Consider the following 57,671-nt stretch of genomic DNA (forward strand, 5'->3'; position numbering starts at 1 on the left):
AACCATTCCGATGCCGGCCAACCGGCACCTGCAGCGCATCCAACGAAATTCTCCCAGCGTGGACGCTGCCTCAACAGACACCAGGCCGAAGCTTCTGTCAATAATTAAATCACTCTTATTTATTATTGACAGCCTTGCTTCATTCACCCATTCTGGCCCAAAAGCATTGAGGGGAAACGACGGGAGGAACAGGGTGGAAACCGCCATTGCGAGGCACGGTTCGCCCGAGGTGAATGACAGCCTCATTCACCGCGGCACCAACCAGAGCGGCATGCGCGACCACAATGAGCGGTTGGTGCTCTCGTTGGTGCGCCAGCACGGCAGCCTGGCGAAATCCGACATCGCCCGCATGACCGGGCTTTCGGCGCAGACGGTTTCGGTCATCATGCGCGAGCTGGAGGAAGAAAGCCTTCTGCTGCGCCAGGCGCCGTTGCGCGGCAAGATCGGCCAACCCTCCATCCCGATGGCGCTCAATCCCGAAGGCGCTTTCTTCATCGGTCTCAAGATCGGCCGCCGCAGCGCCGAACTGGTGCTGATCGATTTCCTTGGCCATGTCCGTTCGATGCTGCAGCATTCCTATCGCTACCCGGCGCCGCGCGAGACAGTAGACTTCGTCAGCAACGGCATGCGGCAGATGCGCGGCGAGCTGACGCCTGCACAGGACAAGCGCATCGCCGGGCTCGGCATCGCCATGCCGTTCGAATTGTGGAACTGGGCCGATACCGCCGGCGCCCCGCGCGACGTCATGGACGAATGGCGCCACCGCGACATCAGGGCCGACATCCAGGCGCAATGCGATTTTCCGGTCTATTTGCAGAACGATGCGACTTCGGCCTGCGGCGCCGAGCTCGTCTTCGGCCAGGCGGGTGCCGCGCGTGACTTCGTCTATTTTTACATCGGCGCCTTTGCCGGCGGCGGAATCGTGCTGAATGGCCGGCTGTTTGGCGGCCCGACCGGCAATGCCGGCGCGCTGGGTTCGATGCCCGTACCCGGACCGGACGGCAAACCGGCCCAGCTGATCGACGTGGCGTCCATCGCCATGCTCGAAAAGGCGCTCAATGCGCGCGGCGTCGAGGCCTCGCATCTGTGGACATCGCCGGAAGACTGGGGCGAGATCGGCTCCGAACTCGACGACTGGATCGCCAGTGCCTCGCAAGCCCTTGCCTACGCCATCGTCGCCGCATCCTCGGTCATCGATTTCGAAGCGGCGGTGATCGACGGCTGGATGCCGAAGGCGGTGCGCCGCCGGCTGGTCGACGCCATCATCGCGGCAATCGCCACGATCGACGGCGAAGGCCTGAAGCTGCCCGCCGTTCGCGAGGGAACCGTCGGCATTCACGCCCGGGCGCTCGGCGGCGCCAGCCTGCCCCTTTCCGAACGCTTCCTGATCGGCTCGACGACGATTTCCAGGAGCGCCTGATGCTGATCGGAATCCCGGCGCTGCTCGGTCCGGAGCTTCTGGCCACGTTGCGTGCCATGGGCCATGGCGACGAAATCGCCCTTGTCGACGGAAACTATCCGGCCGAACAACAGGCCACCCGGCTGGTGCGAGCCGACGGGCACCATCTCATCCCGGTGCTCGACGCGATCTTGAGCGTGCTGCCGGTAGACGACGCCGTTCCAGAGGCGCTGTTTCGCGCCTCTGTCAAAGGCGATCCCTCGCTTGCCGATCCTGTCCACCATGAGATCGAGGCGATCTGCGCCAAACGCGCGCCGGACCGCAAGGTGGTTGCGCTGGCCGGCGCCGACTTCTATGCACGGGTCAAATCGGCGCATGCCATCGTCGCGACCAGCGAGCCGCGGCTCTACGCCAACATCATCATACGCAAGGGCGTGATCCATCCGCCGGAGACCAGGAAGCCATGATCCTCTGCTGCGGCGAAGCCCTGATGGACATGCTGCCGCGCACGACGACAGCGGGTGAGCCGGCCTTTGCGCCTTATGTCGGCGGCGCGGTGTTCAACACGGCGATCGCGCTTGGCCGGCTCGGCGCGCCGGCAGGCTTCTTTTCGGGCCTGTCGTCGGATCTGTTCGGCGGCCAGTTCCGGGATGCGCTGGGGGCAAGCAAGGTCAGCTCCACCTATGCGCACACCTCACCACGGCCAACGACGCTGGCCTTCGTCAAGCTCACCAACGGCCAGGCGACCTACACTTTCTATGACGAGAACACCGCCGGCCGCATGCTGACCGTCGACGACCTGCCGCAGCTTGGCAGCGAGATCGAAGCCATGCTGTTTGGTGCCATCAGCCTGATTTCGGAGCCCGCCGGCAGTGCCTATGAGGAGTTCATGCGGCGCGAGCATGAAAGTCGAGTGATGATGCTCGATCCCAACATCCGGCCGAACTTCATACCGGACAAGGCCAAGCACCTCAGGCGCATTCGCGCGATGATGGCGATGGCCGACATCGTGAAATTGTCGGACGAAGACCTGAACTGGTTCGGCGAAGCCGGCTCGCACGAGGATGTCATCCGCAACTGGCTGGACCGAGGCCCGAAGCTGATCGTCGTCACCCATGGCAGCGAAGGCGCCGTCGGCTATACCAGGGAACATGCCGTCACCGTCATGCCGGAAAAGGTCGAGGTGGTCGACACGGTCGGCGCCGGCGATACCTTCAACGCCGGCATCCTCGCCTCCTTGCATGAGCAGGGCCTGCTGACCAAGGCGGCGATTTCCGCCTTGTCGAAAGACGCCATCCACAAGGCGCTGGCGCTCGGCGCGAAGGCGGCGGCAGTGACCGTGTCGCGGGCCGGCGCCAATCCACCCTGGCGACATGAAATCGCCTGAGCAACGCTCAACATAAGTTGAGCCCAATCGATCACTTTATGTTTCGCAGGGCTCTTTTACAGGGCTATAAGGGCGGGATGGCGCCCGACGAAGCCCGGATTTCCGGCATCTGACTGACATTCGCCGGGAAATACTGGTAACGGACTGCGACACTTGGGCAATTTGGGCTCCGCCTGCCCGGCTTTCTCGGCAAGCGCAACTCTGGTACCAGCGGCCGATTATCTGGCTAACCCGTTTTGAGGCCGACATGCAGTTCATCGATCTTGGCGCGCAGCGCGAACGAATCCGCGACCGGCTGAAGGCCGCGATCGACCGTGTCGTCGACGAAGGCCGTTATATTCTTGGCCCGCAAGTCACCGAATTCGAGAACAAGCTCGCCGCCCATATCGGCACCAAGCATGTCGTGGCCTGCGCCAACGGCACCGATGCACTGCTGTTGCCGCTGTTTGCGGCCGGCGTCGGCCCGGGCGACGCCGTGTTCGTGCCGAGCTTCACTTTCGCCGCCACCGCCGAAGTGGTGGCGCTGGCCAAGGCCGAGCCGGTGTTCGTCGATGTCGACCCACATACCTACAACATCGACATTGCCAGCCTCGAAGCGGCCATTGCCATGATCAACAAGGAAGGAAGGCTGAAGCCGAAGGCAATCATTCCCGTCGATCTGTTTGGCCTTGCCGCCGACTACGAGGCGATCATGGCGATCGCCAGCCGAGAAGGGCTGATGGTGATCGAGGATGCCGCCCAGTCGATGGGCGGTTCGCTCGACGGCAAGATGTGCGGTGCTTTCGGCCATGTCGGATCGACCAGCTTCTATCCGGCCAAGCCGCTTGGCTGCTACGGCGACGGCGGCGCGATGTTCACCAATGACGATGCGCTGGCCGAGCAGCTTCGCTCCTTCGCCTTCCATGGCAAGGGCGAGACGCAGTACGACAATGTCCGCGTCGGCATCAATTCACGCCTCGACACGATCCAGGCGGCGATCCTGATCGAGAAGCTGGCAATCCTCGAAGACGAGATGGTCGCCCGCCAGGTGGTGGCAAAGCGCTATGCCGAAGGGCTTGGCGACATCGTCACCGCCGCCCGCAATCTGGACGGCAGCCGTTCGGCCTGGGCGCAATACGCCATCGAGACGCCCAAGCGCGACGGGCTGAGGGCGCATCTCGGCGAAAAGGGCATTCCGTCTGTCATTTACTACGTGAAGCCGCTGCATGCCCAGGTCGCTTATCGCGACTACCCGCGCACGCCGACCGGCCTTGCCGTATCGGAAGACCTGCCGAAGCGGATCCTGTGCCTGCCCATGCACCCTTATCTCAGCGAAGCCGACCAGGACCGCATCATCGAGACGATCCGCAACTATATCGGCTCGAATTCGGCGCAGGCCGCGGCAGAGTAAGCTGCCGAGCCTTTCTCAGCCGGGGCCCGCCGCCCTGCCGCTGGCAATGAAATGCGGATTGGCAAAATCCTCGTCGTCGCTTTGCCTGCGCTTGCCATAGACCAGAGGTTGGCCGTCCAGCGTGCGCGTCATGCCGCCGGCGGCGCGCAGGATGGCGTCGCCCGCCGCTGTGTCCCATTCCATGGTGCGGCCGAAGCGCGGATAGACATCAGCCTCGGCACTGGCGAGAAGGCAGAACTTCAAGGACGAACCGACCGAAACGATTTCGGCGGCACCGAGGTCGCGAATATAGGCCTCGGTTTCCGGTGTGTTGTGAGACCGACTGGCGACGACGGCCAGCGGCGTCGCGGCCGCTCTCGCCGCGATCGGCCGGCGGCCGACGATCTGGTAATCGCCATCGATTTCGAGTGATTCCGCCCTGCCCGGCAGGCCGGAAAAGAAGCGGCCCGTGCAGGGCGCAAAGACGACGCCGACTTCCGGCACGCCATCGCGGACCAGCGCGATGTTGACGGTGAAATCGGTGCGGCGGTTAACGAACTCCTTGGTCCCATCGAGCGGATCGATCAGAAAAAAAGCCCCGTCCAGATCGGGCGGCACGATGCCGGCGGAAGCTTCTTCCTCGGCCACGCAGGGGATATCGGGAAATGCGGCACGCAGTCCGGCGAGAATGATCTTTTCGCTCTCGCGGTCCGCCTCGGTCACCGGCGAGGCGTCGGACTTACGGTCAACCGCACAGCCGGCGTGGAACACACGCATCACCTCGCGCCCGGCCGACAAGGCCAGGCGCTCGAAGATTTCAAGCATCAGCCTGTCGTCAGATGCCGCCGCCGCTATCGTATTGGTCTTCGGCAATGTCGCGCTCGTTCAGCCAGTGTTCCAGGGCGTCGACCATCTCTTCGGCCGACTTGCCGAGTGTCCGAAGATGGACCTCCGGGGTTTCCGGCGCTTCATAAGGGGAATCGACGCCGGTGAAATTCTTGATCTCGCCATTCAGCGCGCGCGCGTAGAGGCCCTTCGGATCACGCCGGGCGCATTCCTCGAAAGGCGTATCGACATACACCTCGACGAATTCGCCGTCGGCCATCAATTCACGTGCCATGCGCCGCTCGGCGCTGAAGGGCGAAATGAACGAAACAATGACGATCAATCCGGCATCGGCCATCAAACGCGCCACTTCAGCAACGCGGCGGATGTTCTCGACGCGATCGGCGTCGGTGAAGCCAAGATCGCGGTTGAGACCGTGACGGACGTTGTCGCCGTCCAGGATATAAGTGTGGCGGCCGGTGGCGAACAGCTTCTTTTCGAACAGGTTGGCGATGGTCGACTTGCCGGAACCCGACAGCCCGGTGAACCAGAACACGGCGGGCCGCTGGTTCTTCATGTCGGCGCGCACGCGCTTGCCGACATCGAGCGACTGCCAATGGATGTTTTCGGCGCGGCGCAACGAGTGCAGGATCATGCCGGCGCCGACCGTGGCGCTGGAGATGCGGTCGATCAGGATGAAGGCGCCGGTGGTGCGGTTTTCGGCGAAGGGATCGAAGGCGATCGGCGTCCGCGTCGAAATGTTGCAGATGCCGACTTCGTTCATGTCGAGCGACTTTGCCGCTTCATGGGCAAAGTCATTGACGTTGATCCGATATTTCAGGTCGGTGACGGTGGCGCTGGTCTGGTCGGTCTCGGTGCGCAGGATGTAAGAGCGGCCTGGCAGCAACGCATGCTCGTCGAACCAGACGATGTTGGCGGCGAACTGGTCGGCGACTTGCGGCCGTGCGGCAGGCGAAACCAGCATGTTGCCGCGCGAGATTTCGACTTCGTCATCGAGGACGAGCGTGACGGCCTGGCCGGCGGCCGCCTGGGCGAGATCGCCGCCATACGAGACGATCCGCTTGACGCGCGAGGATTTGCCGGACTTGGCGACAACGACCTCGTCGCCGGGCGCAACCGAGCCGGAGGCGACCGTGCCGGCAAAGCCGCGAAAGTCGAGATTGGGACGGTTGACATACTGGACAGGGAAACGAAACGGCAGTTCGACCATCGCTTCGTCGACCGACACGGTTTCGAGATGCTCGATCAGCGTCGGACCGGAATACCATTCCATGCTTTCCGACCGGCGGCTGACATTGTCGCCATAACGGGCCGACATCGGGATCGGCACAATGGTCTGGAAGCCGAGATCGCGCGAGAATTGCCCGTAGTCTTCGACGATCCGGTCGAAAACCGCCTGATCGAAATCGACAAGATCGATCTTGTTGACGGCCAGCACGACGTGGCGGATGCCGAGCAGCGAGGCGATGATCGAATGCCGCCTTGTCTGGCGAAGCACACCCTGCCGGGCATCGATCAGCACGATCGCCAGGTCGGCGGTCGAGGCGCCGGTGGCCATGTTGCGGGTGTATTGCTCGTGGCCAGGTGTGTCGGCAACGATGAATTTGCGTTTCGGCGTGGCGAAGAAGCGGTAAGCGACGTCGATGGTGATACCTTGCTCGCGCTCGGCCTCCAGACCGTCGACCAGCAGCGCGAAATCGATGTCGTCGCCCGTCGTGCCATGCTTGCGCGAATCGCGTTCGAGCGCGGCGAGCTGGTCCTCGAAAATCTGCTTGGTGTCGGACAGCAGGCGCCCGATCAGCGTCGACTTGCCGTCATCGACCGAGCCGCAGGTCAGGAAGCGCAGCAGCGACTTCTTCTCCTGCGCAGCCAGATAGTCGCGAACGCCGTCGGTGGGAGCGAGGCTCTTTGCCATGATGTGGCGCATGGTCAAAAGTACCCCTCGCGCTTCTTCTTTTCCATCGAGCCGGCTTCATCGCGGTCGATCAGGCGACCCTGCCGTTCGGACGTCCGTGCCGTCAGCATTTCGCCGACGATGGCTTCCAGCGTGTCGGCATCCGATTCGATGGCGCCGGTCAGCGGATAGCAGCCAAGCGTGCGGAACCGCACCAGCCTGTTCTCCACCGTCTCGCCGGGGCGCAGTTTCATGCGCTCGTCGTCCCGCAGGATCAGCATGCCGTCGCGTTCCACCACCGGTCGTTCCTTGGCGAAATAGAGCGGCACGATCGGGATACTTTCCTGCAGGATGTACTGCCAGATATCGAGTTCGGTCCAGTTCGACAGCGGAAAGACGCGGATCGATTCACCCGATGCGATGCGGGTGTTGAATATCTTCCACATTTCGGGGCGCTGGTTCTTCGGATCCCACACATGCTGGGCGTTGCGGAAGGAAAAGATGCGCTCCTTGGCGCGCGATTTCTCCTCGTCGCGACGAGCGCCGCCAAAGGCCGCATCGAAACCGTATTTGTCGAGCGCCTGGCGCAGCGCCACGGTCTTCATGACATGGGTGTGGGTGTTCGAACCATGGTCGAACGGATTGATGTTGTCGCGCACGCCGTCTTCATTGACATGAACCAGGAGATCGAAGCCGAGTTTCTGCGCCATCTGATCGCGAAAGGCGATCATCTCGCGGAACTTCCACGTCGTGTCGACGTGAAGAAAGGGGAACGGCGGCTTGGCGGGATAAAACGCCTTCATCGCCAGATGCATCAACACGGATGAATCCTTGCCAACCGAATAGAGCATGACCGGCTTGGCAAAAGCGGCCGCAACCTCACGGAATATATGGATGGACTCGGCTTCAAGCCGCTGAAGATGCGTAAGCGCTGTTGTCATGGGCCGTGGGCGTTCTTTCGTATCTTCCAACAGAAGACCTTGCCTCAAATCATCGAGCTCTTCGCGCCCGGTTCGAGCCTTGTTTCTGGACGTTCTTTCTCGTGCCGGCGTTCTAGCAGATCGCCATTGTCAAGAACAATGCTGGACTGACCCGGCCGCACATGGTTCGAGAATGAATTTTCCACAGATGCCGGCAAATCCGGAAATTCCTGCCTGCAAGCTCAACGGCCCAGAAAACGCGGGGAAAATATTGCTTGAATGGATCAGCTGCGGCTTTCAAGGGACTTCCTCTGGTCGGCCCGCGCCTGCCGCCGCTTTTCGGTGGCAATCTGCCCTATACACTATCGAAAATGGGGGGCAGCCGCTATACCAGCCTCGGGAAGTGGGCAAGTGCATCATGGGCAATTTCGAGGCGAGCGCATTAAACTTCGCCAAACAAGATCCGCCGCATGAAACTAGCCGAAGACAGCGAGCCCGAAAATTGACCCGGCTTTCATCCCTGAGACAGCAATTCACGCCTTCGCGGATCAACAACTACTTCTCCATCCTTTGCTTCTTTTTTCCACCGGTTCTGGGATCGGTGGTCAGCTTTGTATTCAATGGCGGAGGCCTTTCGTCAGTCCTGCTGACTGCTTTACGGAAAAGGCGCTTCAACGCCGACCGGGCCATGATCTGGATGACGGTCGCGATCTATGCCTACTGCGCCTCCAATCTCCTGGCGTCCATCGTCAACAATTCGTTCGCCCGGGATGCGCCACATCTTATCCCGCTCGTCACCTTCCTGTTTTTTCCCGTGTCCTATTCGACCTGGAGCATCACTCAGAAAATCACGCTTACCCGCATCATCGTGCTTTCCAGCATGGCCGCCTGTTTTGCCGCGCTGCTCATGGCCGTCATCCAGCAATATTGGATTGGCGTCAGGGCCGAGGGTGGAGCCGGAAATCCGATCGTCTTCGCAACCGTGGTGTGCCTTGCCGTGGTGATGTGTGTGGCTGGCGCCTTGTCCGGTGTTGAGCAAGCCCGGACACCCCTCTTCTACGCGGCACTGGCAGGGACGATCGCCGTCATCTATTCCGGCTCGCGTATCGTCTGGCTGGCACTGCTGATCGCCGGCATCGCCGTCATGCTGATCAACCGGCACAGGCTCAGAGGCAGGAATGCCGTTCGCCTGCTGCTGCTGCTGGCAGCGGTCGGCGTCGTGATCGCCGCTTCCAGCTTCCAGGCGATATCCGGGCGGGTCGATTTTTTGCGCTCCGATTGGGGTGCGCTTGGGGCTGGCGGCAATTACGACACCTCGTTGGGAATACGTGTTGCGCTTTGGGAGATCGGCCTCAAAGCATTCCATGACATGCCACTGTTCGGGCACGGTGTGGGTGCAACCCAGCATCTGATCAAGCAGGGCTTTCATGAGCAGTTCGCGATGGACACAGGCTTCAACCATTTTCACAACGGCTTCCTGACCGCCCTGGTGCAAGCGGGAATTCTGGGTGCCGTGACGCTGGCGGCGATCTTTATCGTTGCCGCTGGAAATGCCGCCCGGGTCTTGCGAAACAGCAACGATCCGAGCGAGCGGTTCGGCGCGACCATGATTGTTGTCGTGGTGATCACCTATCTGACGGCCGGAATGACAGGCATCCTGATCGGCCATGACATTCTGGACTCGGTGCTGATGGTCTTCCTGGTGAGCGGAACATATCTCGCCTCCGGACGCCATGTTCCTTTGTTGGAAGAGCAGGCACTTGCACCAGTGATGGAAGAGCGAGCACTTCCATCAGCCACCAAAGAGCTGTTTCGGGTAAGGCCATGAAGGTTCTGGTCACGGGCGCGACAGGTTTCATCGGGCGCCTTGTCGTGCGCCACCTTCGCGAAGCCGGTGCCGAGCTTCGCCTCGCCTCCCGCCATCCCGAGAGGCTTGGTTCGGAGAACGAGACTGTGCCGATGCCCGGCTTCGATGCGCCGGCCGCCGCCTTCCTGGAACTGACCCGGCATATGACTGACGTCGTCCATTGCGCCGGCCTCAACAATGATCAGGGAAATGCAACCGAAGCCGATTACCAAGCGGCCAATGTGGAACTGAGCGCAAGGCTGGCGCATGCCGCGGCCGCCCAGATAAGCGGACGTTTCATCCATCTCTCCTCGATCCGAGCGGTGATCGGCGCGCACGTCAGCGCAACGATCGACGAGGACACGCTTCCTGCCCCACAATGCGCCTATGGACGCTCGAAGCGCGAAGGCGAGATCAAGGTTTTGGACGCCTACGCGTTACACGGCCGCTCGGACGCCGCCGTGTTGCGCCTGCCTCCGGTTTATGGAAGCGGCATGAGGGGGAATCTGGCAACGCTGATGCGCCTTGCCGATACGCCGCTGCCGCTGCCGACGGGTGCCTTGACCGGAATCCGCTCGCTGATGTCTTCCGAGGCCGCGGTGCGAGCAGTGTCGCACCTGCTCAGCCATTCCGGACCGCTTCGCCCGATCTGTGTCGGCGCAGATGTGCCGCCGGTCGCCGTCGAGGCCATCATCGCCGCCTTTCGCAGAGGTTTGGGGCGGCGTGAGCGCCTGATGGCTGTGCCGGCCGGTCTGATACGGCCGGTCGTGGCCGCGCTCGGCAGGCGGGCGTTCTGGGACAGCCTGACCGCGACACAGATATGCGACCCCGCCCTGCTGGTATCGCAGGGGTGGACGCCTGAAGCCCGCACGGTCGAGCGGCTGGCCGAGCTGGCGCGGCTCGGTAGATCCTGACTTTCTTGCTTGACCATGATCTTTCCCAAAAACCGGCTTCCACTTTTTGGGATCATGGTCTGCGGTAGAGCGTTCCAAACAGTATCCGAAGATCGAGCCAGAACGACGCAGTGCGGAGGTAGGCAGCATCCGTTTCGGCCAAAAGCTCCGGGTTCGACATGTCGATGCACCTGATCTGGGCCAGGCCGGTTATGCCCGGCAGCGCCGCCAAAACCCCCAGCCGCCTGCGACACTCGATCAACTCGGTTTGGGTCGGCAGGCAGGGGCGCGGCCCGACCAGGCTCATTTCGCCCTTCAGGACATTCCAGAATTGCGGCAGCTCGTCGAGCTTGAACTTCCGTAGGACCTTCCCGACCGATGTCACGGAATCCGCCGGCGCCTCATGCGAGGGTAGTGACGGCGTCCCGACATACATCGTGCGCAACTTGTGGCAGCGAAAAAGCCGACCGTCACGGCCGACCCGCACCTGTGAAAAAATAGCCGGGCCCGGCGACGATGCCCGAACGGCAAGGACGGTGAGCGCCAAGACAGGAGATGTGGCCACCAGCAGCAGAGCCGCACCGGCAATATCGAAGATTTGCTTGGCTGTCTTCATGAACGGCCGATAGTGCTCCCTGCCGAAGTCCCGAGGCAACGCCGCAGGCCAATGCCGTCAATCCGGTCGACGTAGCATGAGCCGATCTCTTGACCAAGCGCGCCACGCAGCCGTCGCAATGTTCAGATGCGCCCCAGGATGAAGGCGAGATAGAGCCCAATGTTTCCGGAAACGGTCTGCCGATAGACGCCGCTTTGGCGCAAGCCTGCCAAGCGGCGGGAAAGGCCACCGTTGCGCCCGCGGATGAAAAGGTCGAGGCACGCCGTCGCGTCCTCGGTCAGGAGATCGCGATTGACGGCGAGACCGTCGAGGTTGAGGTCCGTCCAGCCGGCGAATTCCCCCTTGAACAGGCGGCCAAGCCGAGAGAACCTTGCTTTCCAGGACACGTTGGCGCCGACCAGGTTTGCCGCGTGCTGCCGGTAGCGCACCAGCGGTCGCGGATCGTAGCGGACGATGCCGGCGGCGGCGGTCACTATGAGATAGGCCCACCAGTCATGGCTGACGAACCCGGTCCGCGTGGAGGCCCTGGCCAGCAGGTCGCGTGCCGCGGCGTTGAGCAGGATTGTGTTGCCGCCGGCGATGCTTTGCACAAGCGCATTGCGAAAGGATGGCGGCCGGGCAAACAGCGGCGAATGGCCGACAAGGCTTCCTGTTTCCGTCATGGTTGCGGTTCGCGAACAAAACATCAGCGGGGTTTTCGCATCCTGGGTCCGCATCCAGCTGATAGCGCTCTCCAGCCTGTCAGTCTCCCAGATATCGTCCTGGTCGCAGAAGGCATAGCAGTCCGCCTCGATGCGTCGGTCGACGATCATGGAGCGGAAATTGGCGGCGAAGCCTTGCCGCGGCCCCTCTACCAGCGTCATCCGTCCCTTGGGCCGCCAGCGGGATTTCCATGTCTCGATGATGGCGGTCGTGCCGTCGGTGGAGCCATCGTCTGAAATCCACAAGTCGACCAGAGGGTGCGACTGCTCGAGCAGGGACTGCAGCTGCTCCTCGATGAAGGCGGCGCCGTCTTTCGTGCCCATCAGGACCGCGATGCGCAGATCATCTTTGCTCACGAGCAAGATCGCTTTCTGAATTCTGAACGGGCCTAGCTCGCCTGCCCCGCCGTTTTCGGGATCGCGTCTTGACGTGCACTTGCCCTGGCCTTCTTGGCGCGGTCGAGACCTGCCAATGCGGCGAGCGCGCCAGCCTTGTCCTGGTTTTTCGCCGACTGCTGCAGGGCCGTGAGCGCGACCTGGACATCCGACCATTCCACGACGTCCGTGCTGAGGCCGAAAACCTTCGAGATGCCGAGTTCGACGAGTTCCTCGTCTTCGCCATGCAGCGTTTCGTGAAGTTTTTCGCCCGGCCTGATGCCGGTGAACCGGATCGCGATGTCCTTGTATGGGCTCTTTCCGGACAAGCGGATCATCGTTTCGGCCACTTCAAGAATCGGCACCGGCTTGCCCATGTCGAGCATATAGACGGCGTAATCGTGTCCGCTCTGCCGCGACGCGGCATCGGCCGCCGACATGATGACGAGATCGACGGCTTCGGCCACGGTCATGAAATAGCGCGTCATGCGTCGGTCGGTGATGGTGACGGGTCCCCCAGCCTCGATCTGCGCCTGGAATATGGTCGCCACCGAACCATTGCTGCCGAAGACATTGCCGAACCGCACTGCAATGAACTTGGTGGCCGGGAGGCGCCCGCCCGTCTCGCCTGCCGGCGTGCCGTGCAAGGCACTGATGATCTGTTCGGCGGCCCGCTTCGTCATGCCAAGCACCGATGAGGGATCCACCGCCTTGTCGCTCGATATCAGGACAAATTGCGCAACCCCGCACTTGGCGGCAACCTCGGCGCAGACGAGCGTTCCGAAAATGTTGGTTTGAATGGCCGAATCCCAGTTCTCCTCGAGCAGCGGCACGTGCTTGAGCGCCGCGGCGTGAAAGATGATGTCCGGCCGGAATTCCGTGACGACACGCGTTATCTGGCGCCGGTCGGAGACATCGACGATGCGGACCTTGAGTCGGTCATGGTCCTTCTCGTCAACATACTGGCTCAGCTGGAAGATGCCGAATTCGGAGTTGTCAGCGACCAGCAACGCCTCGGCTCCCAGTTCCAGCGACCGCTTGACCAGCGTCTGGCCGATAGAACCGGCACCGCCGGTTACCAGAACGCGTTTGCCGCTGACAAAGGCGCCGATGCGCTGGATGTCGGACGCGACCGCCGGACGGCGCAGGATCGTTTCCATCTCGACGGTGTCGAGAACCAGCTTTCCGTGTTGTTCCAACTCCGAAAGGCCTGAGAACTGCACCACATTTATGTCGCCGTGCCGGGCAATGCGCACGAGTTCCGAATAGTCCTCGATTTCGTGCTCGGCGCCGCTGCCGAAAATCAGCAAGTCCAGGCTTTTGGTGCCGGTCGCATAGTCTTCCAGGACATCGATCAGGCGCGGCATGGTCGCCACCACGGGAACACCTTGAATCCGCGTGCCCAACGGGGCGCCGCGCTCGGTCGCCATGATGCCTGCGATGGAATAGTCCGCCGGTTGCGCCGTGCGCGTGAAGCGGATGATCAGGTCGGCCTCGCCGAGCCGGCCGACGAACAGAGCGCGCTTGGCCTGCCTGATGTCGGTCTTGCGGCTCAGAATCCCCCAGCTCGCGCCGTCACGCAGGAAGCGGTAGAACAGCCGGGGTGCCGATATGATCGTGAAGGAGACGAGGAAGAAGACGATGAACTGACGCTCGTTGAGCCCCGCCACCGGCCGGTAAAACCGCAGCAGCAGCGACGCCACATAAAGAGTGAACGTCAAGATCGCGCAGCTCTTCAGGATGTTGAAAAAGTCCGGCGTCGAGGCGAAGCGCCAGACGGTGGTGTAGAGGCCACTGTAGCGGAACAGCAAATGACTGATGACGACGATGCCCGCCCATGTCGCCAGACCCTCCTTGGAGAGCGCGTCGAACGAAAGATTAGACCGCGAAAGCACGAGGCTGAGCGCCACGGCGACCAGGACCATGACCACGTCCTGGACCATGATGAAGACGCGCCGCATCTGTGGCCTGAGCCCGAATACTGATTCGAGGTAAGAATTCATTGGACGGCACTAGACTCCAGGCTCAAGGGGATCGACACCAGCGAAGTGCGAACACGAAGATACTTCGCGACCAATCCACCTTAAGTGCCATCCCCGGCCCCCACCGTGGTGTATCGCATACTGCGGGGCGGAGGGCATAGCTAGAGGTTTTTTCGAGAAGAGGCGTCCAGTGGAGAACATGGATCATGCTGGGGCGATTGCCGCAAAGGAAACATTATCAAGAGCTAATAGATAAGTCACACAGCATCAGCATGCGTTCAGTTTTGCCGCAGTTGACTCTGCTCCCCACCGCGTTACGACGCAATGCGTTGCCATATGCCCATCGAAATGGCTATTAGAGACGGGCTTGGTGGTTCGCTATGGCCAGCGAAGAATAATGCGCCAGAATAACGGATTGCGATACTCCCAGCTATGATTGCGGCACTAAACGGCGCTTTTGACGATATCTCAAAGGCCATGAGATTACACCGGGTCTGGATCGCGCTTGCCCACGAGGACATCGGCGACCAGCACAGACGCACGACGCTCGGCCCGCTTTGGATGCTGGTCAATTATTTCGCTTTCGTCGGCACTTTTGTCTTTGTTTTCGTGACCACCGACGCCAGCAACCCAAGCTATATAGCCTATGTAGCCATCGGCATGCTGGTCTGGTTCTATCTCACCGAGACCATCACCATGAGCGTGTCGCTCTTCCAGCGAGAAGCGAGCTTCATTCAAGGCACAACGCTGCCGCTGTTCGTCTATGTGATGCGATTGACGATGCAATGCATCATCAGGGCTGCTTATTCGTTGGCGGGTTGCGTTCTTGTTCTGCTGCTGGGCGGTTACGGGATCAGCGCGAATTGGCTGCTATCGCTGCTGGGTCTGCTGCTCATCATCTTGGCAACGCCTGCATTCGTAACGGTTTTTGCGTTCTTGGGCGCCTTCTTTCCCGATAGTGAGTTCATCGTCGGGAATCTGATGCGGGTCGGCATGTTCTTCACGCCGGTCTTCTGGGTCTATAGCGGTCAGGAAGGCGTCCAAAAGTATGCCTATCATTGGAATCCCTTCACCTATTTCCTGGAGGGCGTGCGTGAGCCGATCACGGCCGGCATATTTCCGACGCATGCGTTGGCCGTGGCTGGTTACATCAGTCTCGGCCTATGGGCTCTTGCGTTGCTGTTGCTGGGCCGTTATCGCAAACGCATCGTTTTCCTGATCTGAGTTCCATGACATCCATCCAACTGAACAATGTCAGCCTCGTTTATCGTCTGTTCGAAAAATTGACACTTTCGGCGCCTGGCCGGCGTCGCAGCGCTCTTGGCGGCAACATAGCCAAGTCGGGCACCAAGCAGGTCGTGCAGGCGCTCGACGATGTCAGCTTCGAACTCAAGGCAGGCGACCGGTTGGGCCTTGTCGGCCCGAATGGTGCCGGCAAGACGACGCTGCTCAAGGTTCTATATGGAATCTATCAGCCGTCGGGTGGCACGATATCGATCGCGGGCAAGGTCGATGCCCTGTTCAACATCAACATAGGGTTTCGCCCGGAGGCCACCGGGCGCAGGAACATCGTGCTAAGAGGATTGATCAGCGGCTGGACGGCGACCGAGATCGAAGAGAAGATGGAAGAAATAGTCGATTTCAGCGAACTGGGTGACTTCATCGACCTGCCGTTCAAGGCGTACAGCCAGGGCATGGCGGCGCGCCTGGCATTTGCGGCGGCGACCACGCTCGAGCCCGAAATTCTGCTGATGGATGAATGGATTGGCGCCGGCGACGCATCGTTCCAGGAAAAAGCCAAACAACGGATGAACGAACTGGCGGAAAAGGCCGGCATCATCGTATTGGCCAGCCACGACGAAGCGCTCATCGAGCGCGTTTGCACGAAGAAAATGACGCTTCGAGCTGGCCGGATCGAGTCCCTGGTTTAAAAGCCGCCTCGCGATCAATTGGCTTCATATCCAAAGTTCTTCAGGTCCCCGCCGTGAATGGCAGCCAGCCGGTCTTAAGAAAAAAGAGAAGAGGGTGGATTGTCAAAGCTTATCATCCAGATCCCATGCTTGAATGAGGAGGGGACACTCGCCGTCACGCTTGCTGATCTCCCACGTCAGGTCGAGGGTTTCGACACGGTGGAGTGGCTCGTGATCGACGATGGCTCCACTGACCGCACAGTGGAGGTTGCCCGGGAAAACGGTGTGGATCACGTGGTCTCGCTGCCCCACAATCAGGGGCTTGCCAAAGCCTTCATGAACGGCATTGAAACTGCGTTGAAACTCGGCGCCGATGTTATTGTCAACACCGATGCCGACAACCAATACGATGCCTCCTGCATTCCCGATCTCGTCCGCCCCATACTGGAGAAAAAGGCCCTGATCGTCGTCGGCGCAAGGCCGATCAGCGAGATAGAGCATTTTTCTCCCGTCAAAAAATTCCTGCAGAAGCTTGGAAGTTTGGTCGTCAAGCTTGCCAGCGGCACGACGGTTCCCGACGCGCCGAGCGGTTTCCGTGCCATCCACCGCGACGCGGCGATACAGCTCAACGTCTTCAACCGCTACACCTACACGCTGGAAACGATCATCCAGGCGGGCCGCAGGAACATTCCGATCACCTCCGTGCCGATCCGCGTGAACGGCGATCTCCGGCCCTCACGGCTGGTCAAGAGCATACCAAGCTATGTGCGGCGCTCCCTGATAACGGTTGTGAGGATCTTTGTCGTCTATAGCCCGCTGCGCTTCTTCTCGGTGTGTGCGGCCATAGTCGCCACGCCGGGTTTGATCATGATCGCCCGGTTCCTTTTCCATTATCTAAGGGGTGAAGGCAGCGGCAACATTCAGTCGCTGGTTCTCTCCAGCGCCTTGCTTGCCCTTGCTGGCATCCTCGCCATGAGCGGTATCCTTTCCGAACTGATCGCGGTCAACAGGCAGATCCTCGAAGAAATCAGGATCAGGCAACTGCAACAGGAACATCGGGAAAATGCATTGATCCGCTCGCTTTCGATAGATCGCGAAGGTTCCAAGGTTCAGGCAGGTAAAATAAGCGGAATAGTGTAGATGAACGAAGCGCCAGCAGCCTACGATAACGTTCCGGGCAATTACTACGACAAATACAATACCCGGAATCCGATCGCACGATATCTCATGGATGGCTTTCTGAGCAGTTTCGATATGTTGACGGCGAAGACAGGCGCCCGCAACGCCTACGAGGTCGGCTGCGGCGAGGGAAATTTGTCCATTCGCCTTCACGATCGGGGGTGGAATGTTCGCGGCAGCGACCTGGAATCCGTCAGTGTTTCGGAGGCTAATGAGCAATGCACGAAGCGTGGGCTGGGGCCGATATTTGAAACACGCTCGCTTTTCGACCTGACACCGGAAGTCGCTTCGGCCGAACTGGTGATCTGTTGCGAAGTTCTCGAGCACATCCCAGATACCGAACAAGCCCTTGCGATACTCAAATCGCTTGCCAAACCTTACCTTCTTGTCAGCGTGCCACGGGAGCCTGTCTGGCGAGCACTTAACATGGCCAGAGGTAAATACATCCCAAGCCTTGGAAATACGCCGGGGCATATCCAGCACTGGTCATCCGCATCCTTCATCAACCTGCTGGGCAAATCGCTGGAGGTCGTGGAGGTCCGCAAGCCGCTTCCTTGGACCATGGCCCTTTGCCGTTGTGACTGAGACAATGCAGACGGCACCATCAGCCAAAAGCAGAAAGCTGAATTCAATAATTCGCACCGGGGGTCTGATCGTCAGCCTTGCCGCGCTTGTCTTCGTCGGATTGGCGGTCCATCGCTCCTTCGGCGACCTGCAACGACAACTTATTTCACCATTTTTTCTGATCGCCATACCGGGCTGCGCCCTCGCCTATGCCGTCATCCTGCAACTGGTCGGCATCGCCTGGTATCGCTTCCTGGTTGCCGTTGACGGGCCGTCGCTTGGGTTGGGTCGTGCGCTTGGCATTTTTGGGAAGACGCAGATCTACAAATACCTGCCGAGCAACGTGATGCATATGGTTGGCCGGTTTGCCCTCGCCCGCAATGCCGGAGCGTCGAACAAGGCGCTTGCCTTTGCCCAGATAGGGGAATTGTCCATCATCGTCCTTGCCGCAGGAACGTTGGCCGCCTTGCTGGCATGGCCAGTTTTCCAGGATGCCTATGCGCGCTATGGTCTCGATAACCCTAGATTGCTCGCGGGAATAATCGCCCCCGGGCTTTTGGCGCTTGCCGTCGGGACAGCGCTTTTGTTTCGCTTCAGGATCGCCGGCATCGGGAGAAGAGCGCTAGTCGTCTCTGCCGAAGCCTTTCTTCTCTATGCACTGTTTTTCATCGGCAATGGGTTGCTGATCGTTGCGCTTTCCAGAACCTTGGACGATGCAGGGCATTTGGCCGAACTGGTCGGCATAGGAGCGGCTGCCTGGCTCATTGGCTTTGTCGTTCCGGGAGCGCCGGGTGGGCTTGGAGTGCGTGAAGCAGTTCTGATCATGGGGCTTACCGCCGCGGGCCTGCCGCCTCCGGCAGCCACCGCGGTTGCTCTCGGCAACCGGCTCGTCACCGTTCTCGGAGACTGCCTGGTCGCCCTGCTGGAATTGATATTGCAAAAGGGGAAGAGCGCATGAACACGCAAATGGGGGAAGCGCCCGTGCAAGGCAACTATTTGCCATGACAGATCCATTGCTGCGATACATCATCGGTTGCGCTTCTTGTCATTCTTGTGCTGGGTGTCGCGCGTCCGCATCCTTTTTTCGACAGTGCTAAATGGCGCCTTGGAGTAGCGAAACGTGACGGCGTACCGAGACAAACTTGAAGCGGCTACGCCATGGATAGTGTTGTGGTTTGTTTTCACATCCTATTACCTATGGTGGTCATCGTTCGTCACGGCGGTCGAGCACCCCGACGAGCCGTACCACATGATGTACATCATGGATGTATTCAATGGGCGCCTGATACCAAACTACTCAAACGGAGCTAGCGCGTCATATCTTGAGCATCCGGCACTTTATTATACTATTCTGGGAAAATTTTCCTCTATACTCTCAATAATCGGCGTCGAAATACAAATATCACTTCAATTAGCAAATTATATCATCGGTCTAGCAACTATATCGGCCTTATTTTTATTTTCTAGGGTTATCGCATCGAGCCCCCTTGCAGCGTTAGTTGCAACGATATGCGCTATGACCATCCCCTACCTCATGTACCTTTTCACTGGAATAAACAACGACAATCTGGCGACTTTTCTGGTGGTCGTTGTCGCCTGTCTTAGCGCTAAGTTCTACGTCACAAGAGATCCTCGCTTTTTCGGACTGGCTGTTTCAGCAGCCCTGATTGTCGCCTTGGTCAAGGTGACTGCGCTTGTCCAAGCCGGTGCGATCTTGTTACCTGGCGCCTTCGTCCTGCTACGGGGGCGAGGCATCCAAGCTGTCGTCGACGTGTTCAAGATGCCCTCCGTGCTGATGGCCTTGGTCGTTGGGCTCGGGTATTATCTGACAATCCTGGCGGTGTACGGCGAGCCGTTTCCAACGCCAGTTGACTTTTTCGAGATGGCTCTCCGTACGGCCCCTGCAATGTTCGTTCAAGACCGGATGACATTGTTGCAGTATATTGATAAATTCTGGGTCGAGATGACTATCCAGTCTTCTGGAATTTACTCACATGTCGTCTATCAATATACGACATCAGGGCTCAGCTTTTGGCCTTTGACTTATTTGTCTAGCTTTGCTGTTGTTTCCGGTGGAGTTCTGTTCAACCAATTCAAATTGACTGCGATATCGCTGCTTCTGGCTCTTGTAATTTTTGCAGTACTCCACATAGCAACGATGTACGGCGCGCATCTAGAGACTGGATATACCGGAGGGATGCAATTCCGCTACTACTTGCCGCTTCTGACCTTGTTCATCGCTGCAGCCATCGGCGGAGTGTCGTGGATCCCATTGCCGAAATCGGCAGCAGCAAGTCTGGCGGTATTGATACTCTTCGCCTTTGTCACCCACGACGGGCGACTATATACGATGCCGGCATTCATCGACGCGAGAACTCTACCAGCCCCCCAGTAAAGATACGTCAAACTAGCATCGAGGAACCAATGGACATTCTTGACAAATATGTTGCAACTGCGCCAAGCGACCACGATGCAGTTGATATTTTCAAAGGCGAATGGTCGTCCAAATTTCCAGCGACGGCCGATCCCACAACAGCCCTCGGGAGCGCGCCGCCCCCTTTGAAGACTCACGTATCGACTGGCTTTCGAAACCGTTGGGGATTTTTCCGGCAAGCGCATCCTGGAACTCGGACCGATGGAAGCGGGACATGCTTACATGATGTAGGGGCGGAATCGATACTCGCGGTCGAAGCCAATCGCGATCCTATCTGAAATGCTTTTGCGTGAAGGAAGTCTTCGACCCCCCGGGCTGTTGCGAAAAATGACAAGCGCCATGACTAGCAAGAACCGTGAACACAAAATAGCAGTACTTGTTCCTTGCTACAACGAGGAGCTAACTATTGCTGACGTAATTCATGACTTCAAATCACATCTACCCGCAGCCGATGTGTACGTTTATGACAATAATTCGAGTGATGACACCTATAACGCGTCTGTTCGCTCAGGAGCGATTGTACGCAAAGAAAAAAACCAGGGAAAAGGAAACGTTGTTAGGCGAATGTTCAGCGATATTGAGGCGGACATCTATATTTTAGTCGATGGGGACGGCACTTATGACGCGTCTGTAGCCCAACGCCTAATTGATGAGCTCTGTTCCGGCCCTTACGACATGGTAAATGTCGCGCGTGTGGCTGAGAATTCCGACGCATATAGAAGCGGCCATGAATGGGGGAATAAGCTCCTAACCGGCCTCGTTCGACGAATTTTCGGCGCAGCAACCACCGACATGCTATCTGGATACAAAGCGTTTTCGCGGCGCTATGCTAAATCGTTTCCCGCCCTATCGACCGGGTTTGAGATTGAAACCGAACTTGTAGTGCATGCGCTCGATCTCCGCTTACCCCAATCAGAGATCACAGCCCCGTACCGCGAACGACCAACTGGTTCTGCGAGCAAGTTGCGGACCTACAGTGATGGCTTACGAATACTGCGCTTGATCGGTTTCCTCGTGAAGGAGGAGCGGCCGCTTGCCTTCTTCTCTATTGTGGCGGGTATCTTGGCGATGCTCTCTCTGCTCATTGGCGCGTCTGTCATCATCGAGTTTATGGAAACCGGCCTCGTACCCCGTTTGCCGACAGCGGTTCTTGCGACGGGCATCATGGTGTCCGCGCTGCTCTCGTTATCCAGCGGCTTCATTCTTGACACCGTTACGCGCGGCCGGCGCGAGGCGAAGCGCTTGGCCTACCTCCGATATCCGGCGCCATGATCCACAGTAGGCGCGTCGAGGCAAAACACATGAGGCAGCGCATCAGAAAGCTTCCCGATTTCCTCGGCGTGGGGGCTCTTGGGTTCATAGTCGATGCTACCGTATTCTTCGGGTTGACACTGATTTTTTCCACTCAATACTGGCGCGCGCGGATCATTGCCTCCATTGTCGCAATCGCCACAACATGGGCGGTCAATCGAGTTGCTACTTTCTCGGCATGGCGCGTCTATACCGCGTTTGCCGAGTTTTTGCGCTACCTGGTTGCGAGCTCTGTCGGAGCGGGAGCCAACCTTGCCGTAATGTCCGCAATTGCTCCCCACGACGCGAGTCTACGGCACGTTCCTGCCTATTGTGCGGGCGCAGCCGTTGGCCTGGTGGTCAATTTTCTTCTCTACAACATGTTTGTCTTTCCCGGCAACAGGAAGACGTAACGGTGCACGCGATAAACAATGGAGAGGATGTCGTGAATAAGACGAAAGATACCGGAGGGAATATTGACTCTATTTACTACAGAGATGGCGTGAATAATTCATTTTCGATGCGCCTTCTAAAACGCGCCCGTATGGCGATGATGAATTTGTTCATGGAAGAGCTATCACCAGGCAGCACTTCCAGCATCCTGGATATTGGCGTCTCCGACGACGAGAATGACGGGGCCAATTTCCTCGAGAAACACTATCCGTGGCAACACAATATCACTTGCGTCGGCCTGGGCGATGGGAAGCAGGTCGTCTCCAACTACCCAAAAGTCCATTTCAAACAAATACGCGCTGGAGAACGGTTGCCCTTCGATGATCAAAGCTTTGACATCGCGTGTTCCAACGCGGTAATAGAGCATGTTGGAGGGCCTGCACAGAGGACCGAGTTTATCTCCGAACATCTAAGGGTGGCAAAAAAAGTTTTTATTGCCTTTCCTAATCGTTGGTTTCCTGTTGAGCATCACACAGGTCTTCCGTTTCTGCACTACACGCCCCGGCTCTTTCGGACACTGCTGAATGGAACCAGATATTCGTACTGGACGCATCCAGAAAATATGGACTTTTTGGATGGCCGATCTATTATGAAAGACTGGCCCAAATCAGGGAGAAGTCCGGCTGCAATAGTTAACACCGGTATTCCTCTAGGTCTTTTTAGCTCCAATTGTGCCGTTATCGTACGATAGCTGAAGATACTTGCGGTATATGGAACCCATTCCGGCGGGAAGAGATTTGATGACTGGGACCACTGTGGAGTTACAGAGATGGAGCTTGCTTGGGTTCAGTTGGACTGAGGCGCAAACCGCGCGGGTACTCCTGATTTCGCTTCTTGCAGTTGCTGCCGTCTATGTCGGATTGGCGCTCACGCCGTCGCACTATGCGATGGGCCTGCAATATCTTGGCTCGCATGCAAGGCCCTTGCTTCTGTCAGCCCGCCCCATTCGATCGGACGAATGGATCGTCCTAACGCCGCTATTTCAAACTGCCGTCCGCGGCGGCTTTTCGACCTTCAACCAGATTTCCCCTTATCATGAGTCCCTGAAAGGGTTCTGGGCTTTGCCTATTCTGGATTGGTCTCTTGTCTTCAAGCCGCAGCTTTGGGGCTTTTGGGTCTTGCCGCCGGCCTATGCTTATTCTCTATATTTTGCCGTGCTTTGGACGGCGTTTTTAGCTGGTTACACCATCCTTTTGCGGCAATTTGGTGCCGATCTGTGGATCGCAGTGTTCGGTGCCGGCTGTCTTTTCTGCTCCCATTTGGTGCAGGTGTGGTGGACATCACACGGTGCAACATTTGCGTTCGCTCCCTGGCCGCTAATAGCATTCCTGCTTCCGATTCGTCCGTGGCTGAAATTGCCACTTCTTTTCTGGACCTGCGCTGTCTGGGTGTTCGGTTTCGTCTACCCCCCTTTCATGATCCCCGCAGCGTTTTCGCTGGGAATACTGCTCCTGGCCTTCCGACGCGATATGATCACTCCTGCGAATATTGCTGTCGCAGTTTTGGCGATTGCTTGCCTCGGTATCAGTTTTGTTTTGTATTTCAGCGATCTCATTCAGATTATGCAGGCGACTGTCTATCCTGGCCAAAGGGAGATATCGGGCGGTGGCGTTGACGAAATGAGGTTGCTTGCCTATCTCTTTCCTTTTTTTACGACGGTGCGCTTCTCGCCGCTTCTCGCGACTAACGAATGCGAGGTTGCAGTTGTTTCGACCCTCCTGCCTCTGACAGTGCTCGTTTTTGTCAGCTATCGGTCATTGGCTGAAACCTTGAGAAACAACTTCGTCTCTTTTGGGGTGGTCGGGCTAGGTTTGATTTTGATGCTAGCGTGGATGACACTGCCGATATCTTCCAGTATTGGGAAGATCCTGCTCTGGAACAAAGTTCAACCTGGGCGTATGGTCTGGGGATTTGGATTGCTTTTTACCATATCTATAATTGTTGCCGCATCTAGATGCACATTTGTAATTTCGAAAGAGAGAATTGCGTTTTTTTTAGCAATTATGGTATCGACTTGGTTTCTGTCAAAGGCAGGGTTTACTTGGATTCCGGGGTATTCATATGAAAAAAATCCTAACGCGTTGACGCGTGGATACTTCGAATGGATTGCAATTGTTCCATTTGTTTTGAGCGCCGGGTATGTCTGGTACCTTGGTCAGCCGACAAGAAACAATGGGCGGATATTATTTGGCTCTGCATTTGTCTCTGGCGCGATTACGTTCGGTATGTTCAATCCTTTTCAGCAGGCCTTTCCGATTTTCGACATTCCGGAAACGCCTTTTCTGACCGCGCTTCGCGAGCAGGCAAAAACCAACCCTAACGGATGGGCCGTCATGCCTGGTATGTATGGCGCTCTATTCTCTGGCGCGGGTGTGCCGGCAATCAATCACACGCTCACAGCACCGCAGCTTTCGTTCTTCCGGCGAGTGTTTCCCTCAATGCCTGAAGCAGCGTTTAATGATGCATTCAACCGGTACGCACACATCATTCCAACTGACGTGCCGGAACCTCGCTCGCCTTCGCCCGATCAAGCTTGGGTTCCGATCAAGGCGTTTACAACCAAAATACGGGGCTAGTCTAGCGCGACTGATCAAGAGCCGAGGGTTAAGAGCGTACAACCGATGGCCGTGAGCGGGCGAAATTCAGCCAGCAGAGCCATAGCTATTCTTTCGACATCAGCCTAGCGAGAAATCTTCGCGCGCTTTTGTCAAATTCGGCGAATAGAAAGGATCACGCTCGATGATTTCTTTCCATCGTCCTTGCATATACGCAACCTCACTATGGAAGCGTGCCATTTTTTCCGGAGCAGCATCAATGCCGCGTGAGACGCTTTCGAGATGATAAAGCTCGGCATAGGGCGTCCAGACGTTTGAATAGCCGGCTGCCCCCACTTTCAGACAAAGATCCACATCATTGAAGGCGACCGTCAGGTCGATCTCATTGAGGCCCCCTACTTCTTCAAACACGCTTTTGCGGATCAGGAGACAGGCTGCGGTGACAGCGGAGAGGTTCTGCAGGACCTTTAGCCTGCTAAAATACCCCGGATGATGGCGGGGGAAATGCTTATGCGAATGATTTGCAATACCGCCCAATCCAACAATCACCCCGCCATGCTGAATTGTGTCATTGGCATAATAGAGCTTGGCGCCGACGCAACCCACATCCGGCTGAGCGGCCCAGGAGACCATTTCCGTCAGCCAGCCCGGCGAGATCACCTCTATGTCGTTGTTGACGAGGCCGATGATCGAGCCCTTCGCTTTTCCCACGGCGAAATTGTTGATCGCGGAATAATTGAACGGCTTGTCGTAGTGGAGCACACGAACATTCTTCGCATTCTTCAGTTCGCTGAAATAGGCAAGCGTTTCCTCCTCCACCGAGCCATTGTCGACCACCAGAACCTCGTAATTCCCGTAGGTGGTCTTTTCGCGGATGGACTCCACACAGTTGCGAAGGAGTTCAACCTTGTCGCGCGTTGGAACGATGAGGCTCACGAACGGCTGCGGTTCGGGGACGAAAAAGTGAAGGCGGTAACTGGCTGTGCCGGGACTTTCCTCGGCTTTCGCCGGAATATCCATGCGTTCGACATGTTCTTCCAACGCCCGCAACCCGGCCACATAGGCGTAGCTTTTCTGCGAACCTCCAAGCGCCGTCGAGCCTTCCACCGCGCGCCAATGGTAGAGCACCTTCGGAATGTGCCTAATTCTCTCAGGGCCAATGCGCTCGAAGACGCGCAGATTGAGGTCATAGTCCTGGCTGCCCTCGAAGCCGGGGCGCCAGCCGCCGACGGCGCGGATATTTTCCGCCCGGTGCACGGTGAGGTGATTCAGATAGTTCTGTGAGCGGAAAAGCTCCCGCGAGAAATCCGGCTTGAAACAGGGGTCATAGCGCCTGCCTTCCGCATCGATCTTGTCTTCGTCGCTGTAGATCAGTTCTGCATCAGGATGACGATCGACTTCCAGCACGATTTCGGCCAGCGCATGCGAACGGAGAAGATCGTCGTGGTCGAGCAATGCGACCCACTCACCGGTGACCAGCTCCAACGCAGAATTGGATGCATGCGAGATATGGCCGTTCTTGTCGCGAAGAACGATTTTGATGCGCGGATCACGTTTCGCATATTCGTTCAAAACGCGCCGCACATACGGTTTCGTCGAGCAATCGTCCGCTATGCACAACTCCCAGTTCTCGTAGATCTGGGCGCGGACGCTGTCGATCGCTTCCCGCAAGAGTTTCTCCGGGGTGTTGTAGACTGGCATCAGCACTGAAATAAGCGGCTTGTTATCCAACTGGGCCAATCGTTGCCTCAAATCCGCAACGTCGTGTTCCGTTGGCGTATCGTTGAGCGCGATCCACCTCTCATAGGTAACGCTGCCCAGTGGACCTAGCGCTTCCGTCGAGCGGAGCATGGCCGCAAATCCCCGAAGGCCGCTTTGCCTCAGGATCTTTATGCCACGAGCCGCAGACCGCACGAGCGTGCCGGGGTTTTTCACCTGGCGGGCGACGACTCTCCCAATGAGGGACGCATAATATTCAATCCGTCCGAGCCGACGCAGCCGCACACGGTCGATAGCGATCTTGCCAGAGCCCTCACTCGGATCGACACGCAGTTTTTGAGCACCGGCATCAAGCGAAAACACGGCCACGGCCGGGCTCTTTCCATTCAAACGAAACCGCAGATCGATCCGCTCAATCTCGTTGTAGCCCTTGCCACTGTCGACATAGAGGTGCGCGTTGGCCAACGCGTCCGTTTCAGCCGGGACGTGTACGCTGAGCCTGTAGTGTCCGGGGGGCAAAGGCCGGGAGCCCGGCCAGCCGAGTTCGAACTGCGGATCATCGCCTGTTGTTGTCCACTCCGTCGCCCCGTTGCCCAATGGCACGCCTTCCAGGTGATGAAGTGCGTTGGCCGTAATGGTCCGTCCGGCATAAAGAATTGCGTTGGCTGGGGGTGACACAAGCCTCTTCCAAACCGATCGATACCGCCAGGTCCGGCTGCTGTGAACCAATTCGATTTCGTGATTCAACACGGCCATCTGCCGGTGGCGTTCCTGCAGCTTATGTTCGCGCTCCTGCAACTCACGCTGAAGCGCCGCTATGTCCTGGTCCTTTGCCGCGAGATTGGTGTGGGCCAACTCCAGCGCTTGCGTGGCCGCGCGGAGATGCTCGCGCTCGACCGTCAGCGCAGCAATCTCACCGGAATAGGCCTCGATGCGTGCTTCCTGGCTTACCACCAACGCCCTGTTGGTTTCGATTTCCGCTTCCATGGTCGTCGTTCTCAGCGACCACTGGTTTCGGGTTTGGTCAGTCGCCTTGCTCCTCGTCTCGTCGAGAGCAACCATGCCCTCGTCGGCGAGCGCGACCCGCCCGTGCACGCTGCGCGCGCCCAGGACGTTTTCCGGAATTGGCAGCTTCGTTACAATGCAAAGCGAGTTCAAGAACTCGACGGAATGAACCGATGCGAGAGAAGCTTCGTTGAATGCGACCTGGTGCCTGTCGGCGAAAGTCGCCAAGGCATCGACCCGACGGCGATCCAGCCCCCAGTGCTCATGGTTGACCACATCAAGCAGGCGTTTGAAAAACGAGATTGAGGAAAGCGGATCGTAGAGACCGCCCTCGAACTCCTGCCAGTAACTGCAATGCAGATCTTCGGCGATGTAGATGCCCCCTTCGGAAAGGTGGGGGAAATATCGCGCGAACGAGCGTATTATATCCGAGGATAGGTGCGATCCGTCATCAATTATAATATCATATTTTTCCGACATCGAGATGATGTCGCGCTCTGTTTCATCAGTATTGGCGTCACCTACGGAAATCTTTATCTTCCGGCTGTCGAAAACGAGATTTCCGCAAGCCAGATTGACGTCACAGCCGACGATTATTTCAGCATCGGGGAAATATTTCTTCCATATCTCTAGGGATCCGCCATTCTGAACTCCGATTTCCAGGATTCGAACCGGCCTGTCTCGATACTCTGAAAAAATATGGTCATAGGTGCTGAGATAGATCGACCATTTATCCGACACTTTGCCGCGATGCGCGTCGTACAGGTCACGAAGTGAAACGAATGGTTCCTGCTTTGCGGGCCGCGCATCGCGCTGTTTGGCTAATTGCTGCTGTTCCAACTTCTGCCGATGAAACACGCGGAGACGGCAATCAATTTCAAGGAAAAAAGCGTCGCCAAAAGTTCGTGAAACAGATTCGAACTCTGCTCTGATCCGATCAAGAATTTCTATTGCAACTGCATCAGTATCATCGGACCTGAGCGCTATCAGTGCGGTATAAGCGTCTTTGACCCAGTCAATGATGCGCGGGTCTGCGTCGAGCAACTCAGTGCTGGCGGCAAAGTGCTGATTGTCGGTAGCGAAATGCTCAGACAGCAGGGACTGCCATTTCACGTCGGGTACCGGCCAGTCTAGGCTGAGAGTAGCAGTGATCCCGTCGATACCCTGTCGCCAGTCATCAAGCAGACTCTCGTAAGACAACAAGATGCGTGACCGACCCCTAGTTGCGCGCTCGGCTTCCAATTCGTGGCGAAGCCAAAGAAGCGAACTGAAGCCCATCGTGAAACCGTTTCGGTTCGCCAGGGAAGCGATCACAGCCAACGGATTGCGGTCTATCAGCACATAGCGAACATCGATGCGCATGCGCCTCAAGATCTCCGCATAAAGCGGCACGAAACGTGAGATACGCGGCTCCTTGAGCACAAAAAACGGCGCGCTGCCGTATTCCTCGTCGATCAGCCGCGCGATCTCTGCTTTGTAGAAGCGCAGACGCTGCGCGCCGAGATCGTTGGGATCGAAGGATCGCCAATCATCCCAGCTGCTTCCTGCTTCGGCCAGCATCTGGTCGTGCAGCGCAATGAGACGCTCCGGCTCCCAGTGACCCGTTGGATTGGATAGATTGGCGCCCAGCATGTTCTTAGGCAGTTCCGCGCCAAGCAGATTGATCGCCCTCGTCAGCGCGCTGGTGCCCGAGCGATGCATGCCGAGCACCATGATGCAGGTGCGTTTGGCTGCTTTCGGCTTTGCCTTGCGTGCCTTCGGCTCGTCGACGGGCGCGGCATCGCGCGTGTTTTCCGCTGAAGGGTGCTTGTTCATGCCGTCAATGCCTGTTTCGGCTCACCGGCTAGCAGCCGGCGCACCACCGCTTCCGTCGATTGCCGCCAGTCCGGTGCATTCCAGCCGAACGCCGCCGCGAATTTCGCGCTCGATAGCCGGGAATTGGCGGGGCGGCGCGCCTTGGTTGGGTAGTCCATCGTAGCAATGTCCCGTACCCGCGCCCAGGGACCACCCAACACGCGGCTTGTGTCGAGGATATGGCGGGCAAAGCCGCTCCAGTTGGCCTCGCCGGTTCCGGCCAGATGATAGATGCCGGATGTGCCCGCGCCCTCGTGCAGCCGTGCCGCCGCATGCAGGATCGCGTCGGCGATATCAAGTGCCGATGTCGGATTTCCCCACTGATCGGCCACCACCGCGATCTCGTCGCGGTCGGCGGCCAGCCGCAGCATGGTTTTCACGAAATTCTTGCCGAACGGGCTGTAGACCCATGCCGTGCGCAGGATCAGATGGCGCGGATTGGCTGATGCAACCGCCTGCTCGCCGGCAAGCTTGGAGGCGCCATAGACGCTGCGCGGTGCGGTGGCGTCGGTCTCGACATAGGCGGCGTCCTTGGTGCCGTCGAAGACATAGTCGGTCGAAAGATGGATGACGGGAACGCCCAGGCGGCTTGCTGCTTGCGCCACCTTGCCGGCGCCGGCGGCGTTCACCGCGAATGCCAGATCGGGCTCGTCCTCGGCCTGATCCACCGCCGTGTAGGCGGCGGCCGACACTACGATATCAGGCTTCGCGGCCGCGATGGCTTCGATCACCGTGTCGGGTGTTGCGAGGTCGAGTTGCGGACGGCCAATGGCGATGACCTCAACGCCGGCGGCCGCCTGGCCGGCCTCCAGAAGGCTCGCCGCGACCTGTCCGTCGCGTCCGGTGACAACCAGCCTCACGCCGCCCCCTTGCGTGCTTCGCCCAGCCGTTCACCGGCATAGCGCTGCTCGCGGATCGGTCCCCACCACCATTTGTTGTCGAGAAACCAGTCGACGGTCTTGGCGAGGCCGCTGTCGAAATTCTCATTGGGCGCCCAGCCCAGGTCTCGGCCTATCTTCGAGGCGTCGATGGCATAGCGGCGATCGTGACCGGGGCGGTCGGTGACGAAGGAAATCAGGTCGCGATAGCTCTTGCCCCCTGCCCGCGGCCGCCTGCCGTCGAGCAGATCGCAGATCGTCTCGACGACGCCAAGGTTGGTCCGCTCGGAATTGCCGCCGACATTGTAGCTTTCGCCCGGCAGTCCCCTGGTCGCGACAAGTTCCAGCGCGCGTGCGTGATCCTCGACGAACAGCCAGTCGCGCACATTGGCGCCGGCGCCATAGACCGGCAGCGGCTTTTCATCGAGCGCATTGAGGATGACCAGCGGGATCAGCTTTTCGGGAAAGTGATAGGGTCCGTAATTGTTCGAGCAATTGGAAAGCACGACCGGCAGGCCATAGGTTTCGTGCCAGGCCCGCACCAGATGATCCGAGGCCGCCTTCGAGGCGGAATAGGGCGAGGATGGCGCGTAGGGCGTTTCCTCGACGAACATGCCGCCGTCGAAGGGAAGATCGCCGAACACCTCGTCGGTCGAGACATGATGGAAGCGGAAATGGCTCTTCCGGTCTTCGGGCAGGCCGCGCCAATATTCCAGCGCGGCATTAAGCATCTTGTAGGTGCCGACGATGTTGGTCTCGATAAAGGTGCCCGGCCCATCGATCGAGCGGTCGACATGGCTCTCGGCGGCAAGGTTCATGACGATGTCGATATCGTCGCGCCGGAGGATGTCGAGCACAGCCTTTTCGTCGCAGATGTCGGCCTGCGCGAAGCGATAATTGTGTGCGTTCTCGATCGGCCGCAGCGAGGCGAGGTTTCCCGCATAGGTAAGCTTGTCGAGATTGGTCACCCGATAGGCCGGGTTGGCGCATAGATGCCGGCACACCGCCGAACCGATAAAGCCAGCACCGCCCGTCACCAGAAAATTCATGCCGCTGTCCTCACGTAACCCATCAGGCGAACACCTCGGCGGCGGCCAGCAGCGGCGCCTTGAGGTCCTTGTCCGAGAGCTGGAACCCGCCGGTCAGTGACGGCCATTCGATGCCGATGGCGGGATCGTCGAAACGGATCGACCGATCATGCGCCTGCGAATAGGTGTCGGTCACCTTATACAGGACCTCGGTGTCGGGCACGAGCGTCACGAAGCCGTGCGCGAAGCCTTTCGGCACCAGAATCTGGTTGCCCTTTTCGGCCGACACTTCGAGAGCGACCCATTTTCCGAAGGTTTTCGAACCGCGGCGAATGTCGACCGCGACATCGAGAATGCTGCCCCGGATGACGCGCAGCAGCTTGTCCTGGGCGCGCGGCGCAAGCTGATAGTGAAGCCCTCGCAAGACGCCCGCCGCGGCGGAATAGGAATGATTGTCCTGCACGAAAGCCAGGTCTATGCCGGCCTGCGAAAAGCGCTCGGCATTGTAGGTTTCCACGAAGAAGCCGCGTGCGTCGCCATGTCGCTTCGGCACGATTTCCAGCACGCCATCGATGCCAAGGGGCCTGACCTCCAACACCTAGCCCTCCGACAGGTCGACGACACGCCGGCGCAGATAGGCGGCATATTCATTCTTGCCCAGGTGATCGGCGCGACGCAGAACCTGGTCCACTGTCAGCCAACCCTGTTCAAAGGCGATCTCTTCGGGACAAGCGACCTTGATGCCCTGGCGGTGCTCGATGGTGCGCACGAATGACGAGGCCTCATGCAGGCTGTCATGCGTGCCGGTGTCGAGCCAGGCATAGCCGCGCCCCAACCGATGCACATGCAACTGGCCGCGCTCGAGGTAGACGTTGTTGACCGCCGTGATCTCGAGCTCGCCGCGCGCCGAGGGGCGGATGGCAGGGGCGATGTCGACGACGTCGTTGTCATAGAAGTAGAGACCGGTAACCGCCCAGTTGGATTTCGGCACCTGGGGCTTTTCCTCGATCGTCAGCGCCGTTCCCGTGGCCTTGTCGAAGGAAACCACGCCATAACGCTGGGGATCCTCGACATGATAGGCGAACACCGAAGCGCCCTTTTCGCGCGAGGCAGCGTCGCGGCAAAGCTGCGACAGCCCGTCGCCGAAATAGATGTTGTCGCCGAGGATCATCGACACGTTGTCCTTGCCGATGAAATTGCGGCCGATGATGAAGGCTTCCGCCAGCCCGTTGGGCTGCGGTTGCTCGGCATAGGACAGGTCGAGGCCGAACTCCGATCCATCGCCAAGCAGATCGCGAAAAACCGGCAGGTCACGCGGCGTCGAAATGATCAGAATTTCACGGATACCCGCGAGCATCAGAACGCTCAGCGGATAATAGATCATCGGCTTGTCGTATATCGGCAGAATTTGCTTAGAGACTGCTAATGTTAGTGGATAAAGACGCGTTCCACTGCCTCCAGCAAGGATAATTCCTTTCAAGAAGCTCTCCTTGACATGCCTGAACCCCCCGGCCCCAGCCGCCCGTGCTTAGGTTCCATGCAATGGCTTGTCAATCTCGGCGTTCGGCAAACGACCGGGTCACTATCCGGCGCCAATCCATCGCCAATTCCAGGCGACGCATTGCTATCGTCTTGCCAGAGCCGGCCTGACGGGAACAAGCAGATTGTCATCATGGGCCTCGGTCGACTCGCCTCTCTGGCTTAACCGCCCAGCGAATCCCTTGTGAAAGATGATGCCATTCATATAGGCGAAAGTCATCGCAAGCGCCGCCGTTCGCATGGGATAATCGACCAGGGAATGAACGAGCAGAAACGATACTGAGAGAAACGCCATTTTCTGCAGCGGATCTCGCCGTGCCGTGACGGAAAACGCAAAAAGCAATATCGAGTAAGCTGCGACCAGAAAGACAACAGGTGCGCCACCTTCAAGTGCCAATTCCAGATAATCATTGTGGGCGTGATTGACGTAGGGCTTGAAGATCATCTCTCCCTTTTCGTAAATCTGGTAGACTTTTGGGAAACTGCCAAAGCCCACGCCCGTCGCCCAGTTCTCTTCAATTCCCGCGATCGTCGTGCGGGCAAATTCGGCCCGTCCAAAGGCCGGGTCAACCACTTCCGCATCGATTTTCGTCCACGCCCCGATCGTATAGAGCGAAAGCCCGATGAAGACAGCGGGTATTCCATACCCGCCCAGCCTCGAGCGCGCGGACAGAAAGACGACTGATATTATGGTGATCGCCAGTCCTATCAGAATACCGGCGCGCGAACCGGCGGCAAGAAGCAACAGCAGCAGCGTTATCAAGCCGAGCGACCCGGACAGAAGATGCCCGCGAAACAGGCCGTAGTAGACGACGAAGGGGATGGAGACGAAGAGCAAAGCTGAAAAATGGTTCTGGTTGGCAAACAGTCCGGCATTGATCGTGAACGGCAGCAAACCCTGTATGGCGACCGTATCGGAGAGCGAATACTGGATCGCCGCAGCCAGTCCGTTACAGATGACACCCATGAAAAAGAAGGGCAGAAGGCCGTAGACCTGATCTGGGCGCAGGCGGGTGACGCTCAGAAAGAATGCAGCCATCGCCAGGAAGTACAACAGACACTCGATCGTACGTCCCACGCCGACACTGACGAAACGCAGCCCGGTTTCACCGCTCAGCCACGGATTTGCAAGTAGAACCTCAGGCCGCAAGCCGCTCAACAGGGCGGCTGGCAGCGGCACGATTTGAAAACAGAACACGGCAAGGCCCAGAGCAAGCAACCACAGGGCCGAGCGAGGGATGCCGTGCCCCGACGGCCTTGAAAAGACGGCCGCGGCCGCGACAATCGCCGCCACCTCGATCAGCGCATCGGTGTAGAGACCGCTCGCGGTGCCGCCGCCAATCAGCACTGACAGGAAAAGAACCGACCCAAGCAGATATTTTTCCCATTCCGTGGACCGGGCTGACCGCTCTCTCAAGATGAAACTCTTTCGATGCTCAATTTGTGCATGACCAACGTGCCAACGTATCGAAATCGCCAGCTCTCAGCGATGGCAGCTGTTTCCAGCCGCAACACTTGCATGGGACACGCGCCTAGTCCGATCGCGAAATCCAGACTCAACTGCCGCCGATTGAATGTGCCCTCCGGAATGTTGAACCGAGCTATTTCGCTCGCCGGATCCGCGCATCTGATGGACCAGAACAACTGTTTGGGCAGCTTCAGGTTTCTCGCGGAGGCGATCAGGGAAATCCTGTAGGAGCCGGGAGGCAGTTCGACATATTGCTGGAGCGCGGCGTTCTTCACCGGCGTATTCAGGAATCGGACAGTCGCTCCGCTATCGCTTTCTGCGACATCGCGCGCCCCGGCAAAGGTAATTTCCAGACCGGAGCGGTCGCGAACCTGCCAGTCGAATGGCTTGTCGCTGAGGATCTGTTCAAAGCCGCCGTTGAAAATGTATCCGGACAGTGTCCGCTCCTGATCGGACAGACTGAACAGGAACAGCCGATAGGCCGCCTCGTATTCCTTCTGCCGGATGTAACCGTTGATTACGGCAGACAATTCCTTCGACGTCGGTTGTGAGCTCGATCCGGTAAGGTCCAGCAACAGTTGATTTGCGACGCGCAGGCCCCGCGGATTCTTACCAAGAGCGGAGAAAAGATTGGACCTCCACGGTGCCTCGATCCTTAAGGCTGCCAGGACAGCCTGATATCCGTCCGGGTTTGAAAGAATAGCCGGCAAGCCCGCCGCAATGACTGGAAATGTGTGCGGCCACCGGCGCAGCAACGTGTCGATCTCGGCGACGGCCTTTGACAGGTCGCCCATCTCGATCGAGCGATCGATCGATCTCTGAAGCGAATGGATTTCAGTCTTGGACAGCTTTCGAGCCTGGTCGAAGAGTTCAAAAGCCTCGTCTTTCTCGCCTTGTCGATACTCAATCTCGCCTATCAGGCTGTAGAGCCGGGCGTCCGCCACGTTGAAACGAAGCGCGCCCCTCGCCTTTGCTGCCAAGACATCGAGATCAACACCGTCGCCTGTTTCGCTCAGCCGACCGGCAATTTCGCCTATCAAGGCATCTATGTTCAACGGATCGAGCGCAAGCGAGACGGCCGGCGTTTCCGACTCAAGAAGCCGACTTAGCCCTATCGACGAAACCGCCAACACCAGAACGGAGGCGACGAACCAAACGCCTGAACGCCGGAGATTTCGCGTGAGCGGGCTCGCCTGCTCCGTCATCGACTTTGCCCTCAATTTTCGGGGTACTCGCGCCATAGTCGTAGTACTGATAGTTCATGTATTTATAGGCGTAATTGTAATCGAACTTGTTGACCGTGAATTTCGACATTGCCGCTCCGATCACGTTCGCACCGGCTGAGCGCAGACGCTTGAGTGCCGTTTTGGCTGACTTGCGTGTGACCTGATTGGTCGAAACGACCATCAATGTGCCTTCGGCAAGCCGGCTGAGGATTGGTGCATCGGAAAGACCGACGACCGGCGGGGCGTCGATGATGACCAGATCGAAGCGTTTGCCTAGATTGGTCAAGATCAACGCCATCTTCGGCGACGAGAGCAGGTCGGCCGGATTCGGCGGAATCGTTCCGGACGTCAGCACGGTGACATTAGGGTATTTCGTCGGTCTGAAAATGCCCGGCAGATCGTCCTTGCGAACCGTATTAGTCAGCAGGTTGCTCAGCCCGATCGCATTGTCGAGGCCGAACAGCCGGTGCAGGTTGGGTTTGCGGAGATCGCCGTCGACAAGCAGAACCCTTGCGCCGAGTGCCGCGAAATCCTGGCCAAGCTTGAACGACGTGGTCGACTTGCCTTCCGACGGTTCCGAACTGGTCACCAGCAGCGATCGCGGCGCGCCCTCCGCACCGGAGAACTGCAGCGATGTTCGCAGCGAACGATAGGCCTCGGAGAGCCCGGATTTTTGATCGGCGATGCTGGCTATGAGTTCGCGGTCACCGACAAGCGGCAGGATGCCGAGCATCGCCAGCCCCAGCTCTTTCTCGATCTGCTCCGGGTTGGTGAAAGTATTGTTCAGCAACTCGATGATGTAGATGATCGATGCAGCCAGGGCCATGAAAAGCGCGAGAGCGACTGCAAGGTTGATGCTCAGACGTGGAGAATAGGGGGCTGTGGGCAGCGAAGCGAAATCGACTATCGCAGCGCTTTGCGTCTTGAGCTCCGAGCTGACGCCGACTTCATTCAGCTTGGCGATAAGGCTGTCATACTGCGACCGGTTGGAGTCGACCTCGCGCTTCAGGATCGTGTATTTGATATTCTTGTCGTTGAAGACGACCTGCTGCCTCTCCATCTCCGCGAGCTTGGACTTGAGGTCGGCTTCCTTGTTCTGTGCTTCCTGATATTTCAGCCGCAACGAATCGGTTATCGCCAGCACGCCGTTGTTGTAGATTCGCTGGAGTTCCTTGATCTGCGATTGCAATTGCTGCATTTCCGGAAAACCGGGCTTCAGGATGCCCAATTTCTGCTGATACTGGCTGGTCAGATCCGCCAGCTTTTCGCTAAGCTTCTGCAGACCTTCGCTTTCCAGAACCGGACCGAGGCTCGACCCGCGGCCTTTTTCTATCTGATCGACCACCCGCCCCGCATCAAGACGCTCCTGGATTGCAGTGGCCAGGGCGGTGTTCAGGGCTTCGATGTTGGAGCCGATCAGCGATTTGTCATCGCCGGTAACCGTGATGCCGGCATCTTTTGCATAGGTGACCAGTTCCTCTTCGGAGGTCTGCAGCTTTTGCTTCACCTGCCAAACCTGTTCCTGGATGAACTGCCGTCCAGATCAGAGGTCTCGCTGGTCTGATCGAGACGTTGATCGATAAAGCTCTGCGCGACCTGATTGGCAACGTCGCTTGAATATTTCGGCTTTTGATCGACGAAGGTGATCGATAGCAGGCTCGTATTGGTGACCAGATTGACTGTCAGATCTTCCTGGATGCGCTTGATCGCAATTGCCTCGCGCTCTTCGGGCGTTTTCTCCTCAATGGAGGGTGACTTGGACATCCCGAACGCACGGTAGACAATATTGCTCGGGGAAAAGCTCGGCGTCGGAAACAGAAAATCCGGTTTTTCGCTAAGCCCAAGCTGGAACACCACGCGCTGAGCCAATGCCCGGCTCTTCAGCTTCTCCCGAGCGGTCAGGAAGGCCCGGACGTCGCTGTTTTCGGAAACGACCTCAATGTCCTGAAACACTTTCGCCGAAGGCACCAGAACTTCGAGCTGCGTCGTCGCCAGATATTTTGGTGTCTGCATCATCGTCACGATGACGCCGGCAACGAGCCCGGCCGCCGCCATCATGACGATCAGCCAGCGATACTGGACGATGTATAAAAGCAGCTTGAGCGGGTTGAACCCCTCATCCTGGCCCGCATAGTCGCGACCATAGGGACCGTAGTTTTGCGGCACGTCGTAATAGGAGTCCGCGGACAGGGCCTGGCCATGTCCGGGTCCGGCAAGTTGGGGCTGCCTGTTACGATCGAGCATGCGCGAGGTGATCCTGGGGTTGTCCGTGTCTACGGAATGACCGCAATGCGGGCAGCGCTGGAGGCGAGGCCCAGCGCATCCTTCAAATTGTTCATCGCGATTTTCGACTTCGAAGCAAAAACGACGACCACGTCGCCGCCATAGATGCGCGGGTTGCGGTTCTTGCCGGCGCGGATTTCCTCGACATTGTAATTTGCGACCAGCTTGTTTTGGCCGACATTGCGATAGACGAAGATCTTGCCGGCATCACCGACCGGATTGAACCCTCCGGCAAGAGCGATCGCGTCGAGCAAGGAAGCGCTGCTGGACACCGGATAAATGCCGGCCTTGTTGACTTCACCATCGACCGTGATGCGCTGGCCAATCGACTCCTTGACGAAAATCGTCACGTCAGGCGACTGCAAGTACTTTTCACCGTAGGCAGTCTCGATTTCCTTCTCGAGCTGACGAACGGTCTTGCCGGCTGCAGTCATGGTCCCAATCAGCGGAAGCGAAATCTGTCCGCCCGCGTCGACCTGAACTGTTCTGTTCAAATTATCGACCTGAAAAACACTGACCTCGAGCACATCGTTGGCAGACAGAGGCTGCTCGCTGCCGTTCTGGGTATTCTGCGGCGGCGGGAGATCCTTGACCACCTGCAGCGTACCACCGCCAGAGAGCGCCGATGAAGACGCCGTCGGCTGCAGCGCATCGACAGAACTGGTGGAGGACGTCGATGTCGACGAAGTGCTTGCGCAGGCAGATATTGCTAGCGATGCGAGCAAAGCGGGCACGGTGCCCGCATGACTTCTTGCGAGATCGAAAATGCCCATCAAAGAGCCCCGCTCTTAAACAACCGGCCCAATCCGCCAAACCGCCCCGCACTGCTGCCCCCCGATTTTCTCGGGCTTTGCTTTCCCATGGGCACGAGCGGCCGATTTTGCAATATCGCGTCCGGGCGTTTCACTGCCATGTTGTAAGCCTCATCTTCCCCACACCGGTTCGCGATGGCGACAACCGCCTGCGAAAGCCCTGGCCGCCGCCGGCTGGCGCCGTGGGTGTCGGAGGCGACAATATCCACCCTGCCCTCATCCAGCAGCTTCTCCGAGTAGTAGAGCGCCGTACGTCCAAAGGCCCCCGTCACAGAATCAGCCGTGAGCTGAATAAGGCAGCCTAGCGTATTCAACCTCTCGATGACGTCGTAATTCGCCTTGATCCAGGTCAACCGCTCTGGATGAGTGAGGATCGGCACGAAGCCGGCGCCTATGAGACGGGCGGCGAAGTTTTCGAGCCGCGGAGGCAAAATGTGATGTGGCGGTTCGAACAGGAAATAGCGGGATCCGTTCAGAGTCGGCACCGTACCAACCCTCAATCGATCGGGGAGATCAGGCGCGAGATGAACATCAGCGCCAACATATAGGGTAAGCGGTATGGCAGCGCGATGAAGCTCCAGTTCTAACGCCTGAACAGCCCCGGCAATCTTTGGCGTGGCGTTCTCATAAACCCCAGGCATTACATGCGGCGTACATGCCATATGCGTCGTACCGTCGGCCACTGCCAGCCGTGCCATCTCCAGCGACATGGCCAAGTCAGGAGAACCGTCATCGAGACCGGGCAGGATATGTGAATGCAGGTCGATCATTGGCGTTTCTGGTTGAGAGGAGGCAAAGCTTCGCCTCGACAAAATAGAAACGCGTCACCCGCATGAAGGCGAATGACGCATTTGACAAATTTACGCAAAACAGCGGGGGTCGTATCCCGCCTATTGGCTGACCGCGTCGTCGTCATCCTGCAGGCCGATAATAAGGGCGGCGGCACCACCGACGGCGGCGCCGCCCAAGAGAACCGGCAGCATGCCAGGTTCTGAGCTGGCGGGTACGATCGTCGCAGACGGTGTCTCAAGCGAAACGCACATGCCGCCTTCGATAGGGTCGACCTTGACGGTGGCATTGGCTGGAATATCGAGCGCGCAATTGGCTCCGATAGCCAGCGAAGCAGACGCCTGCGCCCCGGTCATGATGCGCGCGCCCGCATACACCGGCGCCTCGGCATCCACCCCTGCATAGCCGCCGGCCTGGGACATCTGGACATCACCCCGGACCTGCGTAAGACGACCTATTGCGTCTGCGGACGCCGGCACAAGACAGGAACAGGTTTGCTGAGCTACAGCCTCGGGCGCGGCGAACAGGGCGCCCCCTGCGACGAATGCAACAAAAGCAAAAGCAACCCCGAACTGATGGCAACTCATCATTTTACCCCACCAAAACCTGTAACTCGCCCTGTTGGTACGAATTACAGCCCGCCCCGCCCCAAGCAATAGAACAATATGGTTAACAAACCCAATAAACCAGCCGGGCCGCCGACCTTTCCAGACCCTTCTCTACAGCGGCCGACGCCGCCATATCTTCGTCAGCGGCTGACGCCGTTGTCGTCGTCCTGCGTCGCCGCGAGCACGCCAGACGTCAGAAGCGCCCCGGCGAAAATCGCCTCCGGCGGACCGAACCCGGCGCCGCCGCCGGAGGGCTGAATAGCAGCCGTCTTCTCAGAGCCGACAAGCTTGAGGCAAATGTTGTTGCCAAGGCGGGAAACGTCGAGGCTCGAATTGGCCGAAACCTCCAGATTGCAGCCGCCGACCAGAACGGAGGCCGCGCCGTTGGCGCCAACCACCACACGGCTGCCGAAATCGAGCGCGCTTCCAACCTTGGCAGCGCCATAGCCCGCCGTCTGCGACACCATCACATCACCGGTGGCGGAACGGATGGATCCGATCTGGTTTGCCGAACCTTGATAGGGTGTCGCGCAGCTGCACGAAGCATCCTGGGCAAACGATGAAGCTGAACCAAACCCGATTGACACGACAAATACGGCAAGCGCAGTTTTAACCACAAGGCTCATCAGTCTTCGATCCCTTCTCGCTGCACCACTTCAGACGCACCCAGTCAAAGGCATTGCATCAGCGCGTACCAGTTTTTCGCCACAATTCCAACCTGTTTCGCGCGCGCGAGGCGATTTAAGCTGACGCGTGTCTGTCCAAGCACAGTACCTTAGCCAGATCGCATTAATAGTTTTCGACTACCTGTCACAGGTTTCTTACTATCGGAAAAAAATTTGAGGTCTCCTTTCCGCGGTGACTGGCTCGATAAGCTTTGACCAAGCTGAGCGCGCCAAACCTTTCGCCAACCAACCTAATATATTGAATTATCGATACATTTTTCGGTAGATATTCCTTGATGGCAGCCGCGCGATTTCAACCATTGGTCGTGCTGACAGCATGTAATTCGAGATCGGCTCGATACCAATCGCGGCCAACGGGGTAGGCGGCCGGCTCGGCTACATTCCTGCTCTCCCGCCATAGAGATCTGCTCCATGCCCCAACCGCGATCCAACTCACCAAGTCGACGTGCCTCAGACTTGGCGGCTTTACCGCCTATTTTGGCCGTACCACGTTCCCTTGCCGGTTCCATGTTGGGCCAGATGGTTCGCTTCGACCAGAATTGCCAAGTGTTTTTTGACGGTGTTTCGGTTTGCACCTGTCAGGTTGACGATCTCGCTGATGGTTATGCGCCCACGCTCATTGATGGCCTCAACGATTTGCAGAGAGAGTTCCGGCAACGTGCCGAGCACAAGACGTTCCCGCTCGATTTTTTTCTCCAATCTCCGCTTTTGCTGCTGCAGAGCGCGCAGGAAATACACAGCCCATGGTTGCCAATTGGGGTTCGGGCTGCGGATCGTCTTCTGAGTCTGGCGTAGCGCCAGATAGTAGCCTTCCTTGCTGTTCTCAATCACACTTTCGAGGGAAGAGTAAGGCACATACGCATATCCGCTGCGCATCAGCAGGAGCGTCGTCAGAACGCGTGACAGCCTTCCATTGCCGTCCTGGAATGGGTGTATCTCCAGAAACACCACCGTGAAGATTGCGACGACGAGCAGAGGGTGCAGGCTTTGCTCGTTGAGTGTGTCGCGTGTCCACTCGACAAGCTCTTTCATCCGCTTCGGCGTATCGAAAGGCGTCGCCGTTTCGAAGATGACGCCGATCTCTTTTCCGTCGGCATCGAACGCACTGACATTATTGGCGAGTGTCTTATATGCACCGCGGTGGCGTTCATCCTTGTTGCTGAACGCCAGCAGGTCACGGTGTAGCTGTGTCAGGTGGTTTTCGGTCAGATCAATCGCATCGAAATGCGCGAAGATCATTTCCATGACCTGCGCATATCCGGCGACTTCCTGCTCGTCTCGGGACTCAAAGAATTTGATGTCGAGGTTGGCGAGCAGCCGCTCCACTTCGCCGTCAGTAAGCCTGCTTCCTTCGATACGGGTAGAAGAGCCGATGCTCTCGATGGTCGCAACGCGGCGCAGAGCCGATAAGCGTTCCGGAGCAAGCGCGCCCAGCGCTCGCCAAGCCCCTTTGAATTCGTCGATCTCCGAGACCAGGGCAAGGATCTCGGTGGTAATTTGCAGAGAGTCGATCTTCAGGGTCATACCCGCAAATATACCCAAAAATACCCGAAAATTCAAGAACCGACATACCCAATAAAGGACCCGTAAATACCCAACTGCGGGCAGCCGGCCAGCTTAAGAACAAGACCCACTCACTTCGCCGCAAGAGCCTCTGGTCTGACTGGCGACCTGCTCAGCAAGGTTTGTACGTTGCGCCGGCCTGAACCGGCTGGCCGCAGAGAATTCCGCCCTGCGTGAGTATGGTGGCCAAATCTTCCCCCTCAGCCGTCAGGCACTGCACAACAAGGTTATCGCCAACCCTGGAAGCGATCTTGCCGTCGCAAGGTGTTCCGGCACCGACAGGTTTGCAGGCCAGGACGAGCCCCTGGTAGTCTCGGCGCGCCGCTTCCGTCACCAGGAGGCGCATGGCCTGAGGCCTGGAAAACGACGCCCCGCACAGCAGGATCTTGCGACCGCCGACACGCAGATCATCGACCGATGGAATGGCGAGCTTGCCGTCAAACGGCTTGAGCTCGGCTACCGGCTTCGCGGGGGACGGGCCGCCCCTCTGCATCACGATGATGCCCAGAAAGCCAACACCAAACAAAACTGCCACGACGGCAAGCAACGCTATGCTCCTGACTGACAAAACTATCCTCCCTCCGACCCTGTGCGGCCGGTCCGCTCATTTCGCCGCAAGGGCGCTCAGTCTTTCTATCTGCTGCATGTACTTCTCGATGACGATCGTTTCCGAAAACTGCCGCTCGACCTTGTTTCTGCTCTGGGCTCCCATCCTGTCCCTGGACGAGTCGTCCAGCCGCGCAAACTCGACCATCTTGCTCGCAAGGTCATCAGGGTCCCTCACCTTGCATAGGAAGCCATTGACCGCGTGGTCCACCACTTCCCTGCATCCTGGCACGTCGGTTGCGATCAGCGGCTTGCCCATCGCAGCCGCCTCGAGCAGCGAGCGCGGCGTTCCCTCCCTGTAGGAGGGCAACACGACACAATCCGCGGCACCAATGAAAGGCCGCACATCGTCGGTGGAGCCGAGATATTCGACCAATCCCTCGCCAACCCATTTTTCCACGTGTTCGCGGTTGACCGCGGTCCGGTTTTCGACATCAAGAAAGCCGAGTAGCTGGAAACGCACTCCGGGCACCTCACGGCAAACCCGACGGGCCGCCGTGATGAACTCGCCGACACCCTTGTCCCAGAGAAGCCGGGCCACGAGAAGAAAGATGATGGCGCCAGACCCGGTGCGCGCTTCGGGCGAAGGGGCAAAACGCACGAGGTCGATGCCGGAGCCAGGCAAAAGCGCGGTTCGATCCTTGCGAACCAGGCGTTCGTTGACGAACAGCATCCGGTCATCGTCATTCTGGAAGAAAACCATTTTGGAACGGGCCAATGCCACCCGGTACAAGGCCTTGGCAATCCTGAGCAGCAGACCACCGCGGACGAACGCTGTCCCCAATCCCGAAATGTTGTTGATGACGGGAATGCCGTTCAGATTGGCCGCGATGGAGCCGAACACATTGGGCTTGATCGTGAAGCCGACAAAGGCCAGCGGTCTCTCGCGCCGCAAGAGACGCCAGTAGCGCCACAGAAGGACCAAATCCCGCAACGGTGACGTGCCGGAATTGTCCATGTCGAGTTCGACATAGCGGCAGTCCATGGCCGCAATCAGCGGAGAATACTCGTCTCTCGGCGCGACGACGACCACGTCATAGCCGCGGCTCCGCAGCGCCTCGATCAGTCCCTTGCGAAAATTGACGACATTCCAGGATGTGTTTATCGAGACGACTATCTTGTTGCGAGCAACGGCCGTCATCGCTGCCCACCCGGATATGACAACGGCGTTCTCAACAGCATATCCGCAAACCGATCCGGCGATCTTTCCGACAAGGTCTTTCCGTACAAGGCCGACCGATCACCACCTTGAATGACCTTCAGCAGTGCTTCCGCAATTTCCGACGCGCCAAAGCCGGCTGAAATCTCCAGGCCCGACAGCATGTCCAGATCTCCCGCACAGGGGGTGGTGACGATGCCGGGAATCCGGCAAGCCATCATTTCCAGAAGGACGTTGGGAAATCCCTCCGTCGCCGACGTGAGAATGCCGGCACGCGCTGCGCGAAACAGCGGAAACGGGTTGTCTCTCTGGCCGAGCAGATTGAGTCGCGAGGTCAGATCAAGCTTGCCGGCGCGGGCTCTCAACTCCGCTTCCATGGGGCCAGAGCCAACCATGGTCAGCTCATAATCCTCGCCGGTCCTTCGTCTGACTTCGGCCAGCACATCAACCGCGATCATCGGACGCTTCACATCAATCAGCCGGCCGCACCAGACTATCTGCGGACGGCGTGAAAGTATCTCGGCGTCGTGCCCCGACGATGCTTCCATGGACATTTTGACGATGAGATCTTCGTCGACCGGGTTGGGCAAAGTACACAGCTTGGCGATTGCTCGCCGGGGCAATACGTCACGCAGGCGTTCATTCATATAGCTCGTTTGCGCGACTATCATGTCCTGGCTGCCATAGGCAGCGTAGAGCGCCTTGTAAGCGAGCGCGCGAGGACCCTTGAAGCGATCCAGAAGTACCGTGGACTCGCGGGCGACCAGCCTATGGCTGCGGAGAAGTCCAACGCTTCGGGCGGCAGCCAGAAACGAGTTTACCCGTGCGTGGCTCGAGAACACCAAATCGTACCGACGCCGGATCAGCCGCGGGGCGAGCAAAAACTCGCTCATGGCCTTGCCGCCGCCATAGCCGTAGCTGCACCGAATTCCGTCCTGGTGTGATCCAGCGGCCTCGCCCGCCGCCTGGCTACCCAAGAAGCCGATTTCGACGTCCCAGTCGGGTCGCCTCGCGAGTGCGCGCGCAACAAGTTTCAGGATGGTTTCGGCACCGCCTCTTCTGTCGAGCGGAATGGCGATCAGCGCGAGCTTCCTTTTCATGGGCCGCGGGAACTCACTGTTTTCGCCGAAAGACATAGGCGTAGGTTTCAGCGGCATCCTTGCGGAGGAACAGGGCCGAAACGCCTAACCAGATGCGCCAGGCAAGAAAGGCCGGCACGAAAAAATAGAAGTAGGAGCTTTTCCAGAACAGACGGCGCTCGATAAGTTCCAGGTCGTTCCGTTTTGCGATTGTTTCGACGTCACTGGGCAAGCACTTGTCGTAGAAGGCCGGAAACCCGTCATGACCCATGCCCTTTTCAGGATAGATCGCAAAAAGCAGCCGTCGCTTCATCCCCTCCGGCAGGACCCGATTCAATCTGGCAAAAACGGCGTTGCGCGAGGGCGAGAAAATGGCAACCATGCCTCCCGGTTTCACGCAACTGGCAATGCCGCGCAGGGCGCCCTCGCCATCACGGACGTGCTCGAGCGTTGCTTGGCAAATGACGACGTCGGCATCGCCCCTCCCCCTAAACGAGGTAAGGTCCGCTTCAATCTCCTCGTCGTATATTCCGCGTGGCGCTTTCGACAACTCTTCCGCGTCGAGGTCGAGCCCAACGACAAAAAGCCCCAGGCGCCGCTTCTCCGAAAGACTGACGAACGGCCTGGCACCCCCGCCAAGATCGTAAACCCGAGCGTTTGAGGTAAGTAAGGGAGGTGCTATCTCCGTCGCAAAGGTCCGGTTGCCGTCGATGCGAAGGCGCCGCGGCAGAGCACTGTCCAGGAACTCGGAAATGGCCACATTCGTGCGAACAAACTTTCGCAATATCGACACTGCTTCACCACCGGTTTCGTTTGGCGATCTGCGCCCACTCGGATTTGACATCCGCGCTATATCCTGTGGAAGACGTAGAGCCGCGTATGATGCGAAAATGGGCCGAGCAACCGGTCCGCAGCAGCACGCAAACCTCTCAGGATTCCATTCTTACTGTCGTACCAGGCCTGCATCGGCTTGGAGAAAAATGTCTCGTCCTTCAGCCCCTTGAAGCCTCCCCTCGGCTGTGATCCCAGAAGCTTGAAGCCGTGCTGTTCGAAATTGGAAACAATCGAAGACGGCTCAAGAACGAACTGGTAAAATCCGGCCCGTTCACCTGGAAACCTGGGATAGAGACCCATTCTGATCTTCAGCCGCCGGAGAGGAGAAATGCTCGGCACTGTCACGAAGGCAACTCCTCCTGACCGGATGATGCGCTTCATCTCCAATGCGATCTCATCGTAACCGTCGAAGAAGTGCTCGATCACCCCCAGAGACCACACCCCATCGAAGAATTCGTCCGCGAAGCCCGTTGCTCGAACATCCCCCACGGTCACTTGCAAATGGGGCGCGGCACGATTCACCATCCCCACGGTCTTCTGCGCGAAGTCGATCCCGTAGGCGGAAAAGCCTGCCTGGTCGAGGCCATGGACCGTATTGGCCAAGCCACATCCAGCGTCCAGGATCTTGGCCGATCCGGTCAGGTATCGCTTGGTGGTTTCAACGACAAAGCGATCCGGCCTCAAGACAATCCCTTCGGCCCAGTGAGAATCCCAATAGTCGTCATCAGCCACCGTGCCGACATGGACGATGCGCCTGTTTTTCTCGTCGTAGAATGCTTTCTTCTCATTCATTTCTGGCATCCGGACCGACCATCAAAACGGTGCGCTGTTTCGCACCAGGCCCTTGATCTGCAATCACATTCCTCAATGCGAAAAAGGAACAGCCAGCGGCAACGACATATCCGAACAAAAATGCCATTTCACTGCCAAGAGGCACCCGCCACCAAAGGCCCAATGCCGCCAGACAACAGCAAGCCAACGCCCCTATCGCGTAGGAATAGGTCAACGTCATCGCTTTGCTCGACCTAAGCGCAAAAGGATCGATGATCACTTTCTTCGTCCTGTTGACCAGAACAGCACAAGAAACGATCCCGAACACCACAGGATCAAAAGACTTCCCCAGCCATCCGGATGCATGGCCCGAGAAAAACAGGCCAACTATTCCGGCCGCGGCCACGGTCGCAAAAATGAGTGCGATGGCCGCTCCCTCGAACAGTCCGCGCCGAAACTCCCTGACGTTTCCATTTGCGGCACTGAGAAACGCCCTTGGCACAAATACGAAGCTGGCCGCATTCATGAAGAAGCCGACGGACCGTTGTGAAAGATCGACGCAAAACGAGAAGACACCGAGATGGGTCTCGGAGCCAAGCAACAAAACAATGTATCGAATGCCGACAAACACGCCGCTCTCGGCCAGATTGCTCAACACAAATCCCCAGCCTGTAACCAGAGACCCGGCAAGATAGGAAAAGCCAGGCCGTCTCAGATTCATAGGTCCCAGGAAGGCAAATGAAATCAGCGCTCCGACGAAATAGCTGAGCGAAAAGGCTGCAAGAGCCGAGCCTACTTTCGCATCGCCGACAAGCAGGATTATGGCTCCTGCCTGGTATGCGACGGCCTGGCCAATCGCCGACCAACCGTACGCCCACAAACGCAGTTGTGACCTCAAAATCTCTTGAAGTGCGGTGTGCAAGCCGAAAGAAACGATGATGGTCGCGGCAACGGCATTGCCAAATCCCAGCCACGTCATTGCCAGTCCAGCCAGAACGACAAACAACACCACAACTGCCAGCACGGTCAAAATGGACGATACGTACTCTCTACCCATTCCCGCGGCATGCATTTTTGCGGAAACCGGCATTATCGAATAGGTCGCGACTCCAAAAACAAGTGTCGAAATAAATGAAACTGTCGCAATCGTCGTGCTGAAAACACCGTACTGTCCAGTCTCCAGATGGCTGCCGATGTACAGCAACGTCGCTATGTTCAGAAGACCAGGAACAATTCGTATTACGATGGCTTCCACCAACTTCCACAGGCTGGCTTCTTTCATGAAGTCACCCGCACGAATGACCTCTTGAGCAAGAACGGGAAACTCAAGACACCAAAGCTCAAACAGGCAAGAACCGCCTTGCCCAAGAACCGAACTGACCGATATCGTCCTAGCCAGAACGCCTTGATGTAGTTCAAGTTCAGCAACAACATCGGGTATGCATTTTGTCGCTGAAGAAGCCGAATCCTTGCCGTCATCCCCTCCGGCAAATATCGTTTTTGTCCAATCTCGACATTGACACAGATAACGTCGTATTCGATCGCCAATCTGGACCAGAGAAGAGATGTTGGAACGCGGCGGAACCGCCCCGCTGGGGGCACGGCAACCCGTTTAAGCAAAGGAGTTTTGATGACCTCCTTCTTGTCGCCGACCACCCGTTCGTCGGCCCGCATCTTTATCAGGTTTGTCCGTTCCGACGGAAACGGCTCTGCTGCCGTCTCTGGGTGGCCAAGAGCCATCGAGAACACAAAACCCGCAATCTTCTCATCGACACCTCTCTGCGAGAGGTGCTCACAGACTTCCGGCAGGCGATCGGTGAAGAGATCGTCGTCATCATCGAAGACCATGCAATAGTCGCCAGTGGCGGAAGCAATCGCCGAAAACATCGCGCGGCCTCTGCCGTCATTCGGGCCGGTGGTGACCACCAAACTGGCATCGCGAGATGCGATTTCCGCAAGCGCTTCGTTCGTTCCGTCGGTCGAACCGTCGACATGGACGCATATCTGCAATGGGCAGTCCGTACGCAACAGTTGCTGAACCAGCGCCGCAACGCGATCCCGCCGATTGAACGTGGGGATGCAGACGCTCAATAGCGCCTGGGACTGCAATGGATTGCAGACTGCCTGTTTGCGAGCCGTATCGATTCCATCTGCTCCTGGTTACGCGATCATGGAACAGCGCGGATCAGCCGGGAAACGCCGAGCCTTATCCCCGCGCAAAATACGCCTTGTACCACTCGACGAACCGCCCGACGCCCTCGGTCACCGTCGTCGCCGGGCGGTAGCCGACCGCCTGCTCCAGCGCCGAGGTGTCGGCGAAGGTATCGGGCACGTCGCCGGGCTGCAGCGGCAAGAGTTCGACGATGGCTTTGCGGCCCAGCGCGTTTTCCAGCGCCTCGACATAGGCGGTCAGCTTCACCGGGTTGTTGTTGCCGATGTTGAAGATGCGCCAGGGGGCGCTGCTTGTGGCCGGATCGGGACGGCTGGAGTCCCAGGCGGCATTGCCCGTGGCCGGGCTGTCGCTGGCGCGGATCACGCCTTCGGCGATGTCATCGACATAGGTGAAGTCGCGCGTGTGGTTGCCGTTGTTGAACAGCTTGATCGGCTCGCCGGCCAGGATGTTCCTGGTGAACAGGAACAGCGCCATGTCCGGGCGACCCCAGGGACCATACACCGTGAAGAAGCGAAGCCCGGTCGTCGGCAATCCGAACAGATGGCTGTAGCTGTGCGCCATCAGTTCGTTGGCGCGCTTGGTCGCGGCGTAGAACTGCAGCGGATGGTCGGCCGGACGATGCTCGGAAAACGGCATGTCGGTGTTGGCACCGTAGACACTCGACGTGCTGGCATAGGTCAGGTGCGCGACGGCGCTGTTGCGGCAGGCCTCCAGCATGTTGGTGTAGGCGATGATGTTGCTTTCGACATAGGCATGCGGGTTTTCCAGGCTGTAGCGAACCCCGGCCTGGGCGGCGAGATGGATCACCCGGTCGAATGCATGGTCGGCAAAGCAGGCGTCGACCACGCTCTTGTCGGCGAGATTGCCGCGGATGAAATGATAGCCGGCATTGGTCTTGCGGCTCGCCTCGTCCAGAAGCCGCAGCCTCGCCTCCTTGATCTCCGGATCGTAATAGTCGTTGACGTTGTCGATGCCGACGACCTCGTCACCGCGCTCCAGCAGCCGCTTCGCTACGTGATATCCTATGAAGCCGGCCGCGCCGGTGACCAGAACCTTCATCAGAAACGCCCATCCGTGACATGCCTGGGGAACAGACCCTTGATGTCGTAGATGACGCCCGGGGTCTTGCAAAGCGCCATCAGGCCGTCGACGCCTAACGCGCGGAACTGCCTGTGGCCGACGGCCACGATAACGCCGTCATAACGCATGTCGGGAATGTCCTTCATGCTGGCTACGCCGAAGGCACGCGCGCATTCCTGCGCGTCGACCCAGGGGTCCCATATGTCGATGCCGGCGTTGTATTCCTTCAGTTGGGCAACGATATCGGCGACCTTGGAATTCCTCAGGTCCGGACAATTTTCCTTGAAGGCCGCGCCCATCACCAGAATCCGGCTGCCAACGACAGGTATTCCCTTGCGCATCATCAGGCGGGCCGTCTGATCCGCCGCGTGCCGACCCATGCCGTCATTGATACGGCGGCCAGCAAGAATCACCTCCGGATGATAGCCGAGTTCCTGGGCCTTGTGGGTGAGATAGTAGGGATCGACGCCGATGCAGTGGCCGCCGACGAGACCAGGCGTGAAGCGCAGGAAATTCCATTTGGTGCCGGCGGCTTCCAGCACTTCGGACGTGTCGATGCCGAGCTTGCCGAAGATAAGCGACAACTCGTTCATCAGCGCGATGTTGAGGTCGCGCTGAGTGTTCTCGATGACCTTGGCCGCTTCGGCGACCGCAATGCTCGAGGTACGGTGTGTGCCTGCCGGCACGATCGAGGCATAGAGCGCATCGATACCTTCGGCCGCTTCCGGCGTCGAGCCGCTGGTGACCTTGACGATCGTTTGCAACCGATGCTCGCGGTCGCCCGGATTGATGCGCTCGGGACTGTAGCCGAGGAAGAACCCCTCATTGTAGCGCAGGCCCGAATGTTTCTCGATCAGCGGCGCGCACACCTCTTCCGTGCAGCCGGGATAGACCGTCGATTCGAAGATCACCACCGCGCCTGGCGATATGACCTCGCCGACAAAAGTCGATGCCATGATCAGCGGTTTCAGATCCGGACGGTTGGCCCTGTCGATCGGCGTTGGAACCGTGACGATGAAAATCCCGCAATCGCGCAGATCGGCCTTGTCGGTGGTGAATGTCAGCCGCGACGCAGCACTGATCTCATCGCTGCTGGCTTCCAGCGTATGGTCGTCGCCACGCCTCAGCGCGTCCACCCTCGACTGGTCGATGTCGAAACCGACGACATCCCTGCCGGCGCCGAAGGCGACCGCCAGCGGCAGGCCGACATAGCCAAGCCCGATGATCGCTATTTTCCTGGAGGCGAGATCCATCTGCTTCCTGCGCTTGCTATTCCAGAGCCATGCTTCGCATTGGTTATCTCGCACCAAAGCCGGTAAGCATCGTTTTCAGCGTCTTGAGAGTTATCAAAACGTCCAGCCAAGGCGAAAAGTTCTTTATGTAATAGAAATCATAGTGCAATTTTTCCATAACGTCATCGACGGCAGCCACATGCCCCTGATTTACTTGTGCCCACCCACTTATGCCCGGCCTGACGATATGCCTGTAGCGGTAGAATGGCAGCTCAGCCTCGTACCACTGCGACAGCACGACAGCTTCCGGCCGCGGCCCGATCCAACTCATTTCGCCACGCAGGATGTTGATGACCTGCGGCAGTTCGTCGATCCTGGATTTTCGCAGGAAACGCCCGACTCTGGTGATGCGGTCATCGTCGTGCCTGGTGATCGCCCTTTCCTTTTCGCTGCCGGCGCCAGAGTGCTGGCGCATCGAGCGAAACTTGTAGACCGTGCAGATCTTGCCCCGGTAGCCCATGCGTTGCTGGCGAAACAGCGCAGGACCATCGGAATCCAGCCGGATCAGCAGCGCTATCAACGCCAGAACGGGGGAAAGAACGATGATCAAGACAAGTGCCGAGACCCAGTCGACCGCCTGCTTGATCTTGAGATAGGCCTGGTTCGGATTGAGCGAACCAAGCGTGTTTTCCGACAGGTGCTCGATCTCGACCCGACCGGTCAGCGACTCTCTGACCTGCTTGACGTGGTATACGGGCGTTCCCGAAAGGGCCCGATCCGCGATGTATCGTTCCCATTCCGCGCCAAGATCGGCACGCAGATCAACGACCACGCCGCTGGCTCTTTCGATTATCGTACTGGTCGACTTGATCCAAAACCAATGCACACCCGGTAACGTCTTGAGGCGCTCGACATCTCCGCCGGGAATCACCACGAGCCGGTACGGATCGAGACGCCGCGTCAACAGGCTCAGGCCGAAGTACCAGAGCGTGGACTGCGTGAAACTGGCGGCAGCCTGAAACCGGCTGTACTCGAACCGAAAAAAGAAGATGGTCAGGAAAACAGCCCCGTAGGACAGGGCAAATGTCGGCAAGATGTAACTTGCCGCGGCCACGCCTGGGAAATTTCCGATGCGGCGATAAGACAAGAAGCCCACAAGGTGCGCGATGACCGCAGCGGCTACTGTTACCTGAAGATTGGCCGAATAGATGAATTCAGGATTGAAGACAATCCGGATGATCGCCGGCGCAAAAATCGCGAATGTCAGTCCGCCAAGCAGTTGAAACCGAATCCTGAACAGGAAGTGCCGGCTTCCGACAATAGTCGACGCTGCGACATTCAACGTCTTCCCCCCTTCCCCGAAGCTGCCGTATCGGCGACAGACCAGCGCGATAGCGCATCTGACCTGATCGTTCACAACAACGAATCGGACGTCTCGCCCCCCGGCGATTCGATACAGTCGAAGACCAAGAGCTACGACAGCGCGGTCGCGCCAGCAAGCATCTATTTCTCAGATCAACAGTTCGGGAAATTGAAAAGCCTGGGCTAATAAAGCGACTTAATGATCATTACTGAAGATGTCGCAGCGTCTAGGGCGATCTAACCGACAATCTATCGAGGTTGGCGGACATCAGACCGGAAATCCGCCAGTGACGCCGCTCCGGCCAGTGGCTTGATTGCCCCTGGCCGTTTCTTCGATCGCGCGCTTCAGCCGCGCTTCAGCAGCGTCCAGACGGCCGGCACCAGGCTTGCCGCGAGCGCCACCTTGATCAGGTCGCCGACGATGAACGGCACGACGCCGAACTGCCACGACTTTTCCGGACCGATGAGCAGCGCCAGCCAGGCAAAGCCCATTGCCATCATGACGACTTCGCCAACCAGCATGGCGTTGAAAAGCTTGATTGGATGGCGGTCCCAGCCGCGATCCGCCGCCCAGCCGACAATTGCCGCCATGACCACGAAGCCGGCGAGATAGCCGCCGGTCGAGCCGAGCATGTAGGCAATGCCGAGACCCTTTTCAGGCGTGCTCTGGAAGACGGGGAAGCCCATGGCGCCCTCGGCCATGTAGAGCAGCAGGGTGGCGACGCCGAGACGCATGCCGAAGGCGGCGGCGATCAGCAGCACGGCCAGCGTCTGCATCGAAATGTCGACCGGCCCGAGCATTACCTTGGTCTTGGCCGACAGTGTCAGCACAAGCGTTCCGGCGATGGCCAGGAAAAGCTGCGTTGCCAGCCGCGCCGCGCCGTTTTGCGGCAGAGCCAGAGAAACAAGCGGACGCATCGTAGTTGCAATTGCCATGGTATTTCCCCAATCCGATTGCCGCACTCCGATGTTCGCGGCCTCACATCCTCCTATATTGGCTTGCGTGTTGTGCGGCAATCGGTTTTGCCGTTTCCCGAAACAAGGCACCGATGCATGGCACTGAAATTCGATACCGGCTTCGACCCCTTCTATGGCCAGGGGGTGAATGTCGCGCCCGATGTCCAGCGCATCACGGCCCGCAATCCAAGCCCCTTCACCTTTCACGGCACCAACAGCTACGTTGTTGGCCGCGATACGCTGGCGGTGATCGATCCGGGGCCGGAGGACGAGGCGCATCTGCGGACCCTGATCGAGGTGATCGCAGGCCGGCCGGTCAGCCATATCTTCGTCAGCCACACGCATCGCGACCACTCCCCGCTGGCGGCCCGGCTGAAAGAGCGCACCGGCGCCCTCGTGCTGGCAGAGGGGCCGCACCGGCCGGCAAGAGCCCTGCATATCGGCGAGACCAATGCGCTCGATGCCAGTGCCGACACGGCTTTCATCCCTGATGTCGCCCTGCCCGACGGCGAGGTGGTCGACGGCGACGGCTGGTCGATCAGGACGGTTCTGACCCCGGGCCACACCGCCAATCATGCGGCGTTCGCGCTGCAGGGAACCGGCATCCTGTTTTCGGCCGATCATGTCATGGCCTGGGCAACCTCCATCGTCGCCCCGCCGGACGGGGCGATGGCCGACTACATGGCCTCGCTGGACCGCTTGATCGAACGCGGGGACCGCTTGCTGTTGCCAGGACATGGCGGGCCGGTGACAGCACCGCGCGCTTTCATGCGCGGGTTGAAGACGCATCGCAAGATGCGCGAGCGCGCCATTCTGGAGCGGGTCAAAGAGGGGGACCGGACGATCGTGGACATGGTCAAGGCGATCTACAGGGACACCGACCCGCGGCTGCATGGCGCCGCCGGATTGTCGGTGCTTGCCCATCTCGAGGATCTGACGGCGCGCGGCCTGGTCACGACAGACGGCGACCCGGCCATCACCGGTATTTTTGTGCCGGCAAGCTAAGATCGGCGCGAGCTCATCTGCGCCCTTTATACTCTAGAAGCGGCTGGAGCGCTCTGCCGGTTGGGGCGACTTCAAGCCCTGGCAAGAGCATTCAGGATCAGTTGGAAGTCGTGCCGCGGTCTCCAGCGCAACCCGCGAGGCGGTCATGGAGAGGCTCGGCAACACATGCTCCTGCAGCAATTCCTGGCGACTGCGGTCCATATAGTCGTTGAAACCCGCGGTCACGAACGCAAGCGGCACGAAACAAGCGCCGATTTCGCGCGACAGGGTCGCCTCGGGGGCGATGGAATGGTTGAGCACATCCGCGCCCATGCTTCGATAAGCCAAAGCCTCGGCTGGGGTTGTCAGTCGAGGCCCGTAACAATGGGCAGCCACCAACTGCTGCTCGATGCCATGAACCCGGCATTCGGCTGGCCAATGACGGCGGGCCGTCTCAACCAGAACCGCCGCACATCTTGGACATACGATCTGCTTGCCCGAGCAGTCAAAGCTCTGGCGGTCTGGAAGCAGTGAAAAAGGCGTCTGCGTCAGTTCGATGATATCGGCAGTCACCACCATGTCGCCGGGTTGAATCGCTTTGTTGACGGCTCCAACGGTCGAGCAGGCTAGGACTTGCTTTACACCCGCGTTCATCAACACCCAGAACGCCCGGCGATGGCAGGAATGGTCGATATGGTCGCGCGGATTGCCGTGCGAATACATGCACAACGCACGTTTCGTTCTGCCTTCCGCAGTAATCGAGGCATCGAACTCGATCAGCTTCCAGTTGTCGCTGCGGCCGAAAGGCGTTTCAAAACTAATGTCACGCCGCAAGGTGCGCACAGCATCGAATTCGATATCTTCCGGGAAGGCCAGCCCCCAGTTTGCCGACCCGGTGATGATGGCCAGTCCTACCTGAGGTATGTCCGCTGCGTGATCCGCCGGATCACTGGCTATCTGATTTGTGAGCATGTTTCCAATTTCAGTCATGATTTTTGGTGTAAAGTCACGATCAAGACGACGACCACGACCATGGCGGTCCACACCGTTGAGATCGCCGCGATGGTCGGATCGATCTGATCGCGCAGAGATATGAACATGAGCTTCGGCAGCGTGCTGTTTTGACCACTCGAGACGAAGATCGAAATGACGGATTCGTCGAGTGATGTCAGGAAGGCCATCAATATGGCCGACAGCAGACTGATCTGAAGCTGCGGGACAATTATGCCGCCGATGGCTCTCGCCCAGTTCGCGCCGAGGCTGCGCGCCGCCTGAACTTGGTTCCAGTCAAAGCGGGCCAGAGCGGGCAACAGCACAATGCACACGACAGGAATGGCCAACACCACATGCCCGACCAGCACGCCGAATAGCGTTCCGACCAGATGTTGCGCCGCCAGCACAAAGAAGAGACCGATCGCAAGCAGGATTCCTGGCACGATGGACGGGGTGAGCAGAATGCCCTGAATGGTAACAGCGGCCTTTCCGCCGAGCCGATTTATCGAAATGCAGGCCAGCAGCCCCAAGGGTACCGCGAGCATAGCTGTCAATGTTCCAAGAACCAGGCTCGTCCTGAGCGCAGCCATCCACGTCGCCGAACCGAAAAAATGATCGTACCAGCGCAATGAATATGCGCGCGGCGGGAACTCGAGAAGGTCGGACGCCGAAAAGGACAGCGGCGCGACCACGAGCGTTGGCAGCATCAAGAACGCCAGCACGAGTGCGGAAAAGCCCCACAGACAGATGCGGGACAGCCTGTTGTCCGGATAGGCCTCAAGCATGGGACGCACCGTCGCGCGTCAGCAGTCGCCGTGCCGACAGGAACATCACACCGATCAGAGCCATGACAACGAGGAGCAGAATGCCCAGGACGCTCGCCGACCCCCAATCCTGAAAGGTCGATAGCGTGCGCTCGATCCGGGTGGAGAGAGGATTTACCTTGCCGCCGCCCAGCACCGCCGGCGTGATGAAGAAGCCGAGCGTATAGATGAAGACGATGATCGACCCCGAGAAGATGCCGCCGGCCGAAAGCGGCAGAATGACCGTGCGGATCGTTTGCCCGAGAGTGGCGCCCATGCTCGCCGCCGCACGAATGAGGTTGGCGTCGATATCGCGCATCGCGGCATAAACCGGCAGCAGAAAGAGCGGCAGCATGTAGTGAACCATGCCGATCAGCGTTCCCGTGAAATTGTAGACCAGCGGCAATGGCTCAGCTGTCAGGCCTGAACCCGTCAAAGTTGCGTTGATCAGGCCATCGCGCCGCAACAGCACCAGCCAGCCATAGGTGCGCACCAGAATGGAGGTCCACAATGGCAGCATGACGAAGGCCATCAGCAAATTGGCCACCCTAGGTCTGGCGCTGGCCAGGGCGAGCGCCAGGGGAGTACCGAGAAGAATGCAGATCGCCAGCGTGCCCAGGGACAATTCAAGGGTTGTGACCAGTGCCGACCATGTCAGCCCGCTCGAAAGCACCTTCTCGTAGTTGCCGAGAGTGTATTCGCCATCCGTGGTCAGGAACGATTGCCGGATGATCCACAGGATAGGCAGTATCGCAGCCAGCCCAACGATGAACAGCGCCGGCAGAGAAAGTGAGAGGAAGAACCGCCGCTCTCGTCTTGCGTCTGCCGCAAGCGCGGGATTCGCCATGACGGTCACGCCCTAGCTCCTGGCATCGCGTGAACTTTTGCGGCTGGTGCAAAGGCGGTCATCGACTGGCCGGTGGCAAGCTCGGCGCAGCCGCTGGCCAGGGCTGCCGGAATGCAGACAAGAACTTCTTGCCCGCCGTCCAGCACAAGCGTCAGAAGCCAGTTCTCGCCGCGAAACACCTTGGCGCGCAGTGTTCCTTCGAGCGCGACGCCATCTCGTCCGACGAGCTTTGCATCAAGATGGAAGCTTTCCGCGCGGATCATCAGGGCTTCGGGCGATGTATCGGCGCCGTCGATTCTGCGCACGAGGCCTGGGGCTATAATGTTGGCCTCGCCTAGGAATTCCGCGACGAAGCGGGTCGATGGATGATGATAAATCCGCTGTGGCGTATCAATCTGCTGGATACGGCCGGAATCCATGACCGCGACCCTGTCAGACATAATCAGCGCTTCGCGCTGGTCATGCGTCACATAGATGGTTGTGATCCCCAAATCATCGTGCAGACGTCTGATTTCATACTGCATGGTTTCGCGCAGACTCTTGTCGAGCGCCGACAACGGCTCGTCCATCAGCATCACGCGTGGTTCGAAGACGATCGCCCGCGCCAGTGCTACCCGCTGGCGCTGTCCGCCCGATAGCGCGGCAATGTTGCGCTCCGACAGATCTTCCAGCTTGACGCGGGCCAACGCCTCAAACGCCCGCTTTCGGACCTCAGATCTC

The 57,671-nt window shown here is 58.5% G+C and carries 52 protein-coding genes (1 of these 52 cut by a window edge); 17 read left to right on the forward strand and 35 right to left on the reverse strand.

The features are described from left to right. Positions 1 to 193: 193 nt before the first annotated feature. From AC0L2U_RS04370 to AC0L2U_RS04385, 4 genes are all read left to right on the forward strand, one after another. Positions 194 to 1,420, forward strand: a complete 1,227-nt coding sequence (locus AC0L2U_RS04370; RefSeq protein ID WP_127810961.1) for an ROK family transcriptional regulator — start codon at positions 194 to 196, stop codon at positions 1,418 to 1,420. Next, positions 1,420 to 1,866, forward strand: coding sequence for an RbsD/FucU family protein (locus tag AC0L2U_RS04375; RefSeq protein ID WP_127396452.1), 447 nt, complete (start codon positions 1,420 to 1,422; stop codon positions 1,864 to 1,866). Before AC0L2U_RS04370 ends, AC0L2U_RS04375 begins: the two co-directional genes overlap by 1 nt. Then, positions 1,863 to 2,786 (forward strand): carbohydrate kinase family protein, encoded by a 924-nt coding sequence (locus tag AC0L2U_RS04380; protein WP_473601460.1) that lies wholly within the window; start codon positions 1,863 to 1,865, stop codon positions 2,784 to 2,786. The genes AC0L2U_RS04375 and AC0L2U_RS04380 overlap by 4 nt, the downstream gene beginning before the upstream one ends. A gap of 247 nt (positions 2,787 to 3,033) precedes the next feature. Beyond that, positions 3,034 to 4,176, forward strand: coding sequence for a DegT/DnrJ/EryC1/StrS family aminotransferase (locus tag AC0L2U_RS04385; protein WP_473601461.1), 1,143 nt, complete (start codon positions 3,034 to 3,036; stop codon positions 4,174 to 4,176). Positions 4,177 to 4,191: 15 nt separating this feature from the next. Here AC0L2U_RS04385 and cysQ read toward each other — a convergent pair whose 3' ends face one another. The 3 genes from cysQ to cysD are packed head-to-tail and all read right to left on the reverse strand — an operon-like array spanning position 4,192 to position 7,836. After that, positions 4,192 to 4,980 carry a 3'(2'),5'-bisphosphate nucleotidase CysQ gene (gene cysQ / locus AC0L2U_RS04390; RefSeq protein ID WP_164874015.1) on the reverse strand — a complete coding sequence of 263 codons (789 nt, stop codon included), beginning with the start codon at positions 4,978 to 4,980 and terminating at the stop codon, positions 4,192 to 4,194. A gap of 10 nt (positions 4,981 to 4,990) precedes the next feature. Further along, a complete protein-coding gene (gene cysN, locus AC0L2U_RS04395; protein WP_164873879.1) occupies positions 4,991 to 6,928 on the reverse strand; it encodes a sulfate adenylyltransferase subunit CysN in 1,938 nt (645 codons plus the stop codon). 2 nt (positions 6,929 to 6,930) lie between these two features. Continuing rightward, complete coding sequence (cysD, locus tag AC0L2U_RS04400; protein ID WP_027035869.1) at positions 6,931 to 7,836, reverse strand: sulfate adenylyltransferase subunit CysD; 906 nt, start codon at positions 7,834 to 7,836, stop codon at positions 6,931 to 6,933. Positions 7,837 to 8,317: 481 nt separating this feature from the next. Between cysD and AC0L2U_RS04405 the strand changes: the two genes are divergently transcribed. Then, the gene (locus AC0L2U_RS04405) at positions 8,318 to 9,643 is read left to right on the forward strand and encodes an O-antigen ligase family protein (protein ID WP_473601523.1); all 1,326 of its coding nucleotides are present in this window, start codon (positions 8,318 to 8,320) and stop codon (positions 9,641 to 9,643) included. Further along, positions 9,640 to 10,575, forward strand: coding sequence for an NAD-dependent epimerase/dehydratase family protein (locus AC0L2U_RS04410; RefSeq protein ID WP_473601463.1), 936 nt, complete (start codon positions 9,640 to 9,642; stop codon positions 10,573 to 10,575). Before AC0L2U_RS04405 ends, AC0L2U_RS04410 begins: the two co-directional genes overlap by 4 nt. A gap of 52 nt (positions 10,576 to 10,627) precedes the next feature. Here AC0L2U_RS04410 and AC0L2U_RS04415 read toward each other — a convergent pair whose 3' ends face one another. The 3 genes from AC0L2U_RS04415 to AC0L2U_RS04425 form a co-directional block, all read right to left on the reverse strand. Continuing rightward, the gene (locus AC0L2U_RS04415; RefSeq protein ID WP_127397109.1) at positions 10,628 to 11,170 is read right to left on the reverse strand and encodes a sugar transferase; all 543 of its coding nucleotides are present in this window, start codon (positions 11,168 to 11,170) and stop codon (positions 10,628 to 10,630) included. A 122-nt stretch (positions 11,171 to 11,292) separates the two neighbouring features. Then, positions 11,293 to 12,228 (reverse strand): glycosyltransferase family 2 protein, encoded by a 936-nt coding sequence (locus tag AC0L2U_RS04420; protein WP_127320325.1) that lies wholly within the window; start codon positions 12,226 to 12,228, stop codon positions 11,293 to 11,295. A gap of 32 nt (positions 12,229 to 12,260) precedes the next feature. Beyond that, entirely contained in the window at positions 12,261 to 14,249 is a 1,989-nt protein-coding gene (locus AC0L2U_RS04425; RefSeq protein WP_473601465.1) for an SDR family NAD(P)-dependent oxidoreductase, read from the reverse strand. Between the two features lie 411 nt (positions 14,250 to 14,660). On the opposite strand from AC0L2U_RS04425, the gene AC0L2U_RS04430 reads away from it, so the two are divergent. The 10 genes from AC0L2U_RS04430 (at position 14,661) to AC0L2U_RS04475 (ending at position 24,634) form a co-directional block, all read left to right on the forward strand. Then, positions 14,661 to 15,452 carry an ABC transporter permease gene (locus AC0L2U_RS04430; RefSeq protein WP_473601467.1) on the forward strand — a complete coding sequence of 264 codons (792 nt, stop codon included), beginning with the start codon at positions 14,661 to 14,663 and terminating at the stop codon, positions 15,450 to 15,452. A gap of 134 nt (positions 15,453 to 15,586) precedes the next feature. Next, on the forward strand, positions 15,587 to 16,159 hold the full coding sequence (locus tag AC0L2U_RS04435) for an ABC transporter ATP-binding protein (RefSeq protein WP_473601469.1): 573 nt from the start codon (positions 15,587 to 15,589) through the stop codon (positions 16,157 to 16,159). Positions 16,160 to 16,258: 99 nt separating this feature from the next. Then, positions 16,259 to 17,278 carry a glycosyltransferase family 2 protein gene (locus AC0L2U_RS04440; RefSeq protein ID WP_473601471.1) on the forward strand — a complete coding sequence of 340 codons (1,020 nt, stop codon included), beginning with the start codon at positions 16,259 to 16,261 and terminating at the stop codon, positions 17,276 to 17,278. Further along, a complete protein-coding gene (locus AC0L2U_RS04445) occupies positions 17,279 to 17,902 on the forward strand; it encodes a class I SAM-dependent methyltransferase (RefSeq protein ID WP_473601472.1) in 624 nt (207 codons plus the stop codon). Between the two features lie 4 nt (positions 17,903 to 17,906). Beyond that, entirely contained in the window at positions 17,907 to 18,839 is a 933-nt protein-coding gene (locus tag AC0L2U_RS04450; RefSeq protein WP_473601474.1) for a hypothetical protein, read from the forward strand. Between the two features lie 558 nt (positions 18,840 to 19,397). Next, positions 19,398 to 20,276: a hypothetical protein gene (locus AC0L2U_RS04455; RefSeq protein ID WP_473601475.1), complete on the forward strand. Its 879-nt coding sequence runs from the start codon at positions 19,398 to 19,400 to the stop codon at positions 20,274 to 20,276. Between the two features lie 378 nt (positions 20,277 to 20,654). Continuing rightward, the gene (locus tag AC0L2U_RS04460; protein WP_473601477.1) at positions 20,655 to 21,587 is read left to right on the forward strand and encodes a glycosyltransferase; all 933 of its coding nucleotides are present in this window, start codon (positions 20,655 to 20,657) and stop codon (positions 21,585 to 21,587) included. A gap of 29 nt (positions 21,588 to 21,616) precedes the next feature. Beyond that, positions 21,617 to 22,018, forward strand: a complete 402-nt coding sequence (locus AC0L2U_RS04465; RefSeq protein WP_473601479.1) for a GtrA family protein — start codon at positions 21,617 to 21,619, stop codon at positions 22,016 to 22,018. A gap of 32 nt (positions 22,019 to 22,050) precedes the next feature. Then, the gene (locus AC0L2U_RS04470; RefSeq protein ID WP_473601480.1) at positions 22,051 to 22,749 is read left to right on the forward strand and encodes a methyltransferase domain-containing protein; all 699 of its coding nucleotides are present in this window, start codon (positions 22,051 to 22,053) and stop codon (positions 22,747 to 22,749) included. Between the two features lie 49 nt (positions 22,750 to 22,798). After that, positions 22,799 to 24,634 (forward strand): DUF7657 domain-containing protein, encoded by a 1,836-nt coding sequence (locus AC0L2U_RS04475; RefSeq protein ID WP_473601482.1) that lies wholly within the window; start codon positions 22,799 to 22,801, stop codon positions 24,632 to 24,634. 99 nt (positions 24,635 to 24,733) lie between these two features. Here the strand turns inward: AC0L2U_RS04475 and AC0L2U_RS04480 are convergent, their stop codons facing one another. From AC0L2U_RS04480 to AC0L2U_RS04600, 25 genes are all read right to left on the reverse strand, one after another. Further along, complete coding sequence (locus AC0L2U_RS04480; protein ID WP_473601484.1) at positions 24,734 to 29,152, reverse strand: glycosyltransferase; 4,419 nt, start codon at positions 29,150 to 29,152, stop codon at positions 24,734 to 24,736. Continuing rightward, complete coding sequence (rfbD, locus tag AC0L2U_RS04485) at positions 29,149 to 30,051, reverse strand: dTDP-4-dehydrorhamnose reductase (protein ID WP_473601485.1); 903 nt, start codon at positions 30,049 to 30,051, stop codon at positions 29,149 to 29,151. The genes AC0L2U_RS04480 and rfbD overlap by 4 nt, the downstream gene beginning before the upstream one ends. Beyond that, positions 30,048 to 31,118 carry a dTDP-glucose 4,6-dehydratase gene (rfbB, locus tag AC0L2U_RS04490; RefSeq protein WP_127272411.1) on the reverse strand — a complete coding sequence of 357 codons (1,071 nt, stop codon included), beginning with the start codon at positions 31,116 to 31,118 and terminating at the stop codon, positions 30,048 to 30,050. The genes rfbD and rfbB overlap by 4 nt, the downstream gene beginning before the upstream one ends. Before the next feature lie 22 nt (positions 31,119 to 31,140). Continuing rightward, positions 31,141 to 31,695: a dTDP-4-dehydrorhamnose 3,5-epimerase gene (gene rfbC / locus AC0L2U_RS04495; RefSeq protein WP_024503666.1), complete on the reverse strand. Its 555-nt coding sequence runs from the start codon at positions 31,693 to 31,695 to the stop codon at positions 31,141 to 31,143. Next, entirely contained in the window at positions 31,696 to 32,577 is an 882-nt protein-coding gene (gene rfbA / locus AC0L2U_RS04500; RefSeq protein ID WP_127272412.1) for a glucose-1-phosphate thymidylyltransferase RfbA, read from the reverse strand. It lies immediately after the preceding gene. Between the two features lie 144 nt (positions 32,578 to 32,721). Next, positions 32,722 to 34,053: an O-antigen ligase family protein gene (locus AC0L2U_RS04505; RefSeq protein ID WP_127810973.1), complete on the reverse strand. Its 1,332-nt coding sequence runs from the start codon at positions 34,051 to 34,053 to the stop codon at positions 32,722 to 32,724. Continuing rightward, entirely contained in the window at positions 34,050 to 35,309 is a 1,260-nt protein-coding gene (locus AC0L2U_RS04510; protein WP_473601487.1) for a tetratricopeptide repeat protein, read from the reverse strand. Before AC0L2U_RS04510 ends, AC0L2U_RS04505 begins: the two co-directional genes overlap by 4 nt. Next, positions 35,197 to 36,837, reverse strand: a complete 1,641-nt coding sequence (locus AC0L2U_RS04515; RefSeq protein WP_473601488.1) for a polysaccharide biosynthesis tyrosine autokinase — start codon at positions 36,835 to 36,837, stop codon at positions 35,197 to 35,199. The genes AC0L2U_RS04510 and AC0L2U_RS04515 overlap by 113 nt, the downstream gene beginning before the upstream one ends. Continuing rightward, positions 36,834 to 37,388 (reverse strand): hypothetical protein, encoded by a 555-nt coding sequence (locus AC0L2U_RS04520; protein ID WP_473601490.1) that lies wholly within the window; start codon positions 37,386 to 37,388, stop codon positions 36,834 to 36,836. The genes AC0L2U_RS04515 and AC0L2U_RS04520 overlap by 4 nt, the downstream gene beginning before the upstream one ends. Positions 37,389 to 37,603: 215 nt before the next feature. Beyond that, positions 37,604 to 38,386: a polysaccharide biosynthesis/export family protein gene (locus tag AC0L2U_RS04525; protein WP_473601491.1), complete on the reverse strand. Its 783-nt coding sequence runs from the start codon at positions 38,384 to 38,386 to the stop codon at positions 37,604 to 37,606. Further along, positions 38,386 to 39,195 carry a tyrosine-protein phosphatase gene (locus tag AC0L2U_RS04530; protein ID WP_473601492.1) on the reverse strand — a complete coding sequence of 270 codons (810 nt, stop codon included), beginning with the start codon at positions 39,193 to 39,195 and terminating at the stop codon, positions 38,386 to 38,388. Before AC0L2U_RS04530 ends, AC0L2U_RS04525 begins: the two co-directional genes overlap by 1 nt. Positions 39,196 to 39,315: 120 nt before the next feature. Continuing rightward, positions 39,316 to 39,636 (reverse strand): hypothetical protein, encoded by a 321-nt coding sequence (locus AC0L2U_RS04535; protein ID WP_128288255.1) that lies wholly within the window; start codon positions 39,634 to 39,636, stop codon positions 39,316 to 39,318. Positions 39,637 to 39,962: 326 nt separating this feature from the next. Continuing rightward, on the reverse strand, positions 39,963 to 40,289 hold the full coding sequence (locus tag AC0L2U_RS04540) for a hypothetical protein (protein WP_245481758.1): 327 nt from the start codon (positions 40,287 to 40,289) through the stop codon (positions 39,963 to 39,965). Positions 40,290 to 40,973: 684 nt separating this feature from the next. Next, positions 40,974 to 42,032: a Fic family protein gene (locus AC0L2U_RS04545; RefSeq protein ID WP_128289074.1), complete on the reverse strand. Its 1,059-nt coding sequence runs from the start codon at positions 42,030 to 42,032 to the stop codon at positions 40,974 to 40,976. A gap of 151 nt (positions 42,033 to 42,183) precedes the next feature. After that, positions 42,184 to 42,618, reverse strand: coding sequence for a hypothetical protein (locus tag AC0L2U_RS04550; RefSeq protein ID WP_127395604.1), 435 nt, complete (start codon positions 42,616 to 42,618; stop codon positions 42,184 to 42,186). 57 nt (positions 42,619 to 42,675) lie between these two features. Next, positions 42,676 to 43,818 carry a glycosyltransferase family 4 protein gene (locus AC0L2U_RS04555; RefSeq protein ID WP_127395603.1) on the reverse strand — a complete coding sequence of 381 codons (1,143 nt, stop codon included), beginning with the start codon at positions 43,816 to 43,818 and terminating at the stop codon, positions 42,676 to 42,678. Beyond that, a complete protein-coding gene (locus tag AC0L2U_RS04560; RefSeq protein ID WP_164895695.1) occupies positions 43,815 to 44,972 on the reverse strand; it encodes a glycosyltransferase in 1,158 nt (385 codons plus the stop codon). Before AC0L2U_RS04560 ends, AC0L2U_RS04555 begins: the two co-directional genes overlap by 4 nt. Further along, a complete protein-coding gene (locus AC0L2U_RS04565) occupies positions 44,950 to 45,759 on the reverse strand; it encodes a class I SAM-dependent methyltransferase (protein ID WP_128289076.1) in 810 nt (269 codons plus the stop codon). Before AC0L2U_RS04565 ends, AC0L2U_RS04560 begins: the two co-directional genes overlap by 23 nt. Positions 45,760 to 45,764: 5 nt before the next feature. Beyond that, positions 45,765 to 46,541 carry a class I SAM-dependent methyltransferase gene (locus AC0L2U_RS04570; RefSeq protein WP_164895696.1) on the reverse strand — a complete coding sequence of 259 codons (777 nt, stop codon included), beginning with the start codon at positions 46,539 to 46,541 and terminating at the stop codon, positions 45,765 to 45,767. Next, complete coding sequence (locus AC0L2U_RS04575; RefSeq protein ID WP_128289078.1) at positions 46,534 to 47,802, reverse strand: polysaccharide biosynthesis protein; 1,269 nt, start codon at positions 47,800 to 47,802, stop codon at positions 46,534 to 46,536. Before AC0L2U_RS04575 ends, AC0L2U_RS04570 begins: the two co-directional genes overlap by 8 nt. Beyond that, positions 47,799 to 48,629 (reverse strand): glycosyltransferase family 2 protein, encoded by an 831-nt coding sequence (locus AC0L2U_RS04580; RefSeq protein WP_164873884.1) that lies wholly within the window; start codon positions 48,627 to 48,629, stop codon positions 47,799 to 47,801. The genes AC0L2U_RS04575 and AC0L2U_RS04580 overlap by 4 nt, the downstream gene beginning before the upstream one ends. Before the next feature lie 97 nt (positions 48,630 to 48,726). Beyond that, positions 48,727 to 49,752 carry an NAD-dependent epimerase gene (locus AC0L2U_RS04585; protein WP_127395597.1) on the reverse strand — a complete coding sequence of 342 codons (1,026 nt, stop codon included), beginning with the start codon at positions 49,750 to 49,752 and terminating at the stop codon, positions 48,727 to 48,729. Continuing rightward, a complete protein-coding gene (locus AC0L2U_RS04590; RefSeq protein ID WP_127810984.1) occupies positions 49,752 to 51,026 on the reverse strand; it encodes a nucleotide sugar dehydrogenase in 1,275 nt (424 codons plus the stop codon). The genes AC0L2U_RS04585 and AC0L2U_RS04590 overlap by 1 nt, the downstream gene beginning before the upstream one ends. Positions 51,027 to 51,069: 43 nt before the next feature. Next, entirely contained in the window at positions 51,070 to 52,347 is a 1,278-nt protein-coding gene (locus AC0L2U_RS04595) for a sugar transferase (protein ID WP_245486678.1), read from the reverse strand. 365 nt (positions 52,348 to 52,712) lie between these two features. Next, positions 52,713 to 53,303 (reverse strand): biotin transporter BioY, encoded by a 591-nt coding sequence (locus tag AC0L2U_RS04600; protein WP_023808554.1) that lies wholly within the window; start codon positions 53,301 to 53,303, stop codon positions 52,713 to 52,715. Between the two features lie 117 nt (positions 53,304 to 53,420). Between AC0L2U_RS04600 and AC0L2U_RS04605 the strand changes: the two genes are divergently transcribed. Beyond that, positions 53,421 to 54,329 (forward strand): MBL fold metallo-hydrolase, encoded by a 909-nt coding sequence (locus AC0L2U_RS04605; protein ID WP_127327126.1) that lies wholly within the window; start codon positions 53,421 to 53,423, stop codon positions 54,327 to 54,329. A 33-nt stretch (positions 54,330 to 54,362) separates the two neighbouring features. On the opposite strand, the gene AC0L2U_RS04610 is transcribed toward AC0L2U_RS04605, so the two are convergent. The 4 genes in view from AC0L2U_RS04610 to AC0L2U_RS04625 are tightly spaced (at most 5 nt apart) and all read right to left on the reverse strand, a layout consistent with a single transcriptional unit that may run on beyond the window. Next, entirely contained in the window at positions 54,363 to 55,298 is a 936-nt protein-coding gene (locus AC0L2U_RS04610) for a phosphorylase family protein (RefSeq protein WP_473601524.1), read from the reverse strand. Next, positions 55,295 to 56,086 (reverse strand): ABC transporter permease, encoded by a 792-nt coding sequence (locus tag AC0L2U_RS04615; protein WP_127810985.1) that lies wholly within the window; start codon positions 56,084 to 56,086, stop codon positions 55,295 to 55,297. Before AC0L2U_RS04615 ends, AC0L2U_RS04610 begins: the two co-directional genes overlap by 4 nt. Then, a complete protein-coding gene (locus tag AC0L2U_RS04620) occupies positions 56,079 to 56,951 on the reverse strand; it encodes an ABC transporter permease (RefSeq protein ID WP_245481910.1) in 873 nt (290 codons plus the stop codon). The genes AC0L2U_RS04615 and AC0L2U_RS04620 overlap by 8 nt, the downstream gene beginning before the upstream one ends. A 5-nt stretch (positions 56,952 to 56,956) precedes the next feature. Continuing rightward, positions 56,957 to 57,671: the 3' portion of an ABC transporter ATP-binding protein gene (locus AC0L2U_RS04625; RefSeq protein ID WP_127396569.1), read on the reverse strand. The gene runs 323 nt beyond the window's last position; only the last 715 of its 1,038 coding nucleotides appear in the window; its start codon lies off the right edge, out of view; the stop codon is at positions 56,957 to 56,959.

Source organism: Mesorhizobium sp. WSM4808, from assembly GCF_055811675.1.

Coding starts and splice junctions, on each gene's coding strand:
- AC0L2U_RS04375 (WP_127396452.1), top strand. CDS start 1,420: ATGCTGATCGGAATCCCGGCGCTGCTCGGTCCGGAGCTTCTGGCCACG.
- AC0L2U_RS04380 (WP_473601460.1), top strand. CDS start 1,863: ATGATCCTCTGCTGCGGCGAAGCCCTGATGGACATGCTGCCGCGCACG.
- AC0L2U_RS04385 (WP_473601461.1), top strand. CDS start 3,034: ATGCAGTTCATCGATCTTGGCGCGCAGCGCGAACGAATCCGCGACCGG.
- cysQ (WP_164874015.1), bottom strand. CDS start 4,980: ATGCTTGAAATCTTCGAGCGCCTGGCCTTGTCGGCCGGGCGCGAGGTG.
- cysN (WP_164873879.1), bottom strand. CDS start 6,928: ATGCGCCACATCATGGCAAAGAGCCTCGCTCCCACCGACGGCGTTCGC.
- cysD (WP_027035869.1), bottom strand. CDS start 7,836: ATGACAACAGCGCTTACGCATCTTCAGCGGCTTGAAGCCGAGTCCATC.
- AC0L2U_RS04410 (WP_473601463.1), top strand. CDS start 9,640: ATGAAGGTTCTGGTCACGGGCGCGACAGGTTTCATCGGGCGCCTTGTC.
- AC0L2U_RS04415 (WP_127397109.1), bottom strand. CDS start 11,170: ATGAAGACAGCCAAGCAAATCTTCGATATTGCCGGTGCGGCTCTGCTG.
- AC0L2U_RS04425 (WP_473601465.1), bottom strand. CDS start 14,249: ATGAATTCTTACCTCGAATCAGTATTCGGGCTCAGGCCACAGATGCGG.
- AC0L2U_RS04430 (WP_473601467.1), top strand. CDS start 14,661: ATGATTGCGGCACTAAACGGCGCTTTTGACGATATCTCAAAGGCCATG.
- AC0L2U_RS04445 (WP_473601472.1), top strand. CDS start 17,279: ATGAACGAAGCGCCAGCAGCCTACGATAACGTTCCGGGCAATTACTAC.
- AC0L2U_RS04450 (WP_473601474.1), top strand. CDS start 17,907: ATGCAGACGGCACCATCAGCCAAAAGCAGAAAGCTGAATTCAATAATT.
- AC0L2U_RS04455 (WP_473601475.1), top strand. CDS start 19,398: ATGACCATCCCCTACCTCATGTACCTTTTCACTGGAATAAACAACGAC.
- AC0L2U_RS04460 (WP_473601477.1), top strand. CDS start 20,655: ATGACTAGCAAGAACCGTGAACACAAAATAGCAGTACTTGTTCCTTGC.
- AC0L2U_RS04465 (WP_473601479.1), top strand. CDS start 21,617: ATGAGGCAGCGCATCAGAAAGCTTCCCGATTTCCTCGGCGTGGGGGCT.
- AC0L2U_RS04475 (WP_473601482.1), top strand. CDS start 22,799: ATGACTGGGACCACTGTGGAGTTACAGAGATGGAGCTTGCTTGGGTTC.
- AC0L2U_RS04480 (WP_473601484.1), bottom strand. CDS start 29,152: ATGAACAAGCACCCTTCAGCGGAAAACACGCGCGATGCCGCGCCCGTC.
- rfbB (WP_127272411.1), bottom strand. CDS start 31,118: ATGAATTTTCTGGTGACGGGCGGTGCTGGCTTTATCGGTTCGGCGGTG.
- AC0L2U_RS04510 (WP_473601487.1), bottom strand. CDS start 35,309: ATGACGGAGCAGGCGAGCCCGCTCACGCGAAATCTCCGGCGTTCAGGC.
- AC0L2U_RS04520 (WP_473601490.1), bottom strand. CDS start 37,388: ATGATGGCGGCGGCCGGGCTCGTTGCCGGCGTCATCGTGACGATGATG.
- AC0L2U_RS04525 (WP_473601491.1), bottom strand. CDS start 38,386: ATGGGCATTTTCGATCTCGCAAGAAGTCATGCGGGCACCGTGCCCGCT.
- AC0L2U_RS04530 (WP_473601492.1), bottom strand. CDS start 39,195: ATGATCGACCTGCATTCACATATCCTGCCCGGTCTCGATGACGGTTCT.
- AC0L2U_RS04535 (WP_128288255.1), bottom strand. CDS start 39,636: ATGTCCCAGGCCGGCGGCTATGCAGGGGTGGATGCCGAGGCGCCGGTG.
- AC0L2U_RS04540 (WP_245481758.1), bottom strand. CDS start 40,289: ATGGTGTCGCAGACGGCGGGCTATGGCGCTGCCAAGGTTGGAAGCGCG.
- AC0L2U_RS04545 (WP_128289074.1), bottom strand. CDS start 42,032: ATGACCCTGAAGATCGACTCTCTGCAAATTACCACCGAGATCCTTGCC.
- AC0L2U_RS04555 (WP_127395603.1), bottom strand. CDS start 43,818: ATGACGGCCGTTGCTCGCAACAAGATAGTCGTCTCGATAAACACATCC.
- AC0L2U_RS04560 (WP_164895695.1), bottom strand. CDS start 44,972: ATGTCTTTCGGCGAAAACAGTGAGTTCCCGCGGCCCATGAAAAGGAAG.
- AC0L2U_RS04565 (WP_128289076.1), bottom strand. CDS start 45,759: ATGTCAAATCCGAGTGGGCGCAGATCGCCAAACGAAACCGGTGGTGAA.
- AC0L2U_RS04570 (WP_164895696.1), bottom strand. CDS start 46,541: ATGAATGAGAAGAAAGCATTCTACGACGAGAAAAACAGGCGCATCGTC.
- AC0L2U_RS04575 (WP_128289078.1), bottom strand. CDS start 47,802: ATGAAAGAAGCCAGCCTGTGGAAGTTGGTGGAAGCCATCGTAATACGA.
- AC0L2U_RS04585 (WP_127395597.1), bottom strand. CDS start 49,752: ATGAAGGTTCTGGTCACCGGCGCGGCCGGCTTCATAGGATATCACGTA.
- AC0L2U_RS04590 (WP_127810984.1), bottom strand. CDS start 51,026: ATGGATCTCGCCTCCAGGAAAATAGCGATCATCGGGCTTGGCTATGTC.
- AC0L2U_RS04600 (WP_023808554.1), bottom strand. CDS start 53,303: ATGGCAATTGCAACTACGATGCGTCCGCTTGTTTCTCTGGCTCTGCCG.
- AC0L2U_RS04605 (WP_127327126.1), top strand. CDS start 53,421: ATGGCACTGAAATTCGATACCGGCTTCGACCCCTTCTATGGCCAGGGG.
- AC0L2U_RS04610 (WP_473601524.1), bottom strand. CDS start 55,298: ATGACTGAAATTGGAAACATGCTCACAAATCAGATAGCCAGTGATCCG.
- AC0L2U_RS04615 (WP_127810985.1), bottom strand. CDS start 56,086: ATGCTTGAGGCCTATCCGGACAACAGGCTGTCCCGCATCTGTCTGTGG.
- AC0L2U_RS04620 (WP_245481910.1), bottom strand. CDS start 56,951: ATGGCGAATCCCGCGCTTGCGGCAGACGCAAGACGAGAGCGGCGGTTC.